The sequence below is a fragment of the Pseudooceanicola atlanticus genome, from assembly GCF_000768315.1.
In the GTDB taxonomy this organism is placed as follows: domain Bacteria; phylum Pseudomonadota; class Alphaproteobacteria; order Rhodobacterales; family Rhodobacteraceae; genus Pseudooceanicola; species Pseudooceanicola atlanticus.
Genome location: NZ_AQQX01000003.1, coordinates 339,299 through 394,996 on the forward strand (window position 1 = coordinate 339,299; position 55,698 = coordinate 394,996).

The 55,698-nt window shown below is 65.3% G+C and carries 56 protein-coding genes (2 of these 56 only partly in view); 24 read left to right on the forward strand and 32 right to left on the reverse strand.

Annotated elements, in window-relative coordinates; all coding sequences use genetic code 11:
• The 6 genes from ectA to ATO9_RS09510 form a co-directional block, all read left to right on the forward strand.
• Positions 1-418, forward strand: partial view of a diaminobutyrate acetyltransferase gene (gene ectA, locus ATO9_RS09485; RefSeq protein WP_043747799.1) — the 3' portion only. The gene continues 119 nt to the left of window position 1, outside the view; the window shows 418 of its 537 coding nt (coding positions 120-537); its start codon lies off the left edge, out of view; its stop codon occupies positions 416-418.
• A gap of 105 nt (positions 419-523) precedes the next feature.
• Positions 524-1,804, forward strand: coding sequence for a diaminobutyrate--2-oxoglutarate transaminase (gene ectB, locus ATO9_RS09490; protein WP_043747802.1), 1,281 nt, complete (start codon positions 524-526; stop codon positions 1,802-1,804).
• Between the two features lie 5 nt (positions 1,805-1,809).
• Complete coding sequence (locus tag ATO9_RS09495) at positions 1,810-2,208, forward strand: ectoine synthase (protein ID WP_043747803.1); 399 nt, start codon at positions 1,810-1,812, stop codon at positions 2,206-2,208.
• An 8-nt stretch (positions 2,209-2,216) separates the two neighbouring features.
• Positions 2,217-3,641 (forward strand): aspartate kinase, encoded by a 1,425-nt coding sequence (locus tag ATO9_RS09500; protein WP_043747805.1) that lies wholly within the window; start codon positions 2,217-2,219, stop codon positions 3,639-3,641.
• A 338-nt stretch (positions 3,642-3,979) separates the two neighbouring features.
• Complete coding sequence (locus ATO9_RS09505) at positions 3,980-4,528, forward strand: pseudouridine synthase (RefSeq protein WP_043747807.1); 549 nt, start codon at positions 3,980-3,982, stop codon at positions 4,526-4,528.
• A 79-nt stretch (positions 4,529-4,607) separates the two neighbouring features.
• Positions 4,608-4,898 carry a lipid-A-disaccharide synthase N-terminal domain-containing protein gene (locus ATO9_RS09510; RefSeq protein ID WP_043747808.1) on the forward strand — a complete coding sequence of 97 codons (291 nt, stop codon included), beginning with the start codon at positions 4,608-4,610 and terminating at the stop codon, positions 4,896-4,898.
• Here ATO9_RS09510 and ATO9_RS09515 read toward each other — a convergent pair.
• The gene (locus ATO9_RS09515; protein WP_052418209.1) at positions 4,895-5,935 is read right to left on the reverse strand and encodes a glycosyltransferase family 2 protein; all 1,041 of its coding nucleotides are present in this window, start codon (positions 5,933-5,935) and stop codon (positions 4,895-4,897) included. The two genes, ATO9_RS09510 and ATO9_RS09515, sit on opposite strands and share 4 nt — an antisense overlap.
• 170 nt (positions 5,936-6,105) lie before the next feature.
• Here ATO9_RS09515 and ATO9_RS09520 point away from each other — a divergent pair, with 170 nt between their 5' ends.
• A complete protein-coding gene (locus ATO9_RS09520; protein ID WP_043747810.1) occupies positions 6,106-7,662 on the forward strand; it encodes a glycosyltransferase family 39 protein in 1,557 nt (518 codons plus the stop codon).
• A gap of 149 nt (positions 7,663-7,811) precedes the next feature.
• On the opposite strand, the gene ATO9_RS09525 is transcribed toward ATO9_RS09520, so the two are convergent.
• From ATO9_RS09525 to ATO9_RS09575, 11 genes are all read right to left on the reverse strand, one after another.
• Positions 7,812-9,209, reverse strand: coding sequence for a TRAP transporter large permease (locus tag ATO9_RS09525; RefSeq protein WP_043747811.1), 1,398 nt, complete (start codon positions 9,207-9,209; stop codon positions 7,812-7,814).
• Between the two features lie 9 nt (positions 9,210-9,218).
• On the reverse strand, positions 9,219-9,851 hold the full coding sequence (locus ATO9_RS09530) for a TRAP transporter small permease subunit (protein ID WP_043747812.1): 633 nt from the start codon (positions 9,849-9,851) through the stop codon (positions 9,219-9,221).
• Positions 9,852-9,947: 96 nt separating this feature from the next.
• Positions 9,948-10,961, reverse strand: a complete 1,014-nt coding sequence (locus tag ATO9_RS09535) for a C4-dicarboxylate TRAP transporter substrate-binding protein (protein ID WP_043747814.1) — start codon at positions 10,959-10,961, stop codon at positions 9,948-9,950.
• A 197-nt stretch (positions 10,962-11,158) separates the two neighbouring features.
• Positions 11,159-13,618 carry a heavy metal translocating P-type ATPase gene (locus ATO9_RS09540; protein ID WP_052418210.1) on the reverse strand — a complete coding sequence of 820 codons (2,460 nt, stop codon included), beginning with the start codon at positions 13,616-13,618 and terminating at the stop codon, positions 11,159-11,161.
• A 97-nt stretch (positions 13,619-13,715) separates the two neighbouring features.
• Positions 13,716-14,867 carry an alpha-D-ribose 1-methylphosphonate 5-triphosphate diphosphatase gene (locus ATO9_RS09545; RefSeq protein WP_043747816.1) on the reverse strand — a complete coding sequence of 384 codons (1,152 nt, stop codon included), beginning with the start codon at positions 14,865-14,867 and terminating at the stop codon, positions 13,716-13,718.
• Positions 14,864-15,442, reverse strand: a complete 579-nt coding sequence (gene phnN / locus ATO9_RS09550) for a phosphonate metabolism protein/1,5-bisphosphokinase (PRPP-forming) PhnN (protein WP_052418211.1) — start codon at positions 15,440-15,442, stop codon at positions 14,864-14,866. Before phnN ends, ATO9_RS09545 begins: the two co-directional genes overlap by 4 nt.
• Positions 15,439-16,122 (reverse strand): phosphonate C-P lyase system protein PhnL, encoded by a 684-nt coding sequence (gene phnL / locus ATO9_RS09555; protein ID WP_043747818.1) that lies wholly within the window; start codon positions 16,120-16,122, stop codon positions 15,439-15,441. Before phnL ends, phnN begins: the two co-directional genes overlap by 4 nt.
• A 136-nt stretch (positions 16,123-16,258) precedes the next feature.
• Positions 16,259-17,029 carry a phosphonate C-P lyase system protein PhnK gene (gene phnK / locus ATO9_RS09560; RefSeq protein WP_043747820.1) on the reverse strand — a complete coding sequence of 257 codons (771 nt, stop codon included), beginning with the start codon at positions 17,027-17,029 and terminating at the stop codon, positions 16,259-16,261.
• Positions 17,026-17,688: an alpha/beta fold hydrolase gene (locus tag ATO9_RS09565; protein ID WP_043747822.1), complete on the reverse strand. Its 663-nt coding sequence runs from the start codon at positions 17,686-17,688 to the stop codon at positions 17,026-17,028. The genes phnK and ATO9_RS09565 overlap by 4 nt, the downstream gene beginning before the upstream one ends.
• Positions 17,685-18,104, reverse strand: coding sequence for a FosX/FosE/FosI family fosfomycin resistance hydrolase (gene fosX, locus ATO9_RS09570; RefSeq protein ID WP_043747824.1), 420 nt, complete (start codon positions 18,102-18,104; stop codon positions 17,685-17,687). The genes ATO9_RS09565 and fosX overlap by 4 nt, the downstream gene beginning before the upstream one ends.
• Positions 18,101-18,961, reverse strand: coding sequence for an alpha-D-ribose 1-methylphosphonate 5-phosphate C-P-lyase PhnJ (locus ATO9_RS09575; protein WP_043747828.1), 861 nt, complete (start codon positions 18,959-18,961; stop codon positions 18,101-18,103). Before ATO9_RS09575 ends, fosX begins: the two co-directional genes overlap by 4 nt.
• 16 nt (positions 18,962-18,977) lie before the next feature.
• Between ATO9_RS09575 and ATO9_RS09580 the strand changes: the two genes are divergently transcribed.
• Positions 18,978-19,178 (forward strand): hypothetical protein, encoded by a 201-nt coding sequence (locus ATO9_RS09580; protein ID WP_043747831.1) that lies wholly within the window; start codon positions 18,978-18,980, stop codon positions 19,176-19,178.
• Between the two features lie 83 nt (positions 19,179-19,261).
• On the opposite strand, the gene ATO9_RS09585 is transcribed toward ATO9_RS09580, so the two are convergent.
• Genes ATO9_RS09585 through phnG form a run of 3 tightly spaced genes read right to left on the reverse strand, consistent with a single transcriptional unit; the run spans position 19,262 to position 21,386 of the window.
• On the reverse strand, positions 19,262-20,365 hold the full coding sequence (locus ATO9_RS09585; protein WP_043747834.1) for a carbon-phosphorus lyase complex subunit: 1,104 nt from the start codon (positions 20,363-20,365) through the stop codon (positions 19,262-19,264).
• Positions 20,365-20,928: a phosphonate C-P lyase system protein PhnH gene (phnH, locus tag ATO9_RS09590; protein WP_043748616.1), complete on the reverse strand. Its 564-nt coding sequence runs from the start codon at positions 20,926-20,928 to the stop codon at positions 20,365-20,367. The genes ATO9_RS09585 and phnH overlap by 1 nt, the downstream gene beginning before the upstream one ends.
• On the reverse strand, positions 20,928-21,386 hold the full coding sequence (gene phnG / locus ATO9_RS09595; protein WP_043747837.1) for a phosphonate C-P lyase system protein PhnG: 459 nt from the start codon (positions 21,384-21,386) through the stop codon (positions 20,928-20,930). Before phnG ends, phnH begins: the two co-directional genes overlap by 1 nt.
• Before the next feature lie 97 nt (positions 21,387-21,483).
• On the opposite strand from phnG, the gene phnF reads away from it, so the two are divergent.
• From phnF to ATO9_RS09610, 3 genes are all read left to right on the forward strand, one after another.
• On the forward strand, positions 21,484-22,209 hold the full coding sequence (gene phnF / locus ATO9_RS09600; RefSeq protein WP_043747840.1) for a phosphonate metabolism transcriptional regulator PhnF: 726 nt from the start codon (positions 21,484-21,486) through the stop codon (positions 22,207-22,209).
• Between the two features lie 89 nt (positions 22,210-22,298).
• Positions 22,299-23,489, forward strand: a complete 1,191-nt coding sequence (locus tag ATO9_RS09605; RefSeq protein WP_043747843.1) for an alpha-D-ribose 1-methylphosphonate 5-triphosphate diphosphatase — start codon at positions 22,299-22,301, stop codon at positions 23,487-23,489.
• A gap of 134 nt (positions 23,490-23,623) precedes the next feature.
• The gene (locus tag ATO9_RS09610; protein ID WP_043747845.1) at positions 23,624-24,817 is read left to right on the forward strand and encodes a glycerophosphodiester phosphodiesterase family protein; all 1,194 of its coding nucleotides are present in this window, start codon (positions 23,624-23,626) and stop codon (positions 24,815-24,817) included.
• A 307-nt stretch (positions 24,818-25,124) separates the two neighbouring features.
• Here the strand turns inward: ATO9_RS09610 and ATO9_RS09615 are convergent, their stop codons facing one another.
• From ATO9_RS09615 to phnC, 5 genes are all read right to left on the reverse strand, one after another.
• Positions 25,125-25,742, reverse strand: a complete 618-nt coding sequence (locus ATO9_RS09615; RefSeq protein ID WP_043747846.1) for an LbetaH domain-containing protein — start codon at positions 25,740-25,742, stop codon at positions 25,125-25,127.
• A 76-nt stretch (positions 25,743-25,818) separates the two neighbouring features.
• A complete protein-coding gene (gene phnE, locus ATO9_RS09620; RefSeq protein WP_081979514.1) occupies positions 25,819-27,138 on the reverse strand; it encodes a phosphonate ABC transporter, permease protein PhnE in 1,320 nt (439 codons plus the stop codon).
• Positions 27,135-28,019, reverse strand: coding sequence for a phosphonate ABC transporter, permease protein PhnE (gene phnE, locus ATO9_RS09625; RefSeq protein WP_043747850.1), 885 nt, complete (start codon positions 28,017-28,019; stop codon positions 27,135-27,137). The genes phnE (ATO9_RS09620) and phnE (ATO9_RS09625) overlap by 4 nt, the downstream gene beginning before the upstream one ends.
• 62 nt (positions 28,020-28,081) lie before the next feature.
• Positions 28,082-28,987: a phosphonate ABC transporter substrate-binding protein gene (gene phnD / locus ATO9_RS09630; protein WP_043747852.1), complete on the reverse strand. Its 906-nt coding sequence runs from the start codon at positions 28,985-28,987 to the stop codon at positions 28,082-28,084.
• A 57-nt stretch (positions 28,988-29,044) separates the two neighbouring features.
• A complete protein-coding gene (phnC, locus tag ATO9_RS09635) occupies positions 29,045-29,857 on the reverse strand; it encodes a phosphonate ABC transporter ATP-binding protein (protein ID WP_043747855.1) in 813 nt (270 codons plus the stop codon).
• A gap of 216 nt (positions 29,858-30,073) precedes the next feature.
• Here phnC and ATO9_RS09640 point away from each other — a divergent pair, with 216 nt between their 5' ends.
• Positions 30,074-30,379 (forward strand): antibiotic biosynthesis monooxygenase family protein, encoded by a 306-nt coding sequence (locus ATO9_RS09640; protein ID WP_052418212.1) that lies wholly within the window; start codon positions 30,074-30,076, stop codon positions 30,377-30,379.
• 114 nt (positions 30,380-30,493) lie between these two features.
• Here ATO9_RS09640 and ATO9_RS09645 read toward each other — a convergent pair whose 3' ends face one another.
• Complete coding sequence (locus ATO9_RS09645; protein ID WP_043747858.1) at positions 30,494-31,687, reverse strand: cytochrome P450; 1,194 nt, start codon at positions 31,685-31,687, stop codon at positions 30,494-30,496.
• Between the two features lie 59 nt (positions 31,688-31,746).
• On the opposite strand from ATO9_RS09645, the gene ATO9_RS09650 reads away from it, so the two are divergent.
• A complete protein-coding gene (locus tag ATO9_RS09650) occupies positions 31,747-33,519 on the forward strand; it encodes a sensor histidine kinase (RefSeq protein ID WP_043747861.1) in 1,773 nt (590 codons plus the stop codon).
• 132 nt (positions 33,520-33,651) lie between these two features.
• Here the strand turns inward: ATO9_RS09650 and ATO9_RS09655 are convergent, their stop codons facing one another.
• From ATO9_RS09655 to ATO9_RS09675, 5 genes are all read right to left on the reverse strand, one after another.
• Complete coding sequence (locus tag ATO9_RS09655; RefSeq protein WP_043747863.1) at positions 33,652-34,617, reverse strand: LysR family transcriptional regulator; 966 nt, start codon at positions 34,615-34,617, stop codon at positions 33,652-33,654.
• Between the two features lie 3 nt (positions 34,618-34,620).
• Entirely contained in the window at positions 34,621-35,181 is a 561-nt protein-coding gene (gene phaR / locus ATO9_RS09660) for a polyhydroxyalkanoate synthesis repressor PhaR (protein WP_043747867.1), read from the reverse strand.
• A 105-nt stretch (positions 35,182-35,286) separates the two neighbouring features.
• On the reverse strand, positions 35,287-35,889 hold the full coding sequence (locus tag ATO9_RS09665; protein ID WP_043747869.1) for a pyridoxamine 5'-phosphate oxidase family protein: 603 nt from the start codon (positions 35,887-35,889) through the stop codon (positions 35,287-35,289).
• Between the two features lie 206 nt (positions 35,890-36,095).
• Positions 36,096-36,539 (reverse strand): phasin family protein, encoded by a 444-nt coding sequence (locus ATO9_RS09670; RefSeq protein WP_043747871.1) that lies wholly within the window; start codon positions 36,537-36,539, stop codon positions 36,096-36,098.
• A 162-nt stretch (positions 36,540-36,701) separates the two neighbouring features.
• The gene (locus ATO9_RS09675; protein ID WP_081979516.1) at positions 36,702-38,540 is read right to left on the reverse strand and encodes a PHA/PHB synthase family protein; all 1,839 of its coding nucleotides are present in this window, start codon (positions 38,538-38,540) and stop codon (positions 36,702-36,704) included.
• A gap of 128 nt (positions 38,541-38,668) precedes the next feature.
• On the opposite strand from ATO9_RS09675, the gene phaZ reads away from it, so the two are divergent.
• Positions 38,669-39,997, forward strand: a complete 1,329-nt coding sequence (phaZ, locus tag ATO9_RS09680; RefSeq protein WP_043747874.1) for a polyhydroxyalkanoate depolymerase — start codon at positions 38,669-38,671, stop codon at positions 39,995-39,997.
• Positions 39,998-40,064: 67 nt separating this feature from the next.
• On the opposite strand, the gene ATO9_RS09685 is transcribed toward phaZ, so the two are convergent.
• On the reverse strand, positions 40,065-40,532 hold the full coding sequence (locus ATO9_RS09685) for a methylated-DNA--[protein]-cysteine S-methyltransferase (protein ID WP_043747876.1): 468 nt from the start codon (positions 40,530-40,532) through the stop codon (positions 40,065-40,067).
• 260 nt (positions 40,533-40,792) lie between these two features.
• Here ATO9_RS09685 and ATO9_RS09690 point away from each other — a divergent pair, with 260 nt between their 5' ends.
• On the forward strand, positions 40,793-41,785 hold the full coding sequence (locus ATO9_RS09690; RefSeq protein ID WP_043747879.1) for an NAD(P)H-dependent flavin oxidoreductase: 993 nt from the start codon (positions 40,793-40,795) through the stop codon (positions 41,783-41,785).
• A 312-nt stretch (positions 41,786-42,097) separates the two neighbouring features.
• Here the strand turns inward: ATO9_RS09690 and ATO9_RS09695 are convergent, their stop codons facing one another.
• Positions 42,098-43,465: an aminotransferase-like domain-containing protein gene (locus ATO9_RS09695; protein WP_043747881.1), complete on the reverse strand. Its 1,368-nt coding sequence runs from the start codon at positions 43,463-43,465 to the stop codon at positions 42,098-42,100.
• Positions 43,466-43,751: 286 nt separating this feature from the next.
• Here ATO9_RS09695 and ATO9_RS09700 point away from each other — a divergent pair, with 286 nt between their 5' ends.
• The 7 genes from ATO9_RS09700 (at position 43,752) to ATO9_RS09730 (ending at position 49,518) form a co-directional block, all read left to right on the forward strand.
• Positions 43,752-44,234, forward strand: a complete 483-nt coding sequence (locus ATO9_RS09700) for an MSMEG_0572/Sll0783 family nitrogen starvation response protein (protein WP_043747883.1) — start codon at positions 43,752-43,754, stop codon at positions 44,232-44,234.
• Between the two features lie 80 nt (positions 44,235-44,314).
• On the forward strand, positions 44,315-45,292 hold the full coding sequence (locus ATO9_RS09705) for a Nit6803 family nitrilase (RefSeq protein ID WP_043747886.1): 978 nt from the start codon (positions 44,315-44,317) through the stop codon (positions 45,290-45,292).
• Complete coding sequence (locus ATO9_RS09710; RefSeq protein WP_052418213.1) at positions 45,285-46,424, forward strand: MSMEG_0568 family radical SAM protein; 1,140 nt, start codon at positions 45,285-45,287, stop codon at positions 46,422-46,424. The genes ATO9_RS09705 and ATO9_RS09710 overlap by 8 nt, the downstream gene beginning before the upstream one ends.
• Positions 46,421-46,969 carry an MSMEG_0567/Sll0786 family nitrogen starvation N-acetyltransferase gene (locus ATO9_RS09715; protein ID WP_043747889.1) on the forward strand — a complete coding sequence of 183 codons (549 nt, stop codon included), beginning with the start codon at positions 46,421-46,423 and terminating at the stop codon, positions 46,967-46,969. The genes ATO9_RS09710 and ATO9_RS09715 overlap by 4 nt, the downstream gene beginning before the upstream one ends.
• Positions 46,966-47,949: a sll0787 family AIR synthase-like protein gene (locus ATO9_RS09720; protein WP_238318709.1), complete on the forward strand. Its 984-nt coding sequence runs from the start codon at positions 46,966-46,968 to the stop codon at positions 47,947-47,949. The genes ATO9_RS09715 and ATO9_RS09720 overlap by 4 nt, the downstream gene beginning before the upstream one ends.
• Positions 47,942-48,226, forward strand: coding sequence for an MSMEG_0570 family nitrogen starvation response protein (locus ATO9_RS09725; RefSeq protein WP_043747892.1), 285 nt, complete (start codon positions 47,942-47,944; stop codon positions 48,224-48,226). Before ATO9_RS09720 ends, ATO9_RS09725 begins: the two co-directional genes overlap by 8 nt.
• Positions 48,227-48,237: 11 nt before the next feature.
• Entirely contained in the window at positions 48,238-49,518 is a 1,281-nt protein-coding gene (locus ATO9_RS09730; protein WP_043747894.1) for an MSMEG_0569 family flavin-dependent oxidoreductase, read from the forward strand.
• A 269-nt stretch (positions 49,519-49,787) separates the two neighbouring features.
• Here ATO9_RS09730 and ATO9_RS09735 read toward each other — a convergent pair whose 3' ends face one another.
• From ATO9_RS09735 to ATO9_RS09750, 4 genes are all read right to left on the reverse strand, one after another.
• A complete protein-coding gene (locus tag ATO9_RS09735) occupies positions 49,788-50,492 on the reverse strand; it encodes a nitroreductase (protein ID WP_043747897.1) in 705 nt (234 codons plus the stop codon).
• Positions 50,493-50,605: 113 nt separating this feature from the next.
• Positions 50,606-51,709, reverse strand: a complete 1,104-nt coding sequence (locus tag ATO9_RS09740; protein WP_043747901.1) for an acyl-CoA dehydrogenase family protein — start codon at positions 51,707-51,709, stop codon at positions 50,606-50,608.
• A 10-nt stretch (positions 51,710-51,719) separates the two neighbouring features.
• Positions 51,720-52,922: an acyl-CoA dehydrogenase family protein gene (locus ATO9_RS09745; RefSeq protein ID WP_043747903.1), complete on the reverse strand. Its 1,203-nt coding sequence runs from the start codon at positions 52,920-52,922 to the stop codon at positions 51,720-51,722.
• Positions 52,923-52,945: 23 nt separating this feature from the next.
• Complete coding sequence (locus tag ATO9_RS09750; RefSeq protein ID WP_043748631.1) at positions 52,946-54,616, reverse strand: AMP-binding protein; 1,671 nt, start codon at positions 54,614-54,616, stop codon at positions 52,946-52,948.
• Positions 54,617-54,847: 231 nt separating this feature from the next.
• On the opposite strand from ATO9_RS09750, the gene ATO9_RS09755 reads away from it, so the two are divergent.
• Both ATO9_RS09755 and ATO9_RS09760 read left to right on the forward strand, forming a co-directional pair.
• Positions 54,848-55,552 carry a 3-oxoacid CoA-transferase subunit A gene (locus ATO9_RS09755; protein WP_043747906.1) on the forward strand — a complete coding sequence of 235 codons (705 nt, stop codon included), beginning with the start codon at positions 54,848-54,850 and terminating at the stop codon, positions 55,550-55,552.
• On the forward strand, positions 55,549-55,698 hold the beginning of the coding sequence (locus ATO9_RS09760) for a 3-oxoacid CoA-transferase subunit B (RefSeq protein ID WP_043747909.1). It continues 522 nt past the right edge of the window; only the first 150 of its 672 coding nucleotides appear in the window; the start codon lies at positions 55,549-55,551; its stop codon lies beyond the right edge, outside the window. The genes ATO9_RS09755 and ATO9_RS09760 overlap by 4 nt, the downstream gene beginning before the upstream one ends.

Here is a 55,698-nt window from a genome sequence, read left to right on the forward strand (position 1 = left end):
CATGTACTGCAATCTCATCCAGGCGGATCACTTCCGCGACACCTGCGTGGTGGCTGAACTGGATGGTGAAATCGTCGGCTGGATTTCTGGCCACATGATCCCCAACGAAGATGCGTTCTTCGTCTGGCAGGTCGCCGTCAGCCCCAAGGCACGTGGGCTGGGCCTGGGCCGCAAGATGCTGGTCCACCTGCTGGAGCGCGACGCCTGCGACGGCGCCGAGGCGTTGAAGACGACCATCACCGAGGACAACGATGCCTCCTGGGGTCTCTTCCGCAGCTTTGCCAAGCACATTGGCGGCGAGCTCACGGACGAGCCGCACTTCCACGAGGAAGATCATTTCGGTGGCGCACACGACACCGAGCACATGGTGACCATCACGCTGCCCGCGGTCGACGAAGACCTGCGCAAGGCCGCCTGATCGCGCGCACCACAACGCCCCCTAATTCACCAATTGGCTCCTGCAGCGGAACTTTCCGCTGCCGGTAGGCTTTGTCCCGAAAGGACTTATGAAATGCCTAAAGACATGACCAACGATTTTGACATTTATGAACGCCGCGAGAGCGCCGCACGCTCCTACTGCCGTTCGTTCCCCACCACCTTCGTGAAAGCCCAAGGGTCGGAAATGACCGACGCCGACGGAAACACGTATATCGACTTCCTGGCCGGCTGTTCGTCGCTGAACTACGGCCATAACGACCCGGACATGAAATCGGCGCTGATCGACCACATCACCGCCGACGGGATCGCCCATGGTCTGGACATGCACACCGACGCCAAGGCGGCATTCCTGACGGCGTACGAGGAGAAAATCCTCAAGCCGCGGGGCATGGACTACAAGATCATGATGACCGGCCCGACTGGCACCAACGCCGTCGAAGCCGCGATGAAGCTGGCCCGCAAGGTCACCGGCCGTCGCAACATCATCTCGTTCACCAACGGCTTCCATGGGATGACCATGGGCTCGCTGTCGCTGACCGGTAACATCGGCAAGCGCAACGGCGCTGGCGGTGGCCACCTGGGCGACGTGACCCACCTGCCCTACGAACATTCGATGGGCGAAGGCGTGGACACGCTGCAATTCATCGAAGCGATGCTGAACAACTCCTCCTCCGGTGTTGATGCCCCGGCGGCCTTCATCTTCGAACCCGTTCAGGGCGAAGGCGGGCTGAACGCGGCCTCCGACGAATGGATGCAGGGCGTTGCGAAGCTGGCCAAGGAACATGGCGCGCTGCTGATCGTGGACGACATCCAGTCGGGCTGCGGCCGGACCGGCACCTACTTCGCCTTCGAGAAGGCAGGGATCGAGCCGGACATGATCACCCAAGCGAAATCGCTGTCGGGCTTCGGCCTGCCCTTCGCCGCGCTGCTGATCAAGCCGGAGCACGACATCTGGAAGCCGGCCGAACACAATGGCACCTTCCGGGGCAACACCCATGCCTTCGTCACTGGCCGCGTCGCGATTGAAAAATTCTGGTCCGACAATGCATTCCAGGACGAACTTGCAGCGAAATCGACGGTGCTGACCACGGCTCTGCAGGAAATCGCGGACCTGATCCCGGGTGCCCGCCTGAAGGGGCGCGGCCTGATGCAGGGTGTCGATGTCGGCTCTGGCGAGCTGGCCTCCAAGATCTGCGCCCGCGCCTTCGAAAAGGGCCTGATCATCGAAACCTCCGGTGCCGATGACGAGGTCGTCAAGGTGCTGGCAGCGCTCACCATCAAGGATGAGACGTTCCGCAAGGGCCTCGGGCTGCTGCTCGACGCCACGCGCGACGTCCTCGAAACCAACAAGATTGCCGCGGAGTAAACCCAATGATCGTTCGTGACTTCAACAAGATCGTCAAAGAGGAAAAAGACCGCGTCGTTTCGGACGCCAACTGGACATCCGTGCGGATGCTGCTGGCCGACGACAAGATGGGCTTTTCCTTCCACATCACCTTCCTCGAGGCCGGTTCGGAACACACGTTCCACTACAAGAACCACTTCGAAAGCGTCTACTGCATGCAGGGCAAGGGTCGGATCACCGACCTGGCCACCGGCGAGACGCACGAGATCACGCCCGGCGTGATGTACGCTCTCGACAAGCATGACAAGCACACGCTGGTGGCGGACGAGGAACTCGTCATGGCCTGCTGCTTCAACCCGCCCGTCACGGGCACCGAAGTGCACCAGGAAGACGGCTCCTACGCCCCGGCCGAGGAAAACGCCTGAGGCCAAGCATGACCCATACTGTTGAAAAAATCGGCGGGACCTCGATGTCCCGCGTCGACACCCTTCGCGACACGCTGTTCATCGGCGATCGCGAAGGAGACGACCTATACGGCCGCATCTTCGTGGTTTCAGCCTTTGGTGGCATCACCAACCTGTTGCTGGAACACAAGAAATCCGGTGAGGCCGGTGTCTACGCCCAGTTCGCGCATTCCGATACCGGACGCGGCTGGCACGAGGCGCTGGACCGCGTCGGCGAAGAAATGGTCAAGGCGCATGAAGCGATCCTCGAACATCCTGCCGACATCGAACGCGCCACGGATTTCGTCCGCGGCCGGATCGAGGATGCCCGCAACGCGCTGATCGACCTGCAGCGGCTCTGCACCTACGGCCACTTCCGCCTGGAAGAGCACATGTTGCAGGTGCGCGAATTGCTGTCGGGTCTGGGTGAGGCGCATTCCGCCTTCGCCACGGTTCTTATGCTGCAACGGGCTGGCGTCAATGCCCGCCTCGTGGACCTGTCGGGCTGGCGCGACGAAGGCGGCCTGACGCTCGAGGAACGCATCAATTCCGCGATGGACAAGGTCGACCCGATGACCGAAATGCCCATCGTCACGGGCTATGCCCAATGCGTCGAAGGCCTGATGCGCGAATTCGACCGTGGTTATTCCGAGGTGACGTTTTCCAAGCTGGCCGCCCTCACCGGCGCCAAGGAAGCGATCATCCACAAGGAATTCCACCTCAGCTCCGCCGACCCGAACCTGGTCGGTCAGGATGCCGTGCGCAAACTGGGCCGGACCAATTATGACGTGGCCGACCAGTTGTCGAACATGGGGATGGAGGCGATCCACCCGAAAGCCGCCAAGACCCTGCGCCAGGCAGAGGTGCCGCTGCGCGTGACCAACGCGTTCGAGCCGGAGGACCCGGGCACGCTGATCGACGATCAGCCGACCGATACGCCGGAGGTGGAAATCGTGACCGGCCTCGACATCATCGCCTTCGAAGTGTTCGAACAGGACATGGTGGGCGTGAAGGGTTACGACGCCGCGATCCTCGAGGTGCTCAAACGCCACGACGTGCGCATCGTGTCCAAGGTGTCGAACGCCAACACGATCACCCACTACCTCGACTCCTCGCTCAAGATCATGAAGCGCGTCGAGAAAGACATCGCAGCCCTCTACCCGTCGGCCGAGATTTCCTCGCGAACATTGTCCCTGGCCTCGGTGATCGGGCGCGACCTGAGCGGCCTCAGCGTGCTGACGCGTGGCCTGCAGGCCATCGCCGCCGCGGGGATGGAAGCCATCGGCGCCACCCAAGGCCCGCGCAATGTCGACGTCCAGTTCGTGATGGAACGCGACGACCTCAAGAAAGCGATCAAGGCGCTCCACGAGGTGTTCGTGGAAAAGCCCAAGCATGAGTTGAAGCAGGTCGCCTGACCCCGATCTGCTTCGACCATCAGAAGGCGCACCGGCCTACCGGTGCGCCTTCTTTTTATGTCGGAAAGGGGCTGCTCTGCCCCTGTCGCCGAGGCTCTGCCTCGGCGCCTACCCCGGAGTATTTCCGGCAAGATGAAGCAGGGGATCTGCGCCCTGATTCACCTGGACCTCTATTCATCTGGCCCCCCTTTCATCTGGCCAACAAGTATCCCGGGAGGTTTGGAGGGCAGAGCCCTCCATGGCCCTTGCGGCCCGAGCAAGATGAAATCGAATGCGCCGCAGGCGCGCCTGTTGGCGAAAGGCTGGTCGCGGGCGCGGCAGCGGACTAGAAGCATGCCATGGCGCGCACGATCCTCTTTAACAAACCTTTCGACGTCCTGTCGCAATTCACCGACCGCGGGACGGAGGGCTCCCCCCGCCCGACCCTGTCGAATTTCATTGACCTGCCTGGCGTCTACCCGGCGGGGCGGCTGGATCGCGACAGCGAGGGGCTGATGATCCTGACGGATGACGGACGACTGCAATCCCGGATTTCCCACCCGAAATACAAGGCGCCCAAGACATACCTTGCCCAGGTCGAGGGCGAAATCTCGGACGACGCGCTCAGGGCACTGGCCGCAGGCGTCACGCTCAAGGATGGCCCGACCCGCCCGGCACAGGCGCGCCGCGTGGCGGAACCCGATTGGCTCTGGCCCCGCACGCCGCCGATCCGGGAGCGCAAATCCGTGCCCGATTGCTGGGTCGAGCTGACGATCACCGAAGGCCGCAATCGGCAGGTGCGCCGCATGACGGCCCATGTCGGCCACCCGACCCTGCGCCTGATCCGCACCCGCATCGGTGACTGGCAACTGGGCGCACTCGCCCCTGGCCAGTGGCGCGACGCTTGAGTGCCGGCCTGCTTCCACGCCAGCTCCATTGCCGCCCGCGCCGCCGCCCGCTAGCGTGGCGCAAAACCGCGAGGAGCAGATGGATCAATTGACAGAGCTGTTTCAGATCGAGTGGCGGCAGGAAATCATCGGCCTTTTCGGTGGCGCGCTCTTCTTCGGCTCTTGGCTGTTGCAGGCCTGGGAGAGCCGGAAGGCAGGGCGCTCGATCGTGTCGCCGCGCTTCTTCATGCTGCGCGCCCTGGCCTCGGCCCTGCTGGCGCTGGAGGGCGCGCGGTCCGGGTCGTTCTCGATCTTCGCGGTGATGTCGGCGACGCTGCTCCTGATGCTCTACAACCTCAGGCTCAGCCTGCGGGCAAAGCCCGACGCTTAACCCAACCGACCGCGCACCTCGCCCGGATCCTGCATCAGGGGTTCGCCGCCGATCGTCTGGTCGATCACGTATTTGTCGCGCTCGCGCAGGCCTGCCGCCTGCAGCAATTCCGCCACCAGCCCGACGCCCAGCACCTGCGTGCCGGTGATCACGAACAGGATCCCGATCAGCAGCAGGGGGCGATTGCCGATCGGCCCCATATCCAGCACCCAGAGCGCCGACAGGTAGGAAATGAAGGCCAGCCCGATCAGCATCAGCGGCAGGCCCAGCATGGCAAAGAAATGCAGCGGACGGGACTGGTAGCGCGTCACCAGCTTGACCGTGGCGATGTCCAGCAGGCCCTTGATCATGCGCCGCGGCCCGTATTTCGACACGCCGTGCTGGCGCGGATGATGTTCCACGGCGATCTCGGCCACCCGGTAGCCGGCCGCATGCAACAGCGCCGGGGTGAACCGATGCAATTCGCCATAGAGGTTCAGGTGCCGCGCCGCGCGCCGCGTATAGGCCTTGAAGCCGCAATTGATGTCATGCAGGTCGACGTCGAACATCCGGGCGGTCATCCGGTTGAACACCTTCGACGGCAGCGTCTTGCCCAGCGGGTCGTGTCGCATCTGTTTCCAGCCCGACACCACGTCATAGCCTTCTTCCAGCCGTGCCAGGAAGCGCGGGATTTCCTTGGGGTCGTCCTGCAGGTCGGCATCCATGGTCACGATCACGTCGCCCCGGGCTTCGGCCATGCCGGCCGACAGTGCCGCCGCCTTGCCGAAATTCCGGGTGAACCGGATCAGCCGCACGGCCGGGTCGGCCTCGGCCAGGGCCTCTACCACCAGGTCGCCGCCATCGTCGGAACCGTCATCGACGAAGATCACCTCGTGCCGGGGCGCCAGCGCGCCCATGGCCACGGTGATCCGCGCATGCATTTCCTCCAGCGTTTCCGCTTCGTTCAGGAAGGGCACGACGATGGACACCGTCTTGACCGGTCCGCGGCGTTCTGCGCGCGCGCGCAACGCCCTGTCCAGATCCGACGAAATGTTCATGTGGCAATCCCCTCTCAGGCCCCGGCAATGTCTCATGAGGCCTTTGCGACCCTCTCAACCTATTGTTTCCGTCCAAAATGGTAATTTTATGGCACCACGGACGGGATTGTTGCAGATTGTGCGCAATAACAGCGCATTGGACAGCGCGGCAGGACAGCAAGGGGACAGGCATGGGCGCAGACGAACGGCAGCCGGGCTTCGGCGCGGCCTATCTGGTGGCCGCCCTGGGCGTGCTGGTCCTTGGGGCCTACACGGCCTTCGAACCTTTCGGACGTGACCAGGGGATCCATTCCACCATCGCCTATGCCTGGGGCGAAGGGCTGACCACCTACCGCGATGTCTTCAACATCAAGCCGCCCATGACCACGGCGATGCACCGCCTCAGCCAGCTGCTGTTCGGCCATGACATGCAGGCGATCCGCTACCTCGACTGGGTGATTTTCTTCGCCACGACACTGGGGGTGGTCCGTATCCTGCAAAAGCTGGGACGGTCCGCGGCAGAGGCCGGCGCAGCCGGGCTGGGCCTGTCGGTGATCTATTATTCCATGACCTATTGGGAACATGCCCAGACCGATGGCTGGGCCGCCTTCACCGTGGTGCCCTCGCTGCTCTGCCTGATCGCGGGGTGGGAGCGGACGGGTCGCGCCCGCGCGCTCTGGATGCTGCTGGGTGGCGCGATGCTGGGTGTGGGCGTGGGGTTCAAATACACGATCATGGCGGCTGGCCTGCTGGTCTTTGCGCCGCTTTTCAGCCAGGGCACGGTGCGGTTCCGCTGGTCCGACCTGGGCTTCTACGTGCTGGGCGGCGCGCTGGTCCTTGGCACGATCGTCGCCATCCTCGTCAGCGGCGGCGCGCTGGAGCCCTTCCTCGAGATCCAGAACTACATCCGCGGCTATATCGCCTATGGCGCCGAACGCTCCGATTTTCTGTGGGATCTCATCGTCATGGTGGGCCCGGCGCCGGTGAACATCTGGATCATCCTCGGCGGTTTCCTGCTCTGGCTGGCGGCCCTCATGCGGGGCGAGGCCCTCTTTTTCTACGTCATCGCCATCTGGGGCGTCACCGGCTGGCTCTCGGGCTTCGTTCAGGCCAAGGGCTTCGCCTATCACTTCCTGCCGATGATGCCGGCCTATGCGGTGTTCTGGGGCCTCTGCATCGGCGCGCTGACCTCGGCATTACGCCGCCGGCTGGGTTCGGCCGCGCTGGCCTCGGCCTTCATGATCGCCGGGCTGGCCTGGGTGATCTCGACGACGCCGATCTGGCCACGCATGGCCGGCCACCTGCGCCTGCTACAGGCCAATGCGACGATCCAGGAACACCACGCGATCCACCCGATGCCCGTCGATTTTGACATCGCCGCGACCGAGGATTTCGCCGCCCTGCTCGCCACGCATCGGGCACCCGGCGACAGCCTCTTCGTCTGGGGCTACGAGACGATGATCTATTTCCTCGCCGAAGAACCGCCGCGCTATCGCTACCCCTTCGCCTGGCCCTTCGTCGTGGATTTCCACGATGGCCGCTACACGCCGGACCTGATGGCGCGGCTCGCCGCCAACCCGCCGCGCCACGTCGTCGTCCAGGACAGCGACGCCACCCCCTGGGTGACCGGCCGCCCAGAAAGCTCGGCCGAATTCCTCGCGCTCTTCCCCGAGCTCTCCAGCTTCCTCGACGCGAACTACACGCCGGTCGCGGAAACCGAAAAGTTCACCCTGCTGGAACGCCAGTAACCCGCGCCCCCTGCTTCATCTTGCCGAAAATACTCCGGGGTAGCCGTCAAGGCGAAGCCTTGGCGGCAAGGGGCAGAGCCCCTTTCCCACAATAGCAAAAGGCGCCCCGGGTTCCCCGAGGCGCCTTTCAACATTCCATCCAGCCCGGCCTAGGCCAGCGATGGCAGCCACAGCACGATGCCCGGGAAGGCCACCAGACCGGCAATGGTCAGCGCGTCCGCGATGAAGAAGGGCGTCACGCCGCGGAACACGTCCTGCACGGACAGTTCCGGCCGCACCCCGGCCACCACGAAGCAGTTCAGACCGATCGGTGGTGTGATCAGACAGAACTCCGCCATCTTCACCACCAGGATCCCGAACCAGATTGCGCACATCGGGCCGGACATACCGAAGGTGCTGTCCGCCGCCGACACCAGATCGCCGCCATTCAGCGCCATCACCGCGGGGTAGACCACCGGCAGGGTCAGCAGCAGCATCCCGATCGCATCCATGAACATGCCCAGTACGGCATAGGCCAGCAGGATCAGCACCAGCGTCATCATCGGCGATTGTTCAAGCCCCTGGATCCAGTCCGAAAACGCCCGCGGCAGGTTCGCGAAGCCCAGGAAGCGCACGTAGATCAGCACGCCCCAGATGATCGTGAAGATCATCGTGGCCAGCTTTGCCGTTTCCAGCAGCGCGTCCTTCAGCTCGGCCCATTTCATGCCCTTCACCAGCGCCATCACGAAGATCAGCGCCGCGCCCAGGGCGCCGCCCTCGGTCGGGGTGCCCAGCGGGTCGCCGAAGGGGTTGTAGATGAACGAGATGATGATCAGCACGACGAAGAAGATCGGGAAAGCCGGGATCAGCGACTTGATCCGTTCGCCCCAGCCGAACCCGCCGACAGGCGGGCCAAGGCGCGGCATGGCCAGGGCCAGCCCGACGATGATGCCACCGTAGACCACGGCCGAGAACACGCCGGGGATGAAGCCCGCCAGCAGCAGCTTGCCCACGTCCTGTTCCACGATGATCGCGTAGATCACCAGGATGGCCGAGGGCGGGATCAGCGAGGCAAGCGTGCCCCCCGCCGCCACGACCCCTGCCGCAAAGCGCTTGTCATAGCCGATCTTCAGCATCTCGGGGATCGCGATCCGGGCGAACACGGCCGAGGTCGCGACCGAGGCGCCGGACACGGCCGAGAAACCCGCGGTGGCAAAGACGGTCGACACCGCCATGCCGCCCGGCAGCCAGCCCAGCCATTTCTTCGCCGCGTCGAACAACGCGTTGGTCAGGCCCGCGTAATAGGCCATGTAGCCGATCAGGATGAAGACCGGGATCAGCGACAGCTCCTGGCTGGCGATCTTGGAATGGGGCACCTGCCCCGCCGTCTTGACGGCCACGCCAAGCGCCCAGCCCAGCTCGTCCCAGGCGTAATCCTTCTTCTCCCAGAAGATCCAGATCAGGCCGACGACGCCCGCGGCGCCCGCGGCAAAGGCCACGCGCATGCCCAGAACGACCAGAACCAGCAGACCGCCGGAAACCCAGAGACCGATTTCAATACTGCTCATCGCGCGCCCCTATCTGTCCAGGCTCGAGACATGCTCGGCCTCTTCTGCCGCCAGTTCCGCGGCGGATTTCATCAGCGGCACCCCGATGGGCTTGTCGCCGCCCTTGCCGATGGCCACGACGTAGCCCCACAGCTGCAGCAACAGGCGAATGCCCATGATGCCGAAAGCGACGGGGACCAGCAGCTTGGCCGGCCAGATCGGCAGGCCGATATCGATGGTGCTGTCGCGGCTCCAGTTCGGCGCGCCGAAATCGAAGCTGCGCCCGAAATGCGCCCAGCTGCCCCAGATCAGCAGCACGATCAGCGCGAAGGTCGCGAAGGTGGTGATGAACTCGCCAACCCAGAGCGCCCGGCCCTTGAGCTTGCCGATCACGATATCCATGCGGATATGGCCGCCGTCCCGCTGGGCGTAGGAAATGCCCAGGAAGGCGATCAGCGGCATCGCGATCTGGATCCAGTCCACGTAACCCGGCAGCGGCGCGTTGAAGAAATGCCGACCCGCGACCGAGACCACGGCCAGCACCATCAGCATCAGCACCGCCAGGCCCGAGATCACGCCGAACACCTTCTCGACGCGGTAGAGCGCGCGATCCAGCCGGCTCAGCGCGCTGCCGTCTTCCAGAACTGCAGATGAACCTGCCATCGTTGTCCCCCGTCTGTCTTGTCCCGTCTCTGCGGACGGAAAGAAGGAAAGGCCCCGGCATCCACCGGGGCCTTTGTTTTCAATGCCTTGTAAGGCTTACATGCCGTGCATTTCGGCCAGCTTGGCCTTGACCATGTCGTAGAGTTCCTGCGCCGGGATGCCCTGCGCGCTCTTCTCTTCGATCCACTGGTCGGCAATGCCCTGGGTCGCGTCGCGGAACTTCTGCAGCTCCTCGTCGGAGAATTCGACCTTGGTCACGCCCTTCTCGTCCAGGATCTGGTCCCACTGGGTCAGAACGTTGTTCTGGTAGTTGTCCAGGTAATAGGCGATGGATTCATCGACCGAGCTGTCCAGCGCTTCGCGGTGCTCGTCCGACAGGCCCTCATAGGCGTCGATGTTGACCACGATCGGGCAGTTCACGGTGCCCGGGTTCAGGTTCGCGGTCCACCAGTCGGCCTGGTCGATCGTGCGGAACGACAGGTGCGCGTGCTGCGCGAAGGCCACGGTGTCGACGACGTTTGCTTCCATCGCGTTATAGGCTTCGTTCGACGGCACGGAGGTCGGCACACCGCCCACGGCCTTGAACGCTTCGCCCAGGCCACCGGTGGCACGGACGCGCATGCCGTCAAAGCTTTCGACGGTTTCGCGCGGATCGCCGGTGCCCACCAGGTTGTATTGCGGCATCGGCGAGGTCATCAGCAGCTTGGCGTTCCAGCGTGCCAGGTCTTCCTGCACGGCCGGATGCTCGTAGATCATGTGGCTGACCGCGACTTCCTCTTCGAGGTTGCGCACGCCCAGGAAGGGCAGTTCCAGCACGGTGATCGTGGGGTTCTTGTCCTCGTGGTAGCCGGCACAGAACTGGGCCATTTCAAAGGCCCCGATCGAGATACCGTCGAGGTTCTCGGTGTTCTTGGACAGACCGCCATAGGACACGTTCATGGTGAACTCGCCGCCGGTCTTTTCCGACACCAGTTCAGCCAGTTTTTCGACGTGTTCGGTGAAGGCGCGGCGCTTGCCCCAGACGGACACGTTCCACTCTTCTGCCATTGCGGGGGCCGCGATGGCGATGGACAATGCAGCAACCGCTGCACCCTGAAGGTACTTGTTCATGGTATTCCTCCCGTTACTCCGGCCTCGACAAGGGCCGGTTCCATGGAAACCGTACAGGCGGATACCCAATTCGCAAGTAAAATCAAAGTAACTTTTCTCGCATTGTGGAACGTTACTTTGCGCTGACTGTGCCTTGCCTGAACGTCAACTCGCCCTAGCGGCCACGCCGTTTCGCGGGGCCGTCGCGACAGGATGGCTCAGGCCCCGACCCGGCGCAGGCGCAGCGCGTTGCTGACCACCAGGACCGAGGACGCGGCCATCGCGGCCGAGGCCAGCATCGGCGACAGCATCGGCCCGCCCACCAGCGCCAACAGACCCGCCGCGACAGGGATCAGCGCGACGTTGTAGGCGAAGGCCCAGAAGAGGTTCTGACGGATATTTGCCATCGTGCACTGCGACAGGTCGATCGCCCGGGCCACACCTTCAATGTCACCGTCCATCAGCACCACGTCGGCGCTTTCCATCGCGACATCCGTCCCCGACCCCATGGCGATGCCCACATCTGCGGCGGCCAGCGCGGGCGCGTCGTTAATCCCGTCCCCGGCAAAGGCCACGCGCGCATCGACGCGCAGCGCGTCGACGATGCCCGCCTTCTCGGTCGGCTTCACCCCGGCGCGAACTTCGTCGATGCCCAGGTCGCGGGCCACGGCCCCGGCTGCGGCCTCGCTGTCGCCTGTCACCATGACCAACCGCTTGCCCTGTTGCCGGAGGCGCGCCAGCACCGCGGCCGCTTCGGGCTTGACCTCGTCGGACACGGCCAGCACGGCGATCACGGCGCCATCGGCCTCGGCATAGAGGACCGTGCGGCCCTCGGCATTCCAGTCGGCAACCGCCTGCTCCATCTCGGGCGACAGCGCGCCGGTGACGTAGTCGCGATTGCCGATCCGCAGGCTGCGCCCAGACACCTGCCCTTCGACACCCAGCCCGGCGCGGGCGGTCACGCCCTCGGCCCCGGGCAGCGTCAGCCCCCTGTCCCGGGCCCCCGCCACAATCGCGCGGGCGATGGAATGTTCCGAATAAGCCTCCAGCGCGGCAAGCGCGGCCAAGTCCTCCTCGGACCCGACAAGGCCCGTCAGCACCGGACGGCCCCGGGTCAGCGTGCCCGTCTTGTCGAAGGCCACGACCTCCACCACCGCGAGCGATTGCAGCGCATCGCCCTTGCGGAACAGCACGCCCATCTCGGACCCGCGTCCCGTGCCCACCATGATTGAAACCGGAACGGCCAGGCCCATGGCACAGGGGCAGGCCACCACCAGAACCGACACCGCCGCGACCAGAGCGGTCGGCAGCGCGGGTTCCGGTCCCAGCAGCCACCAGCCGAGGAAGACCAGCGTCGCCACCCCGATCACCGCCGGCACGAAAACCGCCGCGATCCGGTCGACGAGGGACTGGATCGGCAGCTTGGCCCCCTGCGCGGCTTCGACCGCGGCCATGATCTGCGACAGGACCGTGCCCTCGCCCGTCGCCGTGGCGCGGATCACCAGGGCCCCCGCCCCGTTGACCGTGCCGCCGACCACCGCATCGCCCGCCCCCTTGGAGGCCGGGATTGGTTCGCCCGTCACCATGCTTTCGTCGACATCCGACCGCCCCTCGACGATCTCGCCATCGACGGGCATCCGTTCGCCGGGCTGCACAAGGATCACGTCGCCGGGGCTGAGCTCTGCGACGGCGACCATCCGCGTCCCCTCGCCCTCGCGCAGCCGGGCCTCGCGCACCTGGAGCCCCGCCAGCCGCCGGATCGCGGCAGAGGCGCGGCCACGGGCCCGCGCCTCCATCCACCGCCCCGCGAGGATCAGCGTCACGATGACCGCCGCGGCCTCGAAATAGACCGCGCGCGCGCCGTCGGGCAGCAGGCCGGGGGCAAAGGTCGCCACGGTCGAATAGGCCCAGGCGGCGCTTGTCCCGACCACGACCAGCGCGTTCATCTCGGGCGCGAAATGGCGCAGCGCGGGCAGGCCCGAGCGGAAGAACCGCGCGCCGGGCCAGAACAGCACCAGCGAGGTCAGCAGGAACTGCCAGATATTGACCAGGTCATGCCCGATCGTCCGGCCCAGCCAATGGTGAAAGGCCGGCACCACGTGGCCGCCCATGGCCAGGATGACGACCGGTAGGGTCAGCGCCCCGGCGATCAGCGTGTCGCGGCGCAGGGTGGTGATCTCCTCGGCCTGGCGGTCGACCTGATCTTCGCCGGTTTCAGCTGCGATTTCAGCGCCATAACCCACGCCACGCACCGCATCGGCCATCGCCCGCGGGGTGACGGCGCCCGCGATATAGCGGATATGGGCCTGGTGGGTCGCGATGTTGAACGACGCGTCCTCGACCCCCGGCAGGGCGGTCAGCGCGGTTTCGATCCGCCGCGCGCAGGACGCACAGGTGGCCCCTGTGATGTCCAGCCGCAAGTGATCCTCGGCCGCCGGATAGCCCGCGCGCGACAATGCCTCTGCCGCCGCCCTGGGGGTCAGCGATCCGTCATGGGCGACCTCGGCCTTGCGGGTGGCCAGGTTGACCCGTGCGCTGGCCACGCCCGGCACGCCCGACAGCGCGGTCTCTGCCCGCCGGACACAGCCGGCACAGGACAGTTTCGTCACCTCGAGACGCAGCAGGTCGTCGGGGTGGTTCGGGTCGGATGCGGGCGTCGGCGTGGTCTGCAGGTTCATATTCGGCCTCCTGCATCTCTCAAATGACAGGGCGGCCAGAAGGTCAAGGGGACCGCACGTCGCGGCCCCCTTTCGTTCGGTGCGGCTCAGGCAGGGGTCAGGCGACCCGGCGGCCCTGCGACCACACGCCGTGCAGCGCCGGCACCCCGCCCCGCAGGGCGAACCGGATCACATCGGCGCGCATGTCCGGGGCCAGCACGCCACGATCGTTCAGGCCAGAGGCCCGGGCCGGACCCTTCGTCACGGTGGCGATCCCGCGCGCCATGTCGTCCCAGCCCTGCCCCAGCAGCACCGCGCCATAGAGCAGCGCCGCCGGCACGTAGTCCGAGGACAGGATGTCCAGCAGCCCCATATCGGCCAGTTCGCGCGCCGCGACATTGCCGGAATGAGAACCGCCGCGCACCAGGTTCGGGGCGCCCATGATGACACTGATCTGGTGGGCACGACAGGCCTCGGCGGCCTCGACCGAGGTCGGGAATTCCGCCACCCGGATGCCATGCGCGGCCGAGGTCGCGACCTGTTCGGACGTGGTGTCGTCGTGGCTGGCCAGAACGGCGCCGTAGCGCTTGGCAGCGGCGACCGCCCCGGCCTCGTGCCGGGCGCCCAGACGGTCATGCAGACCGATCAGCCAGTCGCAATATTCAGTGAAACCGTCGGTCGACAGGCCGTGCTTGCCGCAGACATAGGCCTCGAACTTCTTGATGTCGCGGAATTGGCGCTGGCCGGGCGTGTGATCCATCAGGGACACGATACCGACCCGGTCCTCGGGACCGAACTCGTCCAGTTCCTCCAGCAGGGTTTCCGAACAGGTCTCGGCCCTCAGGTGCAGGTGGTGACTGATCTTCAGCGCGCCCTTGTCGCGCATCGTCAGGATCTCGTCTGCCATCGACCTGGCATAGCGCCCGTAGCTGAGCGCATGTTCCGACACCATCGACCCGACGCGGATCGCATCGAAAACCGTGGTGATGCCGCAGCCCGCCAGTTCCTGGTCATGGGCGACGATGGCGGCGTGATGCGGCCAGTCGACCTTGGGGCGCGGGGTGATGTGGCGCTCAAGGTTGTCGGTGTGCAGCTCCACCAGCCCCGGCGCGATCCAGTCGCCCTCGCAATCCAGCCCCGTCGCGGTGCCCTGCCCGATCTCGGCGATCATGCCGTCGCGCATCACGATATGGCCTTCGATCACCTCGGTCTCGAGGATCACCCGCGCATTGGTCAGGACCGTCTCGTCCCGTGTCTGCACGTCCTTCATTGCGTCACCTCTCTGGTGGTCTTCGTCATTGTCTCGTCCAGGTGCAGGCGGTCGATCACCGTCTGCACCGTGTCGTCCAGCGCCCCGCCATTGTCCACGGTGACGACGCTGTCGATCCCCTCGGGCATGGCAAAGCCGGCACGTTCCAGCCGACGCGCGATGTCCTCGCGGGTTTCGCGGCCGCGGGCCGCCAGCCGATCCGCCAGGATCGAGGGCGCGGCGGTCAGCGACAGCACCGCGAACCGGTCGAACCGCGCCTGCGCCTCCGGCAGGACCGCGCGGGACAGGTTCACCAGCGCATCGCGCCCCGCCCCAAGCACCTGGCGCACACCGACGGGCACGCCATAGGCCAGATTGTGGGCGCGCCAATGCAGGGCAAAGGCCCCGGCCTCGACCCGGCGGGTGAACTCGGCCTCGCTCACGCCCTCGAAATCCTCACCGCCCGCATCTTCGGGCCGGGTGATGACCCGGCGCACAAGGTGCAGACCGGGCCGGCGACGGGCCAGCGCCTGCATCACGCTGTCCTTGCCGACACCGGACGGCCCGACAACCGCGATCAGCCGTCCGGTGTTCATGCCGCCACCTGCGGAGAGAACCCGGTCACGTCGATCTGGCGGTCGCAGACCCGGTCGCGCGCGGCCTCGTCATGGAAGATGCCAATGATCGCGCTGCCCCGCGCCTTGGCCTCTTCGATGAGGCCGAGCACGGTTTCGCGGTTGGTCGCGTCGAGGCTGGCGGTCGGTTCGTCCAGCAGCATCGCCGGGAAGTCATGGGCAAAGCCGCGCGCGATGTTGACCCGCTGCTGTTCCCCGCCCGAAAAGGTCGTCGGGCTCAGGTCCCACAGGGTGCGCGGGATGTTCAGCCGCTCCAGCAGCTCCTCGGCCCGGGCCCGCGCCGTATCGACCGGCGTGCCGACGGCCAGCAGCGGCTCTGCCACGACGTCGAGCGTCGGCACCCGGGGCACGACCCGCAGGAATTGGCTGACATAGCCCAGCATATGGCGGCGCAATTGCAGTATCTCGCGCGGGTTCGCGGCGGCGACATCGGTCTCGCCTACCCAGATATGGCCTGAGGCGGCCAGGTAATTGCCGTAGATCATCCGCATGAGCGTAGATTTCCCGGCGCCCGAGGCCCCGGTCAGCGCCACGCATTCGCCCCGCGCGACGGCCAGTTCGGCCCCCCGCATGACAGGGATCACGGCGCCGCCCTGGTTGTGAAGGGTGAAGGTCTTCGAAAGGTTCTCGATCCGGATCATCTGTCCTGTTCCCGATATCTGGTGGTGTCGTCCCGTCGGATGGGTCGACCAAAGCTCTGCCCGTCCGCCCAGGACAACGTTTCGTGCCGCCCCTGCCCGCCAGGACCCGTGGCAAAGATGCCAATCATCATGCCGCTCATACCTGCAGCACGCTCGACACCAACAGCTGTGTATAGCCATGCTGCGGATCGTCCAGCACCTGGTCTGTCAGCCCGGCCTCGACCACATGGCCGTCCTTCATGACCATCAACCGGTCCGCCAGAAGCCGAACCACGGCCAGGTCATGCGTCACGATGATCGCCGACAGCCCCATCTCGCGCACCAGCCCGCGCAGCAGATCGAGCAGCCGGGCCTGCACCGACACGTCAAGCCCGCCGGTCGGTTCATCCATGAACACCAGCCGAGGCCCGGTCACCAGGTTGCGCGCGATCTGAAGCCGCTGGCGCATCCCGCCGGAAAAGGCCGACGGGCGATCGTCGATCCGGTCGCCCGAGATCTCGACCCGGCCCAGCCAGTCCAGCGCCTCTTCGCGGATCGTGCCGTAATTGCGCGCCCCCACGGCCATCAGCCGTTCGCCCACATTGCCACCGGCCGAGACGTTCATCCGCAGACCTTCATGAGCATGCTGATGGACAAAGGCCCAGTCGGTTCGCCCCAGCATGCGCCGCTCAGGCTCCGACATGGTCACCGTGTCCTTCATCCCGTCGGCGCGGGTGTCGAACAGGACCTCGCCGCGATCCGGGGTCAGCTGGCCCGCCAGCGAATTCAGTAGGGTCGTCTTGCCCGACCCGCTTTCGCCGACGATGCCCATGACCTCGCCCGGCCATAAATCGAAGGAGACATCGGAGCAGCCGATCCGGCTGCCATAGAACTTGGATACGTTGCGCACGGACAGAAGCGGCGTCATGTCAGGCCCTCCAGGAAAGTCAGGATCTCGTCCGCCACGGCATCGGGCAGATCAAAGGGCAGCATGTGCCCGGTTTCGAACAGTTTCACATTGTCAAAGGCAGCGCGGTCCGCCGCCCCCGTCAGGATCGAGGACGTGCCGATCAGCGACAGGACGGGCATGGTCAGCTGCCCCACCAGCGGCCGCCCGTCAAAACGCAGCGCCGCCCGCATCGCGTCCATCAGGCCCTTCGGCGGCGTCGCCGCGATGACAGACCTCAGCGCCGGGCGCAGGGCGCGATTAGTGGACATCCGCGCCACGATGGGCGCAAGGCCACCCGGCCCCGGCACCCGCACGATCGCCGGCGACAGGCGATGCCCCAGCCCGCGCAACAGCCAGCCCGGCAGGCGCAGGGGCGCATCGACCAGGACAAGCCCCGCACAGCGCTCCGGCAGGCGGGCGGCGATCTGCATCGCCACCATGCCGCCCAGGGAATGGCCGCCGATAACGAACCGATCCGGCAGGTCAGGGATCAGGGCCTCGGCATAGGCCTCCACCCGCGCGGCACGGGCGCGCGGCGCCTGGCCGTGGCCGGGCAGATCGGGCCAGGTCCCGCCGATCCGCTCGGACCAGGGCAGCCCGCAGACCGCCGTGCCATGCAACCAGATGGTCGGGATCACGTCGCGCCCTCCCGGCCTTTCGCATAGCGCGCCAGCCGCTCGGCCAGGGTGCCGGTATGCAGTTCAAACAGGTGGTTGTCGGGACCATAGAAATAAAGCGACCGCCCTTCCCCTTCGACCCGCGGGCGCGGCGGCAGCAGATCAAGGCCCAACGCTTCGATCCGCGCCCGCCTGTCGTCGAACTCCGCCTCGTCGATCCTGAAGGCCACGTGGTTGTAGCTCCGCTCTGGCAGCGGTTCGCCCTTCATCGTCGCGACCCAGACACCGCCGATGTCAAAGAACCGCTCTTCGGAGATCGAGAATTGCTCGGCCCCGCTGTCATAGATGCAGCGCGCCTTGAACACCTGCTCCAGCATGCGCTGAGTGGCATCCAGATCGGACACGATCAGGGTGATATGGGACAGGCCCGCGCTCACTCCGCCGCCTCCGCCGACAGGCGCCCGCGATGACCCGCCGCCTGGCGCGTCGCGCAGTAATCGGTGTCGGAACAGACGAACATCCGCCCGCCCGCATCGTCGATGATGACCTCGTCGAGATAGCTGTCCTCGGCCCCGCACATGTCGCAGGGATGCTCGGCCTTGGACGGATCGAAGGGATGATCCTCGAAATCGAGCGAAACGACCTGGGTATAGGGCGGCAACGCATAGATCCGCTGCTCCCGGCCCGCGCCGAACAGCTGGATGCCCGCCATTTCCATCTTGGGATTGTCGAATTTGGGGATCGGCGACGGGTCCATGACGTAGCGCGCCTCGACCTTCACCGGATAGGCATAGGCGGTGGCGATGTGCCCGTGGCGCGAGATATCCTCGTACAACTTCACATGCATCAGGCCGTATTCCTCCAACGCATGCATCTTGCGGGTCTCGACCTCCGAGGGTTCGAGGAACCGCAGCGGCTCCGGGATCGGCACCTGGTAGACGAGGATCTGGCCCTCTCGCAGCGGCTCCTCGGGGATGCGGTGACGGGTCTGGATGACCGTCGCCTCCGACGTCTTCTCGGTCACCGCGACCTGCGCGGTCTTCTCGAAGAACTTGCGGATCGACACCGCATTCGTCGTGTCGTCGGCCCCCTGGTCGATCACCTTGAACGTGTCCTCTGGCGTCAGCGTCGCGGCACTCACCTGCACGCCGCCGGTGCCCCAGCCATAGGGCATCGGCATCTCGCGGCTGGCAAAGGGCACCTGGTAGCCCGGCACCGCCAACCCCTTGAGGATCGCACGGCGGATCATCCGCTTGGTCTGTTCGTCGAGATATGCAAAATTGTAGTCAGACATCTCAGGACCACCCCGCATGGATATGATTTTCTTTGGCTTTTTCGGCCTTCTGGCGACCATCGTGGCGGTCATCATCGGCCTGGCCGGCTACACGGTCTTCTTCGGTCGCGGCAAGGACATGCCCAATGCCGGCGTGCGGATGCGGACCCGCGTGACCCGCCATGGCATCCTGCATCGTCCCGGTCGTCTGCCCCGCAAACGACCGCCCGGGGACTGAGCGGAACCGCCCCTTCATCTTGCCGGAAATACTCCCGCCGGAGGCATCCGACCTTGCAAGCGGCACGGCGGTAAGGACCATGCTCATTCCGCCGCCTCCTGCTGCACGGGCCTTTGCCGCTCTTCCGCCTCGCGGCGCAGTTTGCGGATCAGCTCAAGCTCGGACTGGAAATCGACGTAATGTGGCAGCTTGATATGCTCCAGGAAGCCGGTCGCCTGGATGTTGTCGGAATGGTAGAGGACGAACTCTTCGTCCTGCGCCGGCGCACCGACATTGTCCTCGCCCAGTTCCTCCCACCTCAGCGCCCGGTCGACCAGCGCCATTGAGATCGCCTTGCGCTCCGTCTGCCCGAAGACGAGGCCGTAGCCGCGGGTGAATTGCGGCGGTTCGGTCTTCGATCCGGTGAACTGGTTCACGGTCTCGCATTCGGTCACCACGATCTCGCCGATCTCGATGGCAAAGCCCAGCTCGGGCACCTCCATCTCGACCGGCACGGTGCCGATGCGCAGCTCGCCCACGAAAGGGTGGTTGCGGCCATAGCCGCGCTGCGTCGAATAGGCCATGCCCAGCACGAAACCCTCGTCGCCCCGCGTCAGCGCCTGCAGGCGCAAGGGGCGTCCGGCGGGCAATTCCAGCGGCTCGCGCGTCAGGTCACGCGGGGTGTCGGCTTCGGGTCGGTGCTCGCCCTGGATCAGCCCCTCCCGATCCAGGAATTCCGTCACATGCGGTGTCGGCTCCTGCCGGGCCTCGGCTGTCGCGGCCTCGGGCGGCTCCAGCCCTTCGGCCGCCAGCGCGAAATCCAGCAGGCGATGCGTGTAATCGAAGGTCGGGCCCAGGACCTGGCCGCCCGGCGCATCCTTGAACGTGGCCGAGATACGTCGGTCGCAGGCCATCGCCCCGGTATCCACCGGTTCCGAATAGCCGAACCGTGGCAGGGTCGTGCGATACGCGCGGATCAGGAAGATCGCCTCGATCAGGTCCCCCCGCGCCTGCTTGATCGCCAGCGCCGCCAGGTCGGGATCGTAAAGCGAGCCTTCGGCCATTACCCGGTTCACCGCCAGCGCCAGCTGTTCGCGGATCTGCGGGATGCTCAGTTCCGCGACCGAGACATCGCCGCGCCGTTCCTCGGCCAGCCAGTCATGGGCATTGTCGATGGCGCGTTCGCCACCCTTTACCGCCACATACATCAGATCACCTCCGTCGAGCGGGGCAGCGCGGCCAGGTCTGACCCGCTGGTGAAGAAGAAATCCCGCCCCAGCGGGAACAGCGCATGGTTCGCGCGGAACACGTCCGGGTCCGGCAGGTTCAGCGCCGCAACATCCTTGATGCCGGGGCCGCGCAATTGCGTGCCCTCGGCTCGCAGGTCATCGCATTCGACGATCAGCGTGGCCGACCGGTCGGGATATTCCGAGGTGCCGATGGCAAAGCGGTCAATCGGCATCAGGTCGTCCCAGTGACCTAGGGCAAAGACGGCCTCTCCGGCACCGACCAGCGGCGCGCCGGTGTGGAAGGTGACCCAGGCGCGCACCGCCTCGTTGTCCAGCGGACCGGCCAGGTGCAGCGGCGTTTCGGGATCACAGAGCGTCAGGATCAGCGTCGCCGCCGCGGCGGACATCGGCGTAGGCCCCTGCCCGCCTTTGATCGCCTCGATCCGGCCGGGCCGGGCCATGGCGTTCATTGCCGCGCGGAACGCGTGCGCGGCATCCACCGGCGCATTTGTGAAACCACCTTCTAGAAGCTGGGCGTCCATCATGCCTCTCCCCGGACCATCGTGAAGAAATCGACCTTCGTTGCCGCGGCCTTCTCGGCCCGCCTGTTCGCGCGGGCTTCTGCTGCCGCTTGCAGCGGCTCCAGCAGGCCCTTGCGGACCGTGCCGGCCCGGTCGCCCTGCATCAGCGCATCCGCCAGCGCGGCGATCTCGGCCTTGCGGCGGTCGCGGCCCTGAACCATTGCGTGGCCCACCGTGCCATCAGTCAGCTTCAGCGACCCGCGGGTCACCGACATCTCGCCCAGGTTGAAGGCCGCACCGGTTGCCCCGGCCCGCCCCCGCACCATCACGCCACCCACTTCGGGCGCACGCAGCCAGGCGAAGTCGGGCGCCAGGCCCAGACCATCCCAAAGCGCCGCCAGCTCTGCCGCCGGGGCCCTGGCCAGAAGGCCCATCCAGGCCTTGCGGTCCGCGTTCTCTTCCGTTTCGAAATCTTTCATCTAGACACCTTGCCGAGTTGTCTAAGGATCTATACAACTAGACAAATGTTTAGACCCCTTTGCCCGAACGCTCAACCCCGGACGAGGTGAAACTTTCATGACAGCCCCCCGCACGCCGCTCTGGAAATCCATATCCGCGGCCCTGACCGACGACCTTGGCAACGGCCGTTACGGTCCCGGAGACAAGCTCCCCACCGAGGCGGAACTGGCCAGCCGCTTTGGCGTCAACCGCCACACGGTGCGCCACGCGCTGAAGGATCTGTCCGATCGCGGGCTGGTCCTGTCGCGGCGCGGCGCGGGCGTCTTCGTCACGCAAAGCCCGACGGAATATCCCATCGGCCGGCGCGTGCGGTTCCACCAGAATGTCCGCGCGGCGGGCCGCCTGCCCTCTCGCAAGACACTCAGCACCGAAACCCGCGCCGCCGACCCGCGCGAGGCCCGGGCGCTGGACCTGCCCCAGGGCGCGCCGGTCCATGTGGCCGAGGGGCTGTCGCTGGCCGACGACCAGCCGCTGGCGCATTTCCGGTCGGTCTTTCCCGCCGACCGCATGCCCGACCTGTTGGTCCACCTGGCCGAAACAAGCTCTGTCACCGAAGCGCTGAAGGCTTGCGGCGTCACCGACTATACCCGCAAATCCACCCGCGTGACGGCCAAGCTTGCGACCGCCACACAGGCCCTGCACCTGCAATGCCGCGAGGGCGATCCGGTGCTGCGCACGATCTCCCTCAGCGTCGATCTTCAGGGCCATCCGGTGGAGTACGGTCACACCTGGTTTTCCGGCGATCGCGTCACCCTGACCCTTGGCGATGACGAGGACGTGTAGAAATCGTCAGCAAAACAAGCCGCTTTTGTCATCGCAGCGATACATTGATCCCTTATCCACAACCAAAATCTTTGAGCAGGCCGAATCCAATGCCGACCATATTGCCCTCCTACCCTGCCCTGCGCTTCACCGGCGCAGAGATCCTCAGGGACGGCGAAATGCAGTCCCGTTCGATCGCCATTGCCGACGGGCGGATCACCCGTGGCCCCCTGACCGAGGTCAACCTCGCCGGTTACATGATCCTGCCCGGCATCGTCGATCTGCATGGCGATGCCTTCGAACGCCACATCGCGCCGCGCCCGACCGCGCCGTTTCCGTCCTCGACCGGGCTGCGCTCGACCGACCGGGATGCGGCGGCGAATGGCGTAACCACCGCCTATCTCGCCCAGAGCTGGAGCTGGGAAGGCGGCAAGCGTGGCCCCGATTACGCGATGGCGATGATGCAGGCGCTGGACAGCTACCGGCCCCAGGCGCTGACCGACCTGCGCCTGCAAATCCGCTGCGAAACCCATACGGTGGACACCGCCGACCGGCTGCTGGCGGCGATCCAGAAATTCGGCATCGACTACGTGGTCTTCAACAACCACCTGGACGAGGCCGATCACCTGGCCTCTTTCAACCGCGACGAGCTTTATGCCTGGGCCAAGAATGCCGGGCGCACGGTCGACGAACACCTTGAGGTCATCAAGCAGGCCCACCGGCAGAGGACACAGGTGCCGCGCTACCTGTGCCGCCTGGCCGACCGGTTCGACGAACTGGGCGTGATCTACGGCTCCCATGACGACCCCGACGGCGAAACCCGCGAGACGTTCTCGATGATCGGGGCGAAGATCTGCGAATTTCCCACGGCCCGCTCCGCCGCGGCACTGGCCCGCGCGGTCGGGGACCCGGTGCTGATGGGGGCGCCCAACATCGTCCGCGGCGGGTCGCAATCCGGCAACATCGCCGCCGAGGACCTGGTGCGCATGGGGCTCTGTGATGCGCTGGTGTCGGACTATTACTACCCCGCCCTGCACCTGGCCGCGTTCCACCTGGCCGATATGGGCGCGCTGACCTTCCCGCAGGCCTGGGCGATGATCTCGGAAGCGCCGGCGCGCATCCTGCGCCTGCCTGATCGCGGGCGGCTGGATCCGGGACGCCGCGCCGACCTGACGATCATCAACAGCGAAACCCGCGCCATCGAGGCGACGATCTCCGGCGGGCGCATCACCCACCTGGCTGGCGAGGCCGCGCATCGGTTCGCCTTTGCCTCCATGGGCGCGCAGATGGCGGCTGAATAACCCGGGCCGCCATCCGCAACAGGCTGTCGGAAAACCGTCACGAAGCCTTCAGGAAAGTGTCGTCCAATCGTCAATTCCGCGTTGCCGGGACATGACCATATCCCCTCACACAACAACAAGGGGACTTTCCTGACATGAAACCGCTTTCCATTCTCGCCCTGGCCGCCGCCAGCGCCATCGCCGCCCCGGCCCTGGCCGACGTGCAGCTGGGCCCGCGCCCGATGTACCTGACCGACGCCCTGCCCGAGGGCGCGCTGAAGGACAAGCTGCAGGCCTGCACCGGCCCGTTCGAGCCCTCGACCTTCTCCATCGGTCATCGCGGTGCGCCCCTGATGTTCCCCGAGCACACGGTCGAATCGAACCGCGCCGCAGCCCGCATGGGCGCCGGCATCCTGGAATGCGACGTGGCCTTCACCGCCGACAAGGAACTGGTCTGCCGTCACGCCCAGAACGACCTGCACACCACCACCAACATCCTGGCCACCGACCTGGGTGACAAGTGCACCACGCCCTTCGCCGCCGCCGATGGCGACACGCCGGCCGCCGCCGAATGCCGCACCTCGGACATCACGCTGGCCGAATACCGCACGCTGAACGGCAAGATGGACGCCGCCAACCGCGCCGGCACCACCGTCGAGGAATACATGGACGGCACCGCCAACTGGCGCACCGACCTCTATTCCACCACGGGCACGTTGATGACCCACGCGGAATCGATCGAGCTGTTCAAGTCGCTCGGCGCGAAGTTCACCCCCGAACTGAAATCCCCCTCGGTCGAGATGCCCTTCGACGGCTTCACCCAGGAAGATTACGCGCAGAAGATGATCGACGAGTACAAGGCCGCCGGCATTCCCGCCTCCGACGTCTGGGCGCAGAGCTTCAACCTCGACGACGTGCTTTACTGGATCAAGGCAGAGCCCGAGTTCGGCGAACAGGCCGTGTTCCTTGTCGAATGGTATGACGGCTTCGACCAGCAGGATCCCGAAAGCTGGCAGTGGGACTTCGCAGAGCTGAAGGCCCAGGGCGTCAACTACCTGGCTCCGTCGATCAACATGATGGTCACCGAAGAGAACGGCGAGATCATGGCCTCCGCCTTCGCCAAGGCCGCCAAGGCCGCCGATCTCAAGCTGATCGCCTGGACCCTGGAACGCTCCGGCCCGCTGGCCTCCGGTGGCGGCTGGTACTTCCAGTCCGTGACCCCGGCCATCGACAATGACAGCGACTACCTGGTGGTGCTGGACGTGCTGGCCCAGGACGTGGGCGTCGAAGGCGTCTTCTCCGACTGGCCCGCCACGGTCACCTACTACGCGAACTGCATGGGCCTCTGAGGCCTGTCAGGGGCGCTCCCCGGCGCCCCTCTTCCCCAGTGCAGCCCCTAAGGCGCGGCCCCGGCCGCGCCTTTTTTCGTTTGGGGGCCTTGCGCCGCGCGGCAACGATAAGCGGTGTGACAACCGTGCTGCGTGGGGGATCAGAACCTGACAGGCGTCGACCTTAAGCCCTGCACGGAGCGTTGACCCTGCCCGTCCAAGCATCTGCCTCCGAGGCGAGCACAGTGACATGTACGCTGGAGCGCAGCACTCAGCCGCAGGAAAGTCCCGGGCCGTGCCCTCCACCGGCAGAGCCGAGGGCCAAGCGCTAGCCCTCGTATTTCTCCAGGAACGCTTCTGCGGTCAGGCCCCGGAAATCCGCCAGCGCCTCGCGCAGGCGGGCATGGTCCCAGTCCCACCAGGCCAGCGCGATCAGGCGCTCCGCGATCTCCGCGGGCTGGCGCAGGCGCATCATCCGCGCGGGCGTGCCCGCAACGATCGTGTAGGGCGCCACGTCCCTGGTCACGATCGCACCCGAGGCAACGACCGCCCCATGTCCGATCGTCACCTCGGGCTTGACCTGAGCATTGTGCCCCAGCCAGGTGTCATGTCCGATCACCACGCGCCGCGACCGGCGATGTGCGAAGAAATCGGCGTCGTTCTCCACGTCGTCCCAGTAATCCGCCGAACGGTAGAGGAAATGATGGCAGGCGGCAGTATCGAGCGGATGATCCGTAGCCCCGATCCGCACGAAACTGGCGATATTGGCGAATTTGCCGACGCTGGCATTGGCGATATCGGCATAGCGGTCGCAATAGGAATAATCGCCGATCTCGGAATGAGCGACGCGGCTGCCCTGCCCGATTTCGACGAAACGGCCGAGCGTGGTCTCGGTGAGCGTGGCACCTTCGTGGATGAAGGGCTTGGTTTCGGACAATCTGGGCATTTTTCTGCGACCTCCCGGAACCGCGTCACCCGCCGGACGCCTCCGGCGGGAGTATTTCTGGCAAGATGAAGCGGGATCAGTGCCCGGACTCGTCCGCTGCGATCAGCTTGCGCCGCAGCCAGCCCGAGAACCAGTCCATCACGAAGACCATCAGCACGACGAGGACGATGTAGTAGGTCACTTCCTCCCAGTCCTTCTGGGTGATCATCGCCTGGGTCAGCAACAGCCCGATCCCGCCGCCCGTGATCGCACCGATCACGGTGGCCGAGCGGGTGTTGGATTCGAAGAAGTAGAGGATCTGCGACAGCAGCACCGGCGTCACCTGCGGGATCACCCCGAAACGGTAGCGCTGCACCGGTTTCGCGCCGGTCGATTGCAGCCCCTCGATCTGCTTGCCGTCGACGTTTTCCAGCGCCTCCGAGAACATCTTGCCGAAGGAGCCGGTATCGGTGACCAGGATCGCCAGTGCGCCGGTCAGCGGTCCGGGCCCGAAGGCGCGGGCCAGGACGATGGTCCAGATCAGCGCATCCACGCCCCGGAACAGGTCGAACAGGCGGCGGAAAAACTGCCGCACCACGACGAGCGGCGTGAAGTTGCGCGCGGCAAGAAAGGCCAGCGGCAGCGACACGATGGCCGCACCGAACGTGCCCAGGAAGGCCATCAACACGGTTTCGAAGAGCGCCCATGCGACATCGGCATGGCGCCACATGTTGTTGTGCCAGAACCCGTCCCAGATCGCCCCGGCCTCGCCCGACAGGGCGCGCGACATCAGCGTGCCCGGCCCCATCCCGTGATAGGGGCTGTCGAGAGTGAAGAAGAACAGCTCCCACCCCGTTTCATAGCGGAAAAGCTCGGATTTGCGGCGGGTGATGGTCAGGCGGCCTTCATCGGTGGTGATCGCCACGCGGTTCTTTGAGGCGTTGATCCATTCCGGCAGGTCCTCCGTCGGGAAGGTCGCGTTGGCCCCGCCATTGCCGGGCCGCGCGGTGACCAGACCGTAGCCGGGGATGTCGTAGGAGACCTCCTCGGGGCCGAAGGTCACGATGCCGCCGCCATCCAGCGTGATCACCGTCGTTTCGCCCAGGGCGACCCAGGCGGGCGCTTCGCCCGCGGGGTATTCGCCCTTGCGTTCGCCCTCGATCGCGACCTCGACCTCGCCGGAGCGGTTGTCGCGGGTCACGTGGGTCTTGTAGCTGTAGCTGTCGCGGATCAGGGTTCGGCCGTTTTCTGGGTCGGCGTCGCGGATCAGGCCCGGCACGTCGAAGGCGAAGAAGGCGTAGACGAGATAGGCCAGGATCAGCAGCGGCATCCCGAAAGAGATCATGCGCTTGCGTTTGAACAGGGCCTCGGCCTGGTCCTTCAGCGGCGCGGCGGTGTTGGTGGCGGTCATGGTCATGCGAGCATCTCCTGCTTGCGGCCATGGGTCAGCCGGTCACGGAAATAGGAGGACACCTGGTCGAAGGTGACGATGGTGGCGAAGAGCAGCAGGAAGATCGCGGCGCTTTCGTCATATTGCCCCTGCCCCCAGGACATGGCGTTCTTCAGCTCGTAGCCGATGCCGCCCGCGCCGACGAAGCCCAGGATGGCCGAGGCACGGATATTGATCTCGAAGCGCAGCAGGGCATAGCTCAGGTAATTGGGCGCCACCTGCGGCACCACGCCCAGCAGCATCCGCTGCGACCAGTTGGCCCCGACCGAGGACAGCCCTTCGACCGGTTTGAGCGAGGCGTTCTCGTTCACTTCCGAGAAGAGCTTGCCCAGGGCGCCGACCGTGTGGAAGGCGATGGCGATCATCGCCGGAACCGGGCCACCGCCCAGCACGAAGATCAGCACCAGCGCGATGACGATTTCCGGGATCGCGCGCATCACGTCCATGATCCGGCGGAAGACCGGGATCAGGCGCGGCCAGCGCGCCATGCCCCGGGTCGACAGCATCGACAGGATCGCACCGCCGATGGCCCCGATCAGGGTCGACACGGCGGCGATGTTGATCGTCTCGATCAAGGCCGGGAAGAAGGTCACGAGGTGACCGGGCAATTCGTGGATCTTCTCGGAGGCCTCGGCGATGACCGTGCGCGGGAAATCCAGCACGTTGGTCCAGCCATCCCAGAACCCGCCCGCGTTGCGGGCGTCGGCGACCATGAAGCCGGACACCATCAGGGCCACGAATATGGCCAGCAGGATGCCGGAATAAAGACGCTTGCGGCGTGTCAGAGCCATGTAATCGTCGCGGATATTCGTCACGCGCGACCCGGCGGTGGTGCTTATCTCTGCCATGTCGGAAGGGCCTTTCGAAAAAATGGCGGGCCCCCTGGGGGACCCGCCGGAAACATCAGCGATTACTGGGATTTCGCTTTGCGTGCTTCGATGATGGACAGGTACGCGTCATGGGTGATCGCGTCGAAGCCCAGGGATTCACCGGCCGAGATGTTGTAGGTGCAGTCCTGGTCCTTCTCGTACATACCGTCGATCAGGTTGGTCATGGTGGTCTTGACCTCGGTCGGCAGCGCCTTGCGCAGGACGATCGGGCCTTCCGGGATCGGCTTGGAGCGCCAGATTTCCACCAGGTCGTTCATGTCGATCAGGCCGGCATCCACTGCCTTGCGCAGCGCGCCGGAGTTGAAGCCGTCTTCCCAGTTGCCCTGGCCGTCGGCCCAGGTCACGCCGCCGTCGACGTCACCGTTGTTCACTGCAACGATGGTCTGCTCGTGACCGCCAGTGAAGACGACCTCACCGAAATAGTCACCGTTCTCCATGGTCGCGCCGGTTTCGGTCGGGATCTCGATCGACGGGATCAGGTAGCCGGAGGTGGAGTTCGGGTCACCGAAGCCGAACTTCTTGCCTTCCATGTCGTCCAGCGAGGCGATGCCGCTGTCCTTGCGGGCGAACCCGATGGAATGGTAGCCGTAGGAGCCGTCCAGGTTGATCTTGACCAGCACCGGCTCGACCGCTTCGGGATCGTCCAGGAAGGTCTTGGCATAGCCGGACGCGCCCAGCCAAGCCATGTCGATGGTGCCGCCCAGCAGGCCCTGGATCACACCGTCGTAATCGGCCGGCGCGAACAGCTTGACCGGAACGCCAAGTGCTTCTTCGGTGTATTCCTTCAGGCATTCATGGCTGTTCAGCCGGTCCTGGGCGTTCTCACCGCCGAGGATGCCGATGCGGAATTCCTCGATCTGGTCCTGGGCCATGGCGGCGCCGGTCAGTGCGGTGGTTGCCAGGGCGGCGGCGATCAGTTTTTTCATCTTGGTAGCTCCCATAGGTAGAAAAGCCCCGTCCAGACTGGGCGGGGCCGATGAAATTCAGGCAGGTACGGTGGCGACGTTGGACGCCCGGCCGACAGCGTCGAGCTGGGTCGAGGTCGCCTCTTCCGAGAAGCTCGCATCCGCGCCATAGATGTCGCGGGCGGCCCCAGTGGTCAGCTGCTCGGGGCGACCGTCAAAGACGATCCGGCCGTGCAGCATGCCGATCACCCGGTCGCAATAGCGACGCGCGGTGTCGAGCGTGTGGAGGTTGGCGATCACGGTGCGCCCGTCCTCCTCGTGGATACGGCGCAGCGCGTCCATGACGATCTGCGCGTTCATCGGGTCGAGCGAGGCAATCGGCTCGTCGGCCAGGATGATCTTGGGGTCCTGCATCAGGGCGCGGGCGATGGCCACGCGCTGCTGCTGGCCGCCGGACAGGGCCTCGGCCCGTTTCGGGGCGTGATCGGCGATACCGAGGCGGTCCAGGATGTCGATGGCGCGGTGGATGTCTTCCGTCGGGAACAGGTTGAACATCGTCGCCAGGGTGGACCGGCGGTTCAGCGTGCCGTGCAGCACGTTCGACACCACGTCCATCCGCGGCACCAGGTTGAACTGCTGGAAGATCATCGCGCAATCGGCCTGCCAGGCGCGCTTGTCCGCACCGCGCAGGGCGGTGACGTCCCGGCCTTCGAAGGTCACCGATCCGCTGGTGTGGTCCGTCAGGCGGTTCAGCATCCGCAGCAGGGTCGATTTCCCCGCGCCGGAGCGGCCGATGATGCCGATCATCATCGGGCGGTCCACCTCGATCGTCGCGGCATCCACCGCCGTGTTGGAGCCGAATTTCTTCGTCAGTTGCTCGATGCGCAGCACGCTATATCCCCCGTGTCTTCACGAGGCGTGCTAGGCGCCGACGAATACGGAAATGTATCGGTTTGGCGAAACTTTTGTGACGGATGCCGGGCCGCGTCTTTTCCCCGTCCGGCGTCGCGACCAATGCCTGCAAAGCGGGCGGCGGATCGCGAAGACTTGTCGGACGCCGGCCCCCGGCCTAGCCTGATCGCCACGCTTTCAGGAGGAGAAACCGCCATGACTATCGTCGCCGTTTTCCGCGCCCGCCGGACCGAGGCCGGCGATGGCCCGGATTATTACGCGCATCTCGAACAGATGGCCGCCCTGGCAACGGCGATGCCCGGCTACATCTCTCACAAGGCCTATCGGGCCGAAGATGACGAACGCCTGACCTACTTCGAATGGGAAGACATGGACAGCCTGAACGCCTGGGCCCGCCACCCCGACCATGTCGCGGTCAAGCAGATCGGTCGCGAGAGGTTCTATGCGGATTACCACCTGCAAATCTGCGAGGTCAGCCGCGAAAGCCGGTTCAACCGGTAACGGGCTGGCGCGGAGCAGCCGGGCGCCATGGCAAGCGGCCCGTCGTGCGGTCGGCCGTCCCGAGGCGCGATCGCAGACCTCAGCAACGTGGTGACGTAAGGCCCGAACCCTGTCTCACCCCGCCCGCACCATCAACCGCTCCAGCCCGTGGAAATGGTAGGTGTCGCCATAGCGCGGGGTCTCGACCAGCTTCAGATCGGGGCAGCGCGCGGCCAGCACCGGCAGCGCCGTGACCAGCTCCAGCCGGGCCAGCGGCGCACCGATGCAGAAATGCAGCCCGCCGCCGAACCCGGAATGCGTCCGTGCGGGCCGCGCGGGATCGAACAGGTCGGGATCGGCAAAGGCGGCGGGGTCGCGATTGGCCGCGCCCAGCAGCAGCGCCACCTGGTCGCCGCGTTTGAAATCATGCCCGAAGACGCTGACATCCTCGTAGGCATAGCGGGTGAACATGTGCAGCGGCGGGTCGTAGCGCAGCACCTCCTCGACCGTGGCGGCGATGCTGTCCGGCGCGGTCAGCTCGGCCAGCCGTTCGCGATGCGGGTCCGACAGCAGCGTCGCCATCCCGTTGCCGATCGTGTGCACCGTGGCCTCGTGCCCGGCATTCAGCAACAGGATGCAGGTGGTGATCATCTCGTCGGTGGACAGCTTCTCTCCGTCCTCCTCCGCCGCGATCAGCTGGGTGATCAGGTCGTCGCGCGGATCGTTGCGGCGGGCGTCGATATAGCGGCGCATGTAATCGGAAAACTCCGCCGCCGCGCTGGCCGCCGCATCCTCGGTCGCGCGGGTGCGGCTGGCCATGTACATCGCCACCATCGCGTTCGACCAGCGCAGCAATTGCGGCGCCATGTCCTCGGGCACGCCCAGAAGCCGGGCGATCACGATCACCGGCAACGGTGCGGCAAAGGCCGGCAGAAGGTCGAACTCGCCCTCCGGGAAATCGTCGATCAGCCGATGCGCCAGAGCCTCGATATCCGGGCCCAGCGACGCGATCCGGCGCGAGGTGAAGGCCCGCAAGACCAGCCCCCGCAGGCGGGTATGGCGGGGCGGCTCCAGCTCCAGCATGGAATGCGCTTCGATATCGTAGAAGGGCGTCAGGTGGTCGGGGATGGCCGGCGCCATTTCCACCGGGACCTCGCGGCCAAAGCGGCGATCCTTCAGCAAGGCCTGCACCGCGTCATGGGTGAAGGCCGCCATCATCCCGTAATCCTGCCACTCGTGCAGCGGACCGTCTGCCCGCGCGCGGGCATAGAACGGGTACGGGTTCTGGACGAAATCGGGATCGGTCGGGGATTGGATCAATTGGGCCATGCGCGCTCTATCTGATGGGTGACTTCCCAAGGCAAGGGGGGGATCGGTATAAGGACGCAATGACACGTTCCTACCTGCGGCGCGCCGCCACGATCGCGGCCTTTCTCTGCCTGACCCTCGCCGTCGCCTGGGCGGTCTGGCGCGGCAGCTATGCCCAGGCGCTGGACCCGCTGACCGAACGTGGCGAGGCGGACCTCGCCCTGACCGTCGACCGACTGACCGGACAGCTGCAACGCTACCAGGACCTGGCCGTTCTGATGTCCACCCACCCCCACCTCACGGTCCTGTCGGACACCGCCGGCAGCCCCTTCGCCCGCAACCGCGCCTCGGAATTGCTGCTGGCCGCGGCGGACCGGACCACCGCGCTGAACCTCGCCTGGTTCTCGCCCGAGGGCGCGATCCTGGCCGAGGCGCGGGCCGGCACCGTCACCCCGCAGGAGGTGTCGGCCTTCCGCGCCTCCGCCACGTTCCAAAGGGCGCTGACCGGGGCGCTTGGCACCGGGATCGGCTATTACGGGCCGGAGCGTCTGCGCAGCTACATCTTCGCCGCGCCCAGCTTCGGCATTAACGGCGGCGTGCGCGGCGTGCTGGTCGTGGCGGTGGATATCGACCACGTCGAAGGCGTCTGGCGGGGGGATCGGCCTTCGGTCTTCTTCACCGACGATGCGGGCCGCGTCTTCATCACCAACCGGTCCGAGCTGCTGAACTGGCGCGAAACCGCGGGCAGCTTTCTGCCCCCCGAAGGGGACCCCGTGCCGGTGCGACGCAGCAATATCAGCGGGCACGAGATCTGGCGTGCGGATCTGAGCCCCTATGTCCCCGACCCCGCCCTGCGGCTGGGCCGCGAGATGCCGCAGATCGGCATGCACGCCACCGCCCTCATCGACGTGACCCAGGCCGGACGGCTGGCCGCGCTGCAGGCGGCGGTCGTCGCGCTGGTGCTGCTGGCCTTCGGGGCGGTGATCTTCTGGGCCACGGAACGCCGCCGGGTGCTGGCGCGGGCCAATGCCCAGCTGGAAAACCGCGTGCTGGCCCGCACCGCGGAACTGTCGGGCGCCAACATGATGCTGCGCCGCGAAGTCACCGAGCGGCAGGAGGCCGAGGCCGCGCTGAAACAGGCCCAGGCCGACCTCGTCCAGGCCGGGAAGCTGTCGGCGCTTGGCCAGATGTCGGCGGGCCTCAGCCACGAGCTGAACCAGCCGCTGATGGCGATCCGTCAGTTTGCCGAGAACGGCGCGCTGTTCCTCGACCGCGGCAAGACCGACACGGCGCGCGCCAACCTTTCGCGGATCGAGGAGCTGTCGGGCCGGATGGGCCGCATCATCCGCAACCTGCGCGCCTTCGCCCGCCAGGAAAGTGAACCGGCGCGGCGGGTCGACGTGGCCCAGGTCATCGCCACCGCTCTGGAAATGACCGAAGCACGGCTGGCAAAGGATGCGATCACGCTGCACTGGACGGCCCCCGACACCCCCATGCCGGCGCTGGCGGGCGAGGTGCGGCTGGTCCAGGTGCTGGTCAATCTCATCACCAATGCCGCCGACGCGATGGCGGGCACCGAGCGGCGCGAACTGACGCTGTCGGTCACCGACACGCCCCGCCCCACGATCCGCGTCGCCGATACCGGACCGGGCATCGCCCAGCCCGAACGCATCTTCGATCCGTTCTATTCCACCAAGGAGGTCGGCGCGAGCGAGGGGATGGGGCTGGGCCTGTCGATCTCGTATGGCATGGTGCAGAGCTTCGGCGGCGCGATCCAGGGCCGCAACCGCGAGGATGGCGGCGCGGTCTTCACCGTGGAGCTGGAACCGGTGCCGGGTGAACGGGCAGCCTGAGCCGCCAGGGCCCCTTGATCCGGGACCTGTCCGGTTTGACGGGACAGGATGCCTCCGGCGGGAGTATTTTTGGCAAGATGAAAAGGATCCGGCGCGGGAGCCGACGCGGTGCGCGATTTGTGGCGGCGCGGGTTACAGCAGCTTGAGGCTCGCGCTGAGATCGGGATAGGCATCGACGGCGGGCGAGATGACGATCTCCTGCAGCAGGCTCCGCAGGTCCTGTGCGACCTGGGCGGGCACGTCTTCCAGGATGCCCTCGCGCGCCATCAGAACGATGCGCCGCGTCACCGGGGCGAAGGGCAGACCGCGCAGTTCCAGATCTGGCAGCAGGCGGCGCGCGCGCATCAGCGCCAGCGGCGGCAGGATCGTCCAGCCGACCCCCTGCCCGACCATCGCCAGGATCGCGTGGTAGCTGTCCAGTTCGAAGCGATGCGCCAGGGTCAGGTTCTGCTGCGCCAGGTGGGTGGCGATCAGCCGGCCCATATGGTGGCGCGTCGTGTACTGGATCAGCGGATGCGCCTTGAGCTGTGCCAGCAGATCCTTGTCGGGGTCGGTCATGCCGCGCGGGGCGGCGACGACGAAGCCTTCGGACAGGATCGGGTGGATCTCGGCCCAGGGGGGGGCCGGGCCCATTTCGGCGGTGACGATCACGTCGAGCGCCTCGGCCTCCAGCTGATCGTAGAGACCGTGGGAGGCGCCGGTTTCCAGCAGGAACTGGCAGCCATCCAGCCGGTCCGCCATGCGGATCAACAATTGCGGGGTCACGTCGGCCTCGAAATCCTCGATCACGCCGAGGCGCAGGCGCCGCAGCGCCGATCCGCCCGCCACCGCCAGTTCGGCCCGGGCCTGTGCGGCCTCGTTCAGGATCGACTGGGCACGGCGGCGGAACGCCTCACCGGCGCGGGTCAGCGTGACGGGGCGCGCATTGCGCACCAGGAGCGGCACGCCAAGGGCGGTTTCCAGATTGGTCAATTGCTGGGACACGGCCGAGGCCGAGGCGCCAAGACGCCGCGCCGCGGCGGTGATGGACCGTTCCTCCGCCGTGGCCACGAAAACCTCGATCCCCCAGAGCGTGATCCGGCCGGGGCTCGATTGCATGGATCAGCTCATCTTGTTCAGCTTGCTCTGAAGCTCTGCCAGCTGCTTCTTGATCGTGTCGAGGTCATCGTCCTTGCCGGACTTCTCCTCGCTGCCCTCCTCCTGGCCGGGGCCGGACCAGTTCGACGCCAGGCCGCCGGACATCGCCTTGAGGAAGGCCTCCTGCTGGGCCTGCATCGCCTCGAACCCGGGCATCTTGGCCATCGGGTTCATGGCGTTCATGTTCTCCATCATCTTCGACTGGCCGTCGCGCAGCATTTCGAAGGAGGAGGCCAGGAATTGCGGCACCACGGATTGCGCCTGGGTCGTGTAGCTGCGGACCAGATCCGTCAGCACGCCCAGCGGCAGAACGTTCTCTCCGCGGCTTTCATGTTCGGCGATGATCTGCAGCAGGTATTGCCGGGTCAGGTCGTCACCGGATTTCAGATCGACGATCTGAACCTCGCGGCCATCCCGGATGAACCCCGCGATATCCTCAAGCGTCACGTAGTCGCTGGTCTCGGTATTGTAGAGGCGTCGCGACGCGTAACGTTTGATCAGAAGCGGTTTTTCGGTATCAGCCACGGGTCATCCCTCCCATTGCAGCACTGCAGCACAGCTTATGGTGTCAGCGCAGAATTGCAAAGGGTTTCCAACCGATGCACGAAAACTGCAGGTGCAGCGCAAGCGCTACCAGAGCCGTTCCTTCGCATAGTCCGGATAGCCCGCATCATAGCTGGCCCCGTCGAATCCCTCGTCGACCTCGCGCACGAAATCGCCCGCACTGGGCACGTTCGGCGCGTCTTCGATCCCGGCCCAGAGCCTTGAGCGCATCAGCGCCTTGGCACATTGGAAATAGATCTCTTCAACCGTGACGCGCAGAACGGTCCGCGGCTGGCGGCCTTTCTTTTCGAAAGAGGCCAGCAGGGCCGGGTCGGCGCTGACCGCCCCTGCCCCGTTGATGCGCACGACATTGGTCGATCCGGGCACCATGAACATCAGGCTCATGCGCGGGTCCCGCACCACGTTGCGCAGGGAATCGATGCGGTTGTTGCCCATCCAGTCGGGCAGCAGCACCGTCTGCGCATCCGCGATCCGCACCACCGGGCCATCGTCGCCGCGCGGGCTGGCATCGGTGCCCTCGGGTCCGACGGTCGACAGGATCACGAAGCGCGAGGCCTCGATCCAGCGCGCATAGGCCGGGCTGATCCGGGTCAGCACCTTGTCGATCGAGCGCGGCACGGCATCGCCGTAGATCGCTTCGAGGGTGGCAATGTCGGTGATCTTGTCCATCAGGTGTCTCCCCTTGGCCCAGCGGCGGGCGCGGGCCCATTGTCCGCCGGCACCGTGGTAGCGCCATTGCCGCAGGCGGGAAAGCCTGAAAGCCCGGGCTTGCGCAGGGGGACAGCCCTCAAACGCAAAGCGGGCGGGTCCTTGCGGACCCGCCCGTTCCTGTCACGTCCCGGTCTAGGGAGGAGAATGGGGACGTGGCTGAAATCTTACTTCGCTGCGGCCTTCTTGGCGGCTGCGGTGGTGTCCTTCGTGGCTTTCTGAACGGCCGCGGAGGTTTCTTCTGCCATGTCCTTGCCGGCGGCCATCATCAGGTCGACGGTTTCGGTCTGGGCTTTCTTCGCGATCTCGGCGAAGGCGGCCATGTGCTCGGCAGCCATTTCGGCGGACGAGGTGGCGAAGTCGGACATTGCCTTGGCGTAGTCGGCCGGCTCTGCCTTGACCTTGGACAGCTCAGCCATCTTGGTCAGGGTGTCCTTGGTCCACTTGGACGACACTTCGCTGGACTTTTCGGCTGCTTCCAGCGCAACGCCGGACAGTTTTTCGTTCAGTGCAGCGGAGGTCTTGAAGCTGTCTTCAAAGGCCTTCGTGTCGACGGGGAATGCGCCCATCATGTCTTTCATCATGGTGGTGAAGTCTTGAGTGTTGGCCATCGTTGAATTCCTCTCTCAGGCGACGGGAGCCTTCTGATTGCTCCCGTGTATTGCGTTTCCTGAGACAGAATATGAATGCTGCGGCGCAGAAAATCAAGTCTTTTTGCTGCACCGCAGAAAATTCAGCATTTCCGGCACGATGGCGACCGCCGCGCCTTGGCGTCAGGCCGGAAGGGGTGCCGCCACGTAAGTTCCGGGGGCCGGACAGAGCGCGGGGTGAGTCGAATCTCCCGGCTCCCGCGCGGGCACCATCTTGCCCGATTGCGCCTTGATCCAGTCGCCCCAACGGGGCCACCAGCTGCCTTCGTGGAATTCGGCCTGGGCCATCCATTCCTCCGGCGGCAGGGTGAAATCCTCGTTGGTGTAGTGGCCGTATTTCTTCTTCGAAGGCGGGTTCACGATCCCCGCGATATGGCCCGACTGGGACACGATGAAGGTGCGATCCTTGGACCCCATCTTCTGCACGCCACGATAACTGGCCTTCCAGGCGGCGATGTGATCGGTCTCGCAGGTGACGGCATAGACCGGCAGGGTCACGTCCTTCACATGCAGCGTTTCGCCCAGCAGGTCGATCCCGTCGGTGACGAACTCGTTGCGCTGGCACAGCTGGCGCAGGTACTGCATCGACATCTTCGCCGGCAGGTTGGTGCCGTCGCCGTTCCAGAACAGCAGGTCGAAGGCGGGCGGGGTTTCCCCCATCATGTAGCTGCGGATCGCCGGGCGATAGATCAGGTCGTTGGAGCGCAGGAACGAGAACGTCCGCGCCATGATATGACTGCGCAGGATCCCGGTCTGGGCCACCTCGGCCTCGATCCCGTCGATGAAATCATCCTGCAGGAAGGGCGTGAAATCCCCCTGGTCGGCGAAATCGGTCAGGGCGGTAAAGAACGTGGCGGTGTTGACCGACTTGTCCTTGCGCTTCTTCATCAGCGACAGGGTCATCGCCAGCGTCGTGCCGCCGATGCAATAGCCGATGGCGTTGACCTTCTTCTGGCCGGTGATCTCCTTGGCGGTCTCGATCGCCTTCAGGTAGCCGTCCTCGATGTAATCCTCGATCCCCGTATCGGCGTAAGACCGGTCGGGATTGACCCAGGACACGACGAACAGGGTGATCCCCTGTTCCGTCACCCATTTGATGAAGGAGTTCTGTTCCTTCAGGTCGAGGATGTAGAACTTGTTGATCCACGGCGGAAAGATCACCAGCGGGATCGCGTGGACCTCCTCGGTGCGCGGCGCGTACTGGATCAGCTCGATCATGTGGTTGCGAAAGACCACCTGCCCCTCGCTCGCGCCGACGTTCTCGCCGACCTTGAAGGCATCGGTATCGGCCAGCCGCACCATCAGCTCGCCGTTATTGGCCTCGATATCGGCGACCAGGTTCTCCAGCCCTTTCACCAGGCTCTCGCCCTCGGTCTCGACCGCACGTTCCAGCGCGTCGGGATTGGTGGCCAGGAAATTGGTCGGGGCCATCATGTCGACGATCTGCTGGCTGAAATACCGCAGCCGGGTCTTTTCCGTATCGTCCAGCCCCTCGGCATCTTCCACCGCGTTGCGGATCGCCTGGGCGTTCAGCATGTATTGCTGCTTGATGAAGTTGAACCAGGGATGGCTCTGCCACAGCGGGTTGGAAAACCGCGCATCGCTGGGGGTCTTGTCCTCGGGGGTTTCCAACCGGCCCTTGGCCAGGGCCTGCTGCGCCTCGAGGAAATGCTGCACGGATTTCGACCAGAACTCCGCCTGGTGTTCGAAGACGCGGGCCGGGTTATGCATCACTTCCTGCCACCAGGCCGCCGCGCCCTTGGTGAAAACCTCCGGATCGGGGGCGTTCAGCGCGGCGTTGACAGGGCTGCGTTTCTGCAACGCGGCGGTCAGCCGCTGGGTCAGGTCATCGACCTTGGCCAGGTTGGCGTTCAGCCGCTCCAGGGCGGCATGTGGGTCATCTGCCACGGTGTCCCCGTGATCCGAGCCGTTTTTGGCTCCGCCGTTATCATGAGTTGCCATGTTAACATTTCCCCCCTAGATTGCTGCTATGCAGCATCGGTATGGTGCACTTTTGTAGGCCTCCTCCTCCGGGGCGCAACGTGACACAAACGCCGAACTTGCCCGTTCAGATCCCCCGGGAGACGCACATGCGCTATATGGCAACTTACGATTTTATGGAGTCGATCCGCAACACCAACCAGTGGTTGGGCGCGACGGCTTTCTCGATGGCCTCCTACCCCGCTTTCTCTCTCGTTCCCAACCCGGCCCTGCACTGGCTGGCGGCCTGGGGCGAGGTCACGGAACGCTCCTTCCAGCGGATGGTGGCCAAGCCCGACTGGGGCATCCACTCGATCGCCTGCCAGGATGGCCGCGACCACCTGGTGTCGATCGAACCCGTCGTGACCCGGCCCTTCGGTGACCTGATCCACTTCAACGTCCAGGGCCGCGAGGAACAGGAGCGCAAGATCCTGATCGTCGCCCCGATGTCCGGCCATTACGCGACCCTCCTGCGGTCCACGGTCGTATCGCTCCTGCCCGATGCCGAGGTCTATATCACCGACTGGCACAATGCCCGCGACATCCCGGTTTCGGACGGCAAGTTCGATATCGAGGATTACACCCTCTACCTTGTCGATTTCATGAAAGAGCTGGGCCCCGACATCAACGTGATCGCGGTCTGCCAGCCCGCGCCGCTGACGCTCGCCGCCACCGCCTATCTGGCCGAGATCGACCCAGAGGCGCAGCCCAACACGCTGACCCTGATCGGCGGCCCGATCGACCCGGACGCCACCCCGACCGAAGTGACCGATTTCGGCCATTCCGTCACCATGGGCCAACTGGAAGAAATGATGATCCAGCGCGTCGGCATGAAGTACAAGGGGATCGGCCGCCGCGTCTATCCCGGCCTGCTTCAGCTGACCTCCTTCATCTCGATGAACGGGGAAAAGCACGCCAAGGCGTTCCAGGACCAGATCTTCCGCGTCATGAACGGCGAGGCCTCTGATCACGATCACCACAACCGGTTCTACGACGAATACCTCGCCGTGATGGACATGACGGCGGAATTCTACCTCACCACCGTCGAACGCATCTTCAAGGCGGGCGAGATCGCCAAGAACGAATTCGTCGTCGCCGGCCACAAGGTCGATATCGGCAAGATCACCAATGTCGCGGTCAAGACGGTCGAGGGCGAGAATGACGATATCTCGGCCCCCGGCCAGTGCGTCGCGGCGCTCGATCTCTGCACCGGCCTGCCGGACAAGATGAAGGCCAGCCACCTGGAACCGGGCGCGGGCCATTACGGCATCTTCGCCGGCTCCTCATGGCGCAACAACATCCGCCCGCTCGTGCTCGATTTCATCGACGCCAATGCCGGCGGCTCCAAGACGGCCCAGCCGGCCAAGACCACCAAGGCCGCCGCGAAAAGCGACGCGCCGGCCAAGTCCGGCAGCCCCAAGCTGAGCGTGGCCAAGTAATCAGCCCTCCGGTCCTTCGGGACCGGGGCCAAAATCACAAGGCGCGACCGGTCCGATCTGAAGTGCCTCAGATCAGCAGACCCGCCGCGCCTTCGTGTTTCAGCAGCGCCACTTTCGTCTCGACCCCGCCGGGGGCGGAAAATCCGCCCAGCCCCGTGGCGCTCAGCACCCTGTGACAGGGGATGATGACGGGGATCGGGTTGCGCCCGCAGGCCTGGCCCACGGCCTGGGCCGGGCGGCCCAGCTGCTTCGCCAGGTCGCCATAGGTGCGCGTCTCGCCGAAGGGAATCGCGCACAGGCAGTCACAGACCCTCTGCACCAGGTCGGCCTCCTCGACCCGCAGGGGCAGGTCGAAATCCTGACGCGTCCCGGCGAAATAGGCCGCAACCTGCCCCGCCGCCTCGCACAGCAGATCGCAGGGCGCACCGCCTTGCATCTTGCGCCAGCCCGCCGCGACGATGGCCCCGCCCGACGCCCGCATGTGGAACGGGCCGAATGGCGTCTCGACAAGGTGAATGGTGGTGGATTCGGTCATTGCCGCAGTCTAGCCCTGCGCGCAGTGGCTGTCTTGCCCCCGAAATTGCCCCCGAATCCGCCCTGCCCGGCGCCGTCCCACAGGTCTCGCACCAAAGAAAAGATGCATATGCACAAGTTTACGCCGCGCCCTGCGTGACATGCACGTCAACTCCTGCCACAAGAGTCGCGGACGAAAGATAATTGCGTAACTGACCGGACAGTCAATAAACTGCCGGACGAGTCGGCGGTCATTCGACCGCACCAAGGGAGGACAACACATTGGCATTGCCCGAGCAACTTCAGAACCTGCGGATCCCGCTGATCGGCAGCCCGCTTTTCATCATCTCCAATCCGGACCTCGTGCTGGCCCAGTGCAAGTCGGGCGTGGTCGGGTCCTTCCCGGCGCTGAACGCGCGCGAAAAGGACGGCGAGGAGATCGAGCTGGAGAAGTGGCTGACCCGCATCAACGAAGAGCTCGACGCCCATAACCAGGCCAATCCCGACAGCCCCGCCGCGCCCTATGCCGTGAACCAGATCGTGCACCGCACCAATGCCCGGCTGGAACGCGACGTGGAGATCTGCGTCAAGCACAAGGTCCCGGTCTGGATAACCTCGCTGGGCGCGCAGGAATGGGTCTACGAGGCCGCGCATTCGGTGGGCGCCATCGTGCTGCACGACATCATCAACGACACGTTCGCGAAAAAGGCGATCTCCAAGGGCGCCGACGGCCTGATCGCCGTGGCGGCGGGCGCCGGTGGCCATGCAGGCGCGCTGTCGCCGCTGGCGCTGGTGCAGGAGATCCGCGAATGGTTCGACGGCCCGCTCTACCTGTCCGGCGCGATTGCCAAGGGCGACTCGATCCTCGCCGCCCAGGCCATGGGCGCCGATGGCGGCTATGCCGGGTCCGCCTTCATCGCCACCGAAGAAGCAAACGCTGTCGAAGGCTACAAGCAGATGATCGTCGAAAACGGCGCCTCCGACATCGTCTATTCCAACCTCTTCACCGGGGTCTGGGGCAACTACCTCAAGCCCTCCATCGCGGCGGCCGGCATGGACCCCGAGGCGTTGGAACGCTCCGATCCGTCGGCGATGAATTTCGGCTCGGCTGAAGGATCGAAGGCGAAGAAGTGGAAGGACATCTGGGGCTCCGGCCAGGGCATTGGCGCGGTGGATGAAATCCTGCCCGCCGCCAAGCTGATCGACCGGATGGCCGCCGAATACGAGGCCGCACAGGACCGACTGGCCAAGACCCTGGGCTGGACCCGCGCCTGACCCAAAGGTCGCCCCGCCTGACGGCGGGGCGACATCATCAATTTGGGATTGGAGCCCAGTCCTGCCCTACCGTTGTTTGGACTTTCGGTCCCCTTTGGCCGCAAGCCCCCGATCACTATTCCGCAAGGAGTGAGGGGGATTTCGAAGGGATCGTCCCGGACGCACGGGCTCAACTGAAAGCAGTATGGGAGATGTCTGCTTTGCGGTTCAGGGCGCCTGATGCTGTGGGGACGGACAGTTGCCGTTCCGTCAGAGGGAGGGAGCGGCATCACAATGGATGACTAGGGCCACTGCGGGCAGGAAGGGCGACACTCATCCCATGAACGTGTTCGGCAACAACGCCGCGGCAAGCCTGTTGAGGTTCTCGCGCAGCGCGTCCCTCGAGGACGGGCCGCCAAGATTGACCCGCAGGTATTCGCCGGGATCGCCCTGCACGGTAAACGCATCCGAAGGCATCAAGCCGATCGGGCGACGCGCCATCCGGGCGACGATATCCGCCCGCGTCACGCCTTTGGGCAGGCTGAGCCAGATGTTGAAAGCGTTTTCCGCCGACTGATAGCTGTGCCCTGCAAGAACGTCGTCCGCGATGGCCTGCCGGGCCGCGGTTTCAGACCGAATGAACCGCCGGATGCCGTCGGCCGTGCCATCCTCGATCCACTGGGTGGTCAGCGCCATGGACAGCGGCGAAGGCATCACCGACAGCGCCCGGATCGCCTGTGACAGGTGGTGGGCGCAACGCGGGGTCGGCGCGATGGTGTAGGCCAGACGCAGCCCCGCGCCGATACATTTGGCCAGACCGCCGATATGCCAGGTCAGGTCCGGCGCGGACAGCGCGATCGGGGCCGGCGCACGGGCCGGAATGAAACCATAGGCATCGTCCTCGATCAGGTTGAGGTCGTGATGGCGCAACCGTTCGGCAATGGCGAGCCGGCGGTCTTCGGGGATCGTCAGGGTCGTCGGGTTCTGCAGCGTCGGATTCAGGTAGAGCGCTTTCGGCGCGTGCAACCGCACCGCCTCGTCCAGCGCCTCGGGCAGGATGCCTTTCTCGTCTCCGGCGATGCCGATCAGCCTGAGCTGAAGACGCCCGGCGATATTGCGAATCCCCGGATAGGTGATGTCCTCGCACAGGATCACGTCGCCGGTCCGGGCAATGACCGACAGGATCGCCGTCATCGTTGCATGAGCGCCCGGTGTCACGGCGATCCGGTCCAGCGAGGGCACCATGCCCCGCATGCTGAGCCAGCTGGAGGCCGCGACACGGTCGCGTTCCGATCCGGTCGAGGACTGGTAGCGCAACAGGTCGATCAGGTTGTTCGAGACATAGCCCAGCCCCTCCTGCATCCGCCGTCGCAGCTCCGGGTCCACGGGTTCGGGCGGCATGTTCATCGCCAGATCCTCTTCGCGGGAGCGTGCCGGATCGGGGGCCGCGCTGACAGAGGTGCTGCGGACGAAGGTGCCGCGACCGACGTGGCTTTCGACATGACCACGGGCCTGCGCCTCGGCATAGCCGCGGGACACGGTGGTGAAGTCGATCTTCAGCCGCTCTGCCAGACGGCGCTGCGGCGGCAGGCGGTCGCCGGGCTTCAGGCGCCCGGCCCGGATGTCGGCGGCCAGGGCCTCGGCGATGGCGATGTAGCGCGGCTTGCCGCTTTCGATATCCGCAGGGGTCCAGTCGATCATTCTTTGCTCCATTCTGACCCGTGCCTACAGAAACCCGCCGGAAAATTGAAGCGGATTGTATGGATTATTGGTGGCAATTGATTCGTGTGGTAGATTGAGGACACTCAGATCGAATGCGGCAGACAGAATGTGATTACGCAGCACGCAGGTTTAGACCAAGCATGCTTGGGTTCTGAGCAAAAGTGAATCCAGATCGGGCATTTAATTGTATGTACATTGCACTGATAATTGATTCATACAATTCTCAGAGCGCACAAGATGATTACCCCTCAGCAAGGAGATCATCATGCCCGCAGTTACCCAGGAAGCGCACAAGGACGGCGACTATTTCGTCAATTATGAGGAAAAGGTCTTTGAAGACGTCAAAGCCGAAGAAGGCGAAAAGGCACTTGTCACCTTCCATACCGTCGCCTTCGAAGGCTCCATCGGCCTCGTGAACATCCTCAACGCCATCCGGCTGAACCGGAAAGGCTACGAAACCTCGATCCTTCTGTATGGCCCCGGCGTCACCCTCGGCATCCAGCGCGGCTTCCCGACGCTGGGCGACGAAGCCTTCCCCGGCCACCAGAACTTTGCCGCGAACCTGAACAAGTTCATGGGCGAAGGCGGCAAGGTCTATGCCTGCCGGTTCGCGCTTCAGGCGCTCTATGGCCATGGCGAGCCGTCGCTGCTGCCCGGCATCACGCCCATCGCGCCGCAGGACGTGCTGGACTGCATCCTTCTGCACAAGAAGGACAACGCCGTGATCATCGACACCTGGACCGTGTGATCCCGCAGGGCTCACGCCCTTTCCGCCGGGTCGGCCCCGCCCCTTCCGCCGACCCGGCCCCTTCCGACCGGAGGTATTCCATGCGAACCGACACGATCCGCGCCGCGGCCGTCCAGATCGCCCCCGACCTGTCGGGCCGGGCCGGCACGATCGAACGGGTCCTCAATGCGATTGCCGAAGCCGCCGACAAGGGCGCGCAGTTCATCGTCTTTCCCGAAACCTTCGTGCCCTACTACCCTTACTTCTCGTTCATCCTGCCGCCCGTGCAACAGGGCGCCCCGCATATGGACCTGATCGCCGAGGCCGTGGTCGTGCCCTCGCCGGAAACGCAGGCGGTGGCCGATGCCGCCGCCAAACGTGGCGTGGTCGTGGTGCTGGGGGTGAACGAACGCGATCACGGGTCGCTCTACAACACGCAGTTGATCTTCGATGCTGACGGCACCCTGGCGCTCAAGCGGCGCAAGATCACGCCCACCTACCACGAACGCATGGTCTGGGGCATGGGCGACGGTGCGGGCCTCAAGGTCGCGGATACCGCCGTCGGCCGCGTCGGCGCGCTGGCCTGTTGGGAGCATTACAACCCGCTCGCCCGTTACGCCCTGATGACCCAGCACGAGGAAATCCATGCAGGTCACTTCCCCGGCTCCCTCGTCGGGCCGATCTTCGGGGAGCAGATCGAGGTCACGATGCGCCACCACGCGCTGGAAGCCGGCTGTTTCGTCGTCAACGCCACCGGCTGGCTGACCGAAGAACAGATCGCCGAAATCCACCCCGACCCAAAGCTGCAGAAAGGGATCCGGGATGGTTGCATGACCTGCATCATCTCGCCCGAGGGACGGCATCTGGCCGATCCCCTGACCGAGGGCGAAGGCATCCTGATCGCCGATCTCGACATGCGGCTGATCGCCAAGCGCAAGCGCATGATGGACAGCGTCGGCCATTACGCGCGGCCCGAGATGCTGAGCCTGCTGCACGACACCCGCCCCGCCGTGACCCGCCACACCCGAGACGACGCGCCCTTTCCCGACCCCGCCTTTCAGGAGGAACAGGATGTCTGACCTAGCCCAATCCGATCTGATCAATGAACTCCAGACCCACGGGATGCGCCTCGTCGATCCCCGCGCCGGACAGGAAAGCCGACGCGGCGGCGCAGGGCCGTCGGACCACAAGGCGATCACCATCGGCGACACGACCGTGATGATCCCCGTGCACACCGCCCCCAGCTTCGAAAGCCCATACCTGGTCGAGGCCCCGGACGACACCGGCGCCGCCCGCGTGACACGGGATGGCGAAGAGGTCGCGCAGGTCCGTTTCCCGACCAAGGCAAAGTTCTATGCCCTGAAGACCGCCGACGGCATCCCCTACAGCCAGATCGCCGCGCTGCATTCCCGCGACGTGCTTGCGACGACAGTACTGCAAACCTGCATCCGCTACGAAAGCCGCAAGAAGACCTGCCAGTTCTGCGCCATTGGCCAAAGCCTCGCCGCCGGGCGCACCATTGCCCACAAGACGCCCGAGATGCTGGCCGAGGTCGCAAAGGCCGCGGTCGAGATGGACGGCGTCAAGCACATGGTTCTGACCACCGGCACGCCGAAGGGCAAGGACCGGGGCGCGCAGGTGATGGTGGACAGCGCCCGCGCGATCAAGGCCGCCGTCGACCTGCCGTTGCAGGGTCAGATCGAGCCGCCCGAGGATGATGCCTGGCACCAGCGCATGTTGGACGCCGGCATCGACACGCTCGGCATGCACCTCGAGGCCGTAACGCCCGAGGTGCGCGAGCGGATCATGCCGGGCAAGGCCACGGTTCCGGTCGAGAAATACCTCTCCAGCTTTGAGGCCGCGGTGAAGGTCTTCGGTCGCGGCCAGGTCTCGACCTATATCCTCGCCGGTCTGGGCGACACGCGGGAGGCAATCCTCTCGATGGCCGAAACGCTGACGGAAATGGGCGTCTACCCCTTCGTCGTGCCTTTCGTCCCGATCTCGGGCACGCCGCTGGAAAGCCACCCGACACCATCGTCCGAATTCATGGCCTCGATCCTCCGCCCGCTCGGCCAGATGATCGCGCGCAATGGCATCCTGTCCTCGGACATGAAGGCAGGCTGCGGCAAATGCGGGGCCTGCTCCGCGCTCTCCACCTACGAGAAACTGGCGCCCGACTCTGCGCCCATGCAGGAACGGAGGATCGCATGATCGAGCTTGAACCCCGCGCCTTCCACTGCCCCGGCTATTACATCCGCGCGGCCTCCAAACGGTTCGAAGCGGATGGCGCACAAGCCCTGCGACACCGGACCTTCGTCGAGGAACAGCGGATATTTCCCGACCATGATCGGGATGAGATCGACCTGATCGCAACTCATCTGGTGGCGCTCTCGACCTATGCCCACGAGGCCGATCAGGTGGTTGGCACGGTGCGCATCCACGAAGAAAGTCCTCGCCTCTGGTGGGGGTCGCGTCTGGCCGTGGACAGCGCCTTCCGCGCTGTAAGCCGTCTTGGAACCGAACTGATCCGGCTGGCCGTCTGCACCGCCAATGCGCGGGGCTGCGACACCTTCCTCGCCCATGTTCAGATGCAGAACGTCCCGCTCTTCGAAAAGCTGCACTGGACGCCGCTGCAAAAGGTCACGATCCACGGCACGCCGCATATGAAGATGCAGGTGGACCTGTCGCATTATCCGCCCTGCGCCGATCCGGTCACCGGCTGGTACCACCGCACGCAGAGCCGGGCCGCGTCATGATGGTGCATCCCGTCCCCTCCGCCCTTTCGGCCATGGCCGAGGCGCTGCGCAATCATCCCTCCATCCGGTCCAAGCTGGGGATCGCCGACGCGACCCGGGCGCTTGGACTCCGCGCCGAGAGCACGGGCCGCATCGGGGACGACGCCGCCGCCCTGCCCAACGGCGCGGGCTGGGACCTCGTGGCCGGCGAAGGGTTCATCCCGGCCTTCGTTGCGGACGATCCCTGGTTCGCGGGCTGGTGCGCCGTGATGGTGAACCTGTCGGACATCGCGGCCATGGGCGGCCGCGCGACGGCCCTGGTCGATCAGGTCTGGGCCCCGGATGTGGACACCGCAGCACCGGTGCTGCAAGGGCTGAAGGACGCCTCCGCCGCCTACGGCGTGCCGCTGGTCGGCGGACATACGAACCTCGCCGCGCCCTCCATCGGACTGGCGACCTCGGTCTTCGGCAAGGCGACGGCGCTGATCACCAGTTTCGACGCGCAGCCAGGCGACCTGCTGATCGCCGCCGTGGATCATCGCGGGGCCTATCGCAACTTCGACAATTTCTGCGCCGCGCTCGACGCCCCGGCGGACCGGCTGCGCGGCGATCTGGACCTGCTGCCCACGCTGGCCGAAGACGGTCTGGTCGCGGCAGGCAAGGATATCAGCCAGGGCGGCATCGCCGGGACGGCGCTGATGCTGGCCGAATGCTCGGGCGTCGGGATCGAGATCGACATCGACGCCGTGACCCCGCCTCCGGGCGTGCCCATCGACCGATGGCTGCGCAGCTTCCCCAGCTTCGGCTTCCTGCTCTCCGTTGCGCCCGACCAGGCCAATGATATCACCGCCCGCTTTGCCGCGCGCGGGATCGAGGCCAGCGCAATCGGGCGGATCACCGAAGGCAGCGCCGTCACCCTGACCCGGGCTGGCGAAACCGCCCTCTTCTGGGATCACGCTGCCACCCCCTATCTGGGCCTTGGCGGGCAGTCCGATGCCTGAAACCTTCTGGACCGTACGCTGGCCCGACGGGACAGAGGAACAGCTCTACTCCCCATCCTCCGTCGTGACCGACCTCTTCGAGCCGGGGCTCAGCTACCCCGTTCCCGATTTCCTGCATCGGTCCCGCATCGCGATGGAGCGCGCGTCGAACCGGGTCAAGGCCCGCTATGGCCACCCCTGTTCGCTGGCCATGGGGCAGCTTGACCGGATCGAACAGCGCATCGCCGGCTTCGACCCAAAGGGCGCGCCCGTCACCTGCCTGAAGATCACCCAATGAGGAGTGAGACGATGAAAGATACCCAGACCCCGCATATCCCCGTCGTGATCGTCGGTGGCGGTCAGGCGGGCCTCTCGACAGCCTACTGCCTGAAGCAGAAGGGGATCGACAGCATCGTCTTCGAGCGCAACAAGGCGTTCCATTCGTGGAAGGTGAACAGGTGGGACAGCTTCTGCCTCGTCACCCCCAACTGGCAATGCCGTCTGCCGGATTTCCATTACACGCGCGACTATGGCGGGACCGATCCCCATGGTTTCATGCTCCGGGATGAAATCACCGATTACCTCGACGCCTTTCTCGACCGCACCGCGCCCAACCTGCACGAAGGGGTCGTCGTGACCCGCGTCGCGCCCGTGGAAAGCGGCGGCTACGTTGTCGAAACCAGTATCGGCACGTGGACCAGTGACCAGGTGGTGATCGCGACCGGCGGTTACGACACCCCGATCGAGCCCGATTATGCCAAGAACCTCACGCCCGACGTCTTCCAGATACACTCCGTCGACTATCGCAATGTCGATCAGCTCCCCGAGGGCGGTGTGCTGATCGTCGGCACAGGTCAATCCGGTGTGCAGGTCATGGAGGATTTCACCCGCGCCGGGCGCGACGTGCACCTCGCCGTGGGCCCTGCCCCCCGCAGCCCGCGGAAATACCGGGGCCGGGATGCGACCGACTGGCTATTCGATGCGGGTCACTACGACATCACCATCGACCGGCACCCCGACCCGGTCAAGGCGATGACCCAGACCAACCACTACATGTCCGGCCGCGACGGCGGGAAAGAGATCGACCTGCGCCGCTTCCATGTCGACGCGGGCGTGTCGCTCTACGGTTCCCTTGCCGATATGGACGGCACCACAGTCCGCTTCCTGCCGGACCTCAAGAAGAACCTCGACGACGCCGACCGGTCCTATGTCGGGATCCGTGACCAGATCGACGCCTATATCGCGCGCGAAGGAATCGACGCGCCGGAAGAGCCGCCGTTCAAGAAGGTCTGGGAACCTGAGGAGGAGATCACCGAGATCGACATGACCGGACAGGGCATCACCTCGGTGCTCTGGGCCATCGGCTTCCGGCCCGACTATTCCTGGATCGAGGCGGATGTCTTCGAGGAACGCGGCAAGCCGGTCTACAGGCGCGGCGTGACCGATCAGCCGGGCCTCTACTTCATCGGCCTCGGCTGGTTGAATACCTGGGGATCGGGCCGTTTTTTGGGAATCGAAGAGGACAGCAGATACCTGGCAGACTGTATCGCTTCGGCTTGCCGGGTCACCTCGGGCGCTGTTGGCAGGTAAACGCAAAGCCTGACCTGACCTGCGCGTCCAGCCTTTTCGACCTAGTGCGGGTCCAGTTTGCCAATATCCTATGCGGCTTGTTTATCGCAGATCGCCATCACCGGAGGGTTGCGGTATCCGGCTCGGTATGACCCGCGAGCCGGATGGTCGAAGGGGGCCAGGGGGCTCTGCCCCCGTCGCTGCGCGACTCCCCCGGAGTATTTCTGGCAAGATGAAGAGGGAACAGGGCCTTTGCGGCCCTGTTTCTTCTTGCCGGCCCGGCGTCCCTGTCAGCCGGTGCGGCGCCCCTGCCCGGCCTCGTCGAAGCCCTGGAAGGTTGCGACTTCGCCGGTCTCGCGGCGCAGGGATTTGACCGCGTTGGCCTCGAAGGTTGCGTCGGGCCAGCCTAGCGCGACGCAGGTCAGGATCACCTGGTCCTCGGGGATATCGGCGCATTCGCGCACCACGGGCGATTGCATGATCCCCTGGCCGTTGATCACCGCCCCGAGGCCGCGGCTCCAGGCGGCGAGGACCAGGCCATAGGTCGCCGCGCCCGCGTCGAAGATGGCGACGGGGCCGTGATCGTTCAGCGCCCGGTCATAGGTCACCACGACCGAAACCGGCGCGTCGAACTGGCGGAAGCCGCGCATCACCCAGTCCTGCCGGCGCTCCGCATCGTGGCGCTCGATTCCCATGGCCGCAAAGAGCTGCTTGGCGATCTCCACCTGGCGGTCGCGATGCACGCCCTCGTACTTGCCATGGGCCGGGATCTCGCGCGAGGGGGGCACGCCGCCCAGCATCCGTTCGGTATTGCCCTTGCGCACGTTCTCCAGCACCTCACCGGTCAGCACGTGAAAGTGCCAGGGCTGGGTGTTCATCGAGGACGGCGCGTGGTTCGCCAGTGTCAGGATTTCCTCCAGCAACTCCCGCGATACCGGGTCATCGGTGAAACCGCGGATGCTGCGCCGCTCCTGCATTGCCTCGTCGAGGTCCATCTTCTTCTCCTTGCCTTGTCCTGTCGCGAAGGGCGCAGCCCCATGTGCCACGCCCCTGCTTCATCTTGCCAAAAATACTCCCGCCGGAGGCCATCGCCCGCGAGGGCGATCCCTCAGGCGGCCAGCCCGCCCGCCTCGCACAGCCGGTCCATGTGGAAATCCCGGTCGCCCCAGGCGATCTCCAGCATGGTCAGCCGCTTGAAGTAATGCCCGATCGCGTATTCCATCGTCATCCCCACGCCGCCATGCAGCTGGATCGACATCTGGCCCACATTGCGCGAGGCATCGCACATCTTCACCTTGGCCGAGGACAGCGCCAGGTCGCGCGCGGTTTCATCCTCATCCTCGCACATCACGCTGGCATACATGGCCATGGAGCGGACCTGCTCCTTCTCGACCACGGCGCCGGCGGCGATGTGCTGCAGCGCCTGGAACGACCCGATGGGGCGGCCGAACTGTTCGCGGCCCTTGATGTATTCCACCGTCTCGTCGATGGCGACTTCCATGCAGCCAAGCGCCTCGGCGATCGACGCCGACAGCGCGCGCGCCTCGGCCATGCCGATGGCGGTCTCGGCCGACACCCCGCCGGTCAGCGGCTCGCAGGGGGTGCCGTCAAAGGTGATCTCGGCGGCGCGCTTGCCGTCCTGGGTCTTGTAGGCCCGCGCCTCCATGCTGTCCGCGCCCTTGCGCACGAGGTAGAGGCCCAGCCCATCGGCGCCCTTGGCCGTCACGAAGATCAGGTCCGCCTCGGCGCCGAAAGTCACCACCGTCTTGGTGCCCGACAGCTTGCCGCCCTGTTCGGCGGTCTGGATGTCCTCGCCGCGGTCGATCATGCCGGGTTCAAGATGCGCCCAGGTTGGCATGATCTCTCCGCCGATGATCCCCTCGGCCAGACCGGCGCGCTGTTCGGCACTGCCCGCCTGCAGCAGCGCCGGCGCAATCGCCATCGCCTCGGCCCAGGGTTCGTTGGCCAGCGCGCGGCCCATGGCCTCGCCCACGATCATCGTCTCGACCGACGACCCGCCCAGGCCGCCTTCGTCTTCGGAAAACGGCAGGGCAAAAATCCCCAGCTCGGCAAAGCCGGTCCAGATGTCGCGGTCCAGCCCGCCTTCCAGGCCCATGTACTTGCGACGTTTCTCGAAATCGTACTTGTCGGCCAGGAAGCGCGTCAGGCTGTCCGACAGCATGCGCTGTTCATCACTCAGTTCGAAATTCATGTGTCCCTCCTCAGAGCCCCAGGATCGCCTTGGAGATGATCCCCTTCTGCACCTGGTCCGAGCCGCCGTAGATCGACGATTTGCGATAGTTGAAATAGTTGGGCGCGGCGCGTTCGGCCCAGTAGGGCCCGATCCGGGCATTGTCGCCCTCTTCGCCATCGGTCCAGGGCAGCGCCTGTTCGCCCGCCATCTCGACGAACAATTCGGTCATGCGCTGCACCATCTGCGCTCCCTTGATCTTGATGACCGAGGTCGCAGGATCGGGCTTGGACTGGTCCGCCCCCGCCTGCATCGACGACAGCACGCGCATCACGGTCATTTCCAGCGCCTTCAGCTCCACCTGCGCCTCGACATACTTGTCGCGGAACCGCGGATGATCCCAGAGCGGCTTGCCCCGCACGATCCGTTCCTTGGCGATCTCCTTCAGCTGCTCCAGCTTGGCCTGGGACGACCCGACGCGCGGCGCGCCCAGGCGTTCATTGCCCAGCAGGAACTTGGCATAGGTCCAGCCCTTGTTGACCTCGCCGATCAGGTTCTCGGCCGGCACTTTCACATCGGTGAAGAAGACCGAGTTGATCTCGTGCCCGCCATCCATGGTCTGGATCGGGTGCACCTCCACGCCCGGCGACGTCATGTCGACCAGCAGGAAGGAGATCCCCTCCTGTTTCTTGCCCTCGTTCGAGGTCCGCACCAGCAGGAAGATCCAGTCCGCGTGCTGGGCATAGGTCGTCCAGGTCTTCTGGCCGTTGACGATCCATTGCTGGCCCTCCTCGTCCCACTTGGCCGAGGTCTTGAGCGAGGCCAGGTCGGACCCGGCGCCGGGCTCCGAAAAGCCCTGGCAGAACCAGTAATCGAGGCTGGCGATCTTGGGCAGGAACTTCTTCTTCATCTCGTCGCTGGCAAACTGGATCAGCACCGGGCCGATCATGCCGACGTTGAAGCCCTGCGGATCGGGCGCACCGGCGCGCTGGTTTTCCTGCTGGAAGATGTACATCTGGGTCACCGACCAGCCCGGCCCGCCCCATTCCGCCGGCCATCGCGGCGTGGCCCAGCCCTTTTCGTGCAGCGCCTTGTGCCATTGTACGGTCATGTCCTTGGTGGGCGCGTTGCCCTTCTTCAGATGCTCGCGGGTTTCATCGGGCAGGTTCGCCTCGATGAACTCGCGAACCTCCATCCGGAACGCCTCTTCTTCGGGGGTGAATTTCAGTTCCATGTCAGCTCCTTACACGGCGTTCTTCACGCAGTTTCCTCGGCCGCGCTGGCCAGTTCCTGTTCCTTCAGCATCTTGCGCGATGCCTTGCCCACGGCGGTCCGGGGCAGTTCGTCCCGGAACTCCAGGTGGCGCGGGATCTCGTGCCGGCCCAGCTTGTCGGCCAGGAAATCCTGCAGCTCTTCCAGGGTGAATTTCGACGCGCCGGGGTTCAGCATCACGAAGGCCTTGGCGCTTTCGCCGCGATAGGCGTCGGGGACGCCGATCACCATCGCCTCCAGCACGTCGGGATGCTGGTGGATCGCGTTCTCGATGGTCAGCGGGTAGACGTTGAAGCCGCCCGACAGGATCAGGTCCTTCTTGCGGTCGACGATGAAGAACCAGCCGTCTTCATCCATGTAACCGATATCGCCGGTCAGGAAGTAGCCGTCCTTGGTATAACAGGCGGCGTTTTCCTCGTCCGAGCGGTTCCAGTAGCCCTGCGTGACGTTCGGCCCCTTGATCGCCATCTCACCGGATTGGTTGGGGCCCAGTTCCTTTTCGCAATCGTCCACGTCGACGATCTTCATGTCGACGCCCGGCACCGGAACGCCGATCGTGCCCAGCTTTTCGTCCGGCATCCCCTTGGGGACGGTCGTGCCCGCCGGCGAGGTTTCGGTCATGCCCCAACCACCCCGGATCTTCAGGCCCGTCAGCTGCTTCACGCGGTTATAGACCTCCACCGGCAGCGGCGCGCCGCCCGACCCGACATATTCCAGCGAGGACAGATCGCGGCTGTCGATATCGGGAATGGCCAGGATCGCGATCCAGGTCGTCGGGACGCCGCCGAGGCTGACGATGCCCTTCTCCTCGATCTCCTTGATCGCGCTTTCCGCGTCGAAGCGCAGGCGCAGGCACATCGTGCCGCCCTCGCTGACGCGTTTGATCATGCCCGAGCTCAGCCCCATGATATGGAACAGCGGCGAATAGCCCAAAGCCGGTTTCCCCGGCTTCGAGGACGGTTCGTTCTTGCCCATCTCCGAATACATCTGCGACGTCGTGGCAAGATTCGAATGTGTCAATATTGCCGCCTTGGGAATGCCCGTCGTGCCACCGGTATATTGCAAAAGTGCAATATCCTCGGGCGCCGTTTCGGCCGCTTCCATGGGCTCCGCGCTGTGTCCGGCAAGCAATTCCTCGATCCCGTGGGCGCCCGGCAGGACCGGACAATCGCGCCCCTGCGCCGACACCGGATCGGGGCACAGGTAGAGCGGCGGACAGCTCCCCTCCGCCAGCAGCGCGGGGAAACGCCCGGCGAATTCCGGCGTGGTCAGCGAAATCACCAGCTTGGCGCCGCTATCCTTCAGCTTATGCTCGATCTCGCGCGTGGCATCGAGCGGCGACAGATGCGTCACCGTCGCCCCCGCCCAGAGCGTCCCGAAGAAGAAGATCGGATGCCAGGGACAGTTCGGCAGGTGCAGCGCGACCCGGTCGCCCTTTTCGATGCCCGCCGCCTTCAGCGCCCGCGCGGCCTGACTGACCAGCCCGTGCATCTGCGCATAGGTGTATTCCTTGCCGTAATACTCGATCATCACGATGTCCGAGAATTCGGCAAAGGCCCGCGTCATCCGGTCGTTGACCGTCTGCGGAACGGGCTGGAAATGCGGATCAACCCCCTCGGCGTACCATTTGTACCACGGACGTTCCCTTGCGCTCATCATCCCCTCCCCTGGGTGATCAATTTCCTGGAACGGCACCGGGGCCGCCCCGGCCCCATTCGGGCCGGGTTCGCGACATCCCTGATATGTTCCTCCCTGCAAAACCTTTCCGCATCGCAGAAATGGATTTTGCACTCAGACCCACGCTAATTCATGCCGTCGGCAGGCGTCAATGCCTATTGACCGCGCGGTAGAAAACCTGAACCATGCGCTTAAAAACGGGAGGAGAACATGCTGGATCGCAGATGCGACAGCCTGGCCCAGGCCTTTGAAGGCATTGGCGACGGCGCCCGCGTGATGGTCGCTGGTTTTGGCGAGGCGGGCCGTCCCAACATGCTGATCAAGGCGCTTTTGGACAGCGGGATCAAGGACATAGACCTGATCTCGAACAATGCGGGCGACGGTGAAACCGGCCTCGCCGCGCTGTTCTACGCGGGCCGCGTGCGCAAATTGACCTGCTCTTTCCCGCGCGGCGCGATGCGCGAACTGGCGATGGAGCTTGTCACCTCCGGCCGGATGGAGCTCGAGGTGATGCCCCAGGGCACCCTGGCCGAGCGGATACGCGCCGGTGGCTGCGGAATCCCAGCCTTCTACACCCCCACCTCCTTCGGCACGCTGATCGCCGAGGGCAAGGAAACCCGCCATTTCAACGGGCGCGGCCATGTGCTGGAAACCGCGATCACCGCCGAAATCGGGCTGGTCAAGGCGCACAAGGCCGACCGCTACGGCAACCTGACCTTCGAAAACCTCGCCCGCAATTTCAATCCGCTGGTCGCCGCCGCCGCCACCTGCACCATCGTCGAGGCCGACGAGATCGTCGAACTGGGCGATATCGACCCCAACAACGTCCATTCCCCCGGCATCTTCACCAATCACCTTTTCACCACCCGGCCCGTCCCCGAGGACAGCTGGCAGGATTGGAAGGAAACCGCATGACCCCGCTGACCCGCGACGGCATCGCCGCGCGCCTTGCCCAGGACATCCAGGATGGCTGGCACGTCAATTTCGGCATCGGGATGCCGGAACTGGTCGCCAATTACCTGCCCGAGGGGCGCGAGATCCTGCTGCATTCCGAAAACGGC

Coding starts and splice junctions, on each gene's coding strand:
- ectB (WP_043747802.1), top strand. CDS start 524: ATGACCAACGATTTTGACATTTATGAACGCCGCGAGAGCGCCGCACGC.
- ATO9_RS09495 (WP_043747803.1), top strand. CDS start 1,810: ATGATCGTTCGTGACTTCAACAAGATCGTCAAAGAGGAAAAAGACCGC.
- ATO9_RS09500 (WP_043747805.1), top strand. CDS start 2,217: ATGACCCATACTGTTGAAAAAATCGGCGGGACCTCGATGTCCCGCGTC.
- ATO9_RS09505 (WP_043747807.1), top strand. CDS start 3,980: ATGGCGCGCACGATCCTCTTTAACAAACCTTTCGACGTCCTGTCGCAA.
- ATO9_RS09510 (WP_043747808.1), top strand. CDS start 4,608: ATGGATCAATTGACAGAGCTGTTTCAGATCGAGTGGCGGCAGGAAATC.
- ATO9_RS09515 (WP_052418209.1), bottom strand. CDS start 5,935: ATGAACATTTCGTCGGATCTGGACAGGGCGTTGCGCGCGCGCGCAGAA.
- ATO9_RS09520 (WP_043747810.1), top strand. CDS start 6,106: ATGGGCGCAGACGAACGGCAGCCGGGCTTCGGCGCGGCCTATCTGGTG.
- ATO9_RS09525 (WP_043747811.1), bottom strand. CDS start 9,209: ATGAGCAGTATTGAAATCGGTCTCTGGGTTTCCGGCGGTCTGCTGGTT.
- ATO9_RS09530 (WP_043747812.1), bottom strand. CDS start 9,851: ATGGCAGGTTCATCTGCAGTTCTGGAAGACGGCAGCGCGCTGAGCCGG.
- ATO9_RS09535 (WP_043747814.1), bottom strand. CDS start 10,961: ATGAACAAGTACCTTCAGGGTGCAGCGGTTGCTGCATTGTCCATCGCC.
- ATO9_RS09540 (WP_052418210.1), bottom strand. CDS start 13,618: ATGAACCTGCAGACCACGCCGACGCCCGCATCCGACCCGAACCACCCC.
- ATO9_RS09545 (WP_043747816.1), bottom strand. CDS start 14,867: ATGAAGGACGTGCAGACACGGGACGAGACGGTCCTGACCAATGCGCGG.
- phnN (WP_052418211.1), bottom strand. CDS start 15,442: ATGAACACCGGACGGCTGATCGCGGTTGTCGGGCCGTCCGGTGTCGGC.
- phnL (WP_043747818.1), bottom strand. CDS start 16,122: ATGATCCGGATCGAGAACCTTTCGAAGACCTTCACCCTTCACAACCAG.
- phnK (WP_043747820.1), bottom strand. CDS start 17,029: ATGACGCCGCTTCTGTCCGTGCGCAACGTATCCAAGTTCTATGGCAGC.
- ATO9_RS09575 (WP_043747828.1), bottom strand. CDS start 18,961: ATGTCTGACTACAATTTTGCATATCTCGACGAACAGACCAAGCGGATG.
- ATO9_RS09580 (WP_043747831.1), top strand. CDS start 18,978: ATGGATATGATTTTCTTTGGCTTTTTCGGCCTTCTGGCGACCATCGTG.
- ATO9_RS09585 (WP_043747834.1), bottom strand. CDS start 20,365: ATGTATGTGGCGGTAAAGGGTGGCGAACGCGCCATCGACAATGCCCAT.
- phnH (WP_043748616.1), bottom strand. CDS start 20,928: ATGGACGCCCAGCTTCTAGAAGGTGGTTTCACAAATGCGCCGGTGGAT.
- phnG (WP_043747837.1), bottom strand. CDS start 21,386: ATGAAAGATTTCGAAACGGAAGAGAACGCGGACCGCAAGGCCTGGATG.
- phnF (WP_043747840.1), top strand. CDS start 21,484: ATGACAGCCCCCCGCACGCCGCTCTGGAAATCCATATCCGCGGCCCTG.
- ATO9_RS09605 (WP_043747843.1), top strand. CDS start 22,299: ATGCCGACCATATTGCCCTCCTACCCTGCCCTGCGCTTCACCGGCGCA.
- ATO9_RS09610 (WP_043747845.1), top strand. CDS start 23,624: ATGAAACCGCTTTCCATTCTCGCCCTGGCCGCCGCCAGCGCCATCGCC.
- ATO9_RS09615 (WP_043747846.1), bottom strand. CDS start 25,742: ATGCCCAGATTGTCCGAAACCAAGCCCTTCATCCACGAAGGTGCCACG.
- phnE (WP_081979514.1), bottom strand. CDS start 27,138: ATGACCATGACCGCCACCAACACCGCCGCGCCGCTGAAGGACCAGGCC.
- phnE (WP_043747850.1), bottom strand. CDS start 28,019: ATGGCAGAGATAAGCACCACCGCCGGGTCGCGCGTGACGAATATCCGC.
- phnD (WP_043747852.1), bottom strand. CDS start 28,987: ATGAAAAAACTGATCGCCGCCGCCCTGGCAACCACCGCACTGACCGGC.
- ATO9_RS09640 (WP_052418212.1), top strand. CDS start 30,074: ATGACTATCGTCGCCGTTTTCCGCGCCCGCCGGACCGAGGCCGGCGAT.
- ATO9_RS09645 (WP_043747858.1), bottom strand. CDS start 31,687: ATGGCCCAATTGATCCAATCCCCGACCGATCCCGATTTCGTCCAGAAC.
- ATO9_RS09650 (WP_043747861.1), top strand. CDS start 31,747: ATGACACGTTCCTACCTGCGGCGCGCCGCCACGATCGCGGCCTTTCTC.
- ATO9_RS09655 (WP_043747863.1), bottom strand. CDS start 34,617: ATGCAATCGAGCCCCGGCCGGATCACGCTCTGGGGGATCGAGGTTTTC.
- ATO9_RS09665 (WP_043747869.1), bottom strand. CDS start 35,889: ATGGACAAGATCACCGACATTGCCACCCTCGAAGCGATCTACGGCGAT.
- ATO9_RS09670 (WP_043747871.1), bottom strand. CDS start 36,539: ATGGCCAACACTCAAGACTTCACCACCATGATGAAAGACATGATGGGC.
- ATO9_RS09675 (WP_081979516.1), bottom strand. CDS start 38,540: ATGGCAACTCATGATAACGGCGGAGCCAAAAACGGCTCGGATCACGGG.
- phaZ (WP_043747874.1), top strand. CDS start 38,669: ATGCGCTATATGGCAACTTACGATTTTATGGAGTCGATCCGCAACACC.
- ATO9_RS09685 (WP_043747876.1), bottom strand. CDS start 40,532: ATGACCGAATCCACCACCATTCACCTTGTCGAGACGCCATTCGGCCCG.
- ATO9_RS09695 (WP_043747881.1), bottom strand. CDS start 43,465: ATGATCGACTGGACCCCTGCGGATATCGAAAGCGGCAAGCCGCGCTAC.
- ATO9_RS09700 (WP_043747883.1), top strand. CDS start 43,752: ATGCCCGCAGTTACCCAGGAAGCGCACAAGGACGGCGACTATTTCGTC.
- ATO9_RS09705 (WP_043747886.1), top strand. CDS start 44,315: ATGCGAACCGACACGATCCGCGCCGCGGCCGTCCAGATCGCCCCCGAC.
- ATO9_RS09710 (WP_052418213.1), top strand. CDS start 45,285: ATGTCTGACCTAGCCCAATCCGATCTGATCAATGAACTCCAGACCCAC.
- ATO9_RS09715 (WP_043747889.1), top strand. CDS start 46,421: ATGATCGAGCTTGAACCCCGCGCCTTCCACTGCCCCGGCTATTACATC.
- ATO9_RS09720 (WP_238318709.1), top strand. CDS start 46,966: ATGATGGTGCATCCCGTCCCCTCCGCCCTTTCGGCCATGGCCGAGGCG.
- ATO9_RS09725 (WP_043747892.1), top strand. CDS start 47,942: ATGCCTGAAACCTTCTGGACCGTACGCTGGCCCGACGGGACAGAGGAA.
- ATO9_RS09730 (WP_043747894.1), top strand. CDS start 48,238: ATGAAAGATACCCAGACCCCGCATATCCCCGTCGTGATCGTCGGTGGC.
- ATO9_RS09735 (WP_043747897.1), bottom strand. CDS start 50,492: ATGGACCTCGACGAGGCAATGCAGGAGCGGCGCAGCATCCGCGGTTTC.
- ATO9_RS09740 (WP_043747901.1), bottom strand. CDS start 51,709: ATGAATTTCGAACTGAGTGATGAACAGCGCATGCTGTCGGACAGCCTG.
- ATO9_RS09745 (WP_043747903.1), bottom strand. CDS start 52,922: ATGGAACTGAAATTCACCCCCGAAGAAGAGGCGTTCCGGATGGAGGTT.
- ATO9_RS09750 (WP_043748631.1), bottom strand. CDS start 54,616: ATGAGCGCAAGGGAACGTCCGTGGTACAAATGGTACGCCGAGGGGGTT.
- ATO9_RS09755 (WP_043747906.1), top strand. CDS start 54,848: ATGCTGGATCGCAGATGCGACAGCCTGGCCCAGGCCTTTGAAGGCATT.